The 56616-nt window shown below is 55.7% G+C and carries 55 protein-coding genes and 1 other RNA gene (2 of these 56 cut by a window edge); 27 read left to right on the forward strand and 29 right to left on the reverse strand.

The window, feature by feature from the left end; genetic code table 11:
• Positions 1-786, forward strand: the end of a protein-coding gene (locus EPE01S_RS12555; RefSeq protein WP_062745508.1) for an oxidoreductase. The gene continues 1212 nt to the left of window position 1, outside the view; only the last 786 of its 1998 coding nucleotides appear in the window; the start codon falls outside the window, past its left edge; the stop codon is at positions 784-786.
• A gap of 4 nt (positions 787-790) precedes the next feature.
• Here EPE01S_RS12555 and EPE01S_RS12560 read toward each other — a convergent pair whose 3' ends face one another.
• Complete coding sequence (locus EPE01S_RS12560; protein ID WP_062745511.1) at positions 791-1318, reverse strand: YagU family protein; 528 nt, start codon at positions 1316-1318, stop codon at positions 791-793.
• A gap of 174 nt (positions 1319-1492) precedes the next feature.
• Between EPE01S_RS12560 and EPE01S_RS12565 the strand changes: the two genes are divergently transcribed.
• A complete protein-coding gene (locus tag EPE01S_RS12565) occupies positions 1493-2206 on the forward strand; it encodes a purine nucleoside phosphorylase YfiH/LACC1 family protein (RefSeq protein ID WP_062745514.1) in 714 nt (237 codons plus the stop codon).
• A gap of 75 nt (positions 2207-2281) precedes the next feature.
• On the opposite strand, the gene rlmG is transcribed toward EPE01S_RS12565, so the two are convergent.
• The gene (gene rlmG, locus EPE01S_RS12570) at positions 2282-3409 is read right to left on the reverse strand and encodes a 23S rRNA (guanine(1835)-N(2))-methyltransferase RlmG (protein WP_062745516.1); all 1128 of its coding nucleotides are present in this window, start codon (positions 3407-3409) and stop codon (positions 2282-2284) included.
• An 82-nt stretch (positions 3410-3491) separates the two neighbouring features.
• Between rlmG and EPE01S_RS12575 the strand changes: the two genes are divergently transcribed.
• Positions 3492-3995: a M48 metallopeptidase family protein gene (locus tag EPE01S_RS12575; RefSeq protein ID WP_062745518.1), complete on the forward strand. Its 504-nt coding sequence runs from the start codon at positions 3492-3494 to the stop codon at positions 3993-3995.
• A 21-nt stretch (positions 3996-4016) separates the two neighbouring features.
• Here EPE01S_RS12575 and EPE01S_RS12580 read toward each other — a convergent pair whose 3' ends face one another.
• From EPE01S_RS12580 to EPE01S_RS12595, 4 genes are all read right to left on the reverse strand, one after another.
• Entirely contained in the window at positions 4017-5261 is a 1245-nt protein-coding gene (locus tag EPE01S_RS12580; RefSeq protein WP_157076015.1) for a hypothetical protein, read from the reverse strand.
• The gene (locus EPE01S_RS12585; protein WP_062745522.1) at positions 5176-6111 is read right to left on the reverse strand and encodes a TPM domain-containing protein; all 936 of its coding nucleotides are present in this window, start codon (positions 6109-6111) and stop codon (positions 5176-5178) included. The genes EPE01S_RS12580 and EPE01S_RS12585 overlap by 86 nt, the downstream gene beginning before the upstream one ends.
• Positions 6112-6120: 9 nt before the next feature.
• The gene (locus tag EPE01S_RS12590; protein ID WP_062745780.1) at positions 6121-6735 is read right to left on the reverse strand and encodes a LemA family protein; all 615 of its coding nucleotides are present in this window, start codon (positions 6733-6735) and stop codon (positions 6121-6123) included.
• Between the two features lie 71 nt (positions 6736-6806).
• Positions 6807-8507: a chloride channel protein gene (locus tag EPE01S_RS12595; RefSeq protein WP_062745525.1), complete on the reverse strand. Its 1701-nt coding sequence runs from the start codon at positions 8505-8507 to the stop codon at positions 6807-6809.
• A 133-nt stretch (positions 8508-8640) separates the two neighbouring features.
• On the opposite strand from EPE01S_RS12595, the gene EPE01S_RS12600 reads away from it, so the two are divergent.
• The 3 genes from EPE01S_RS12600 to sstT all read left to right on the forward strand — a co-directional run bounded on the left by EPE01S_RS12600 (position 8641) and on the right by sstT (position 12437).
• Positions 8641-9627, forward strand: coding sequence for a Gfo/Idh/MocA family protein (locus EPE01S_RS12600; protein WP_062745527.1), 987 nt, complete (start codon positions 8641-8643; stop codon positions 9625-9627).
• Positions 9628-10002: 375 nt separating this feature from the next.
• Positions 10003-10965, forward strand: a complete 963-nt coding sequence (locus tag EPE01S_RS12605) for a TerC family protein (RefSeq protein WP_062745529.1) — start codon at positions 10003-10005, stop codon at positions 10963-10965.
• A 233-nt stretch (positions 10966-11198) separates the two neighbouring features.
• Positions 11199-12437, forward strand: coding sequence for a serine/threonine transporter SstT (sstT, locus tag EPE01S_RS12610; RefSeq protein ID WP_062745531.1), 1239 nt, complete (start codon positions 11199-11201; stop codon positions 12435-12437).
• A gap of 72 nt (positions 12438-12509) precedes the next feature.
• Here sstT and EPE01S_RS12615 read toward each other — a convergent pair whose 3' ends face one another.
• The 3 genes from EPE01S_RS12615 to uxaC are packed head-to-tail and all read right to left on the reverse strand — an operon-like array spanning position 12510 to position 16891.
• A complete protein-coding gene (locus tag EPE01S_RS12615) occupies positions 12510-14000 on the reverse strand; it encodes a UxaA family hydrolase (RefSeq protein ID WP_062745535.1) in 1491 nt (496 codons plus the stop codon).
• Entirely contained in the window at positions 13984-15459 is a 1476-nt protein-coding gene (locus tag EPE01S_RS12620) for a tagaturonate reductase (protein WP_062745537.1), read from the reverse strand. The genes EPE01S_RS12615 and EPE01S_RS12620 overlap by 17 nt, the downstream gene beginning before the upstream one ends.
• A gap of 22 nt (positions 15460-15481) precedes the next feature.
• The gene (uxaC, locus tag EPE01S_RS12625) at positions 15482-16891 is read right to left on the reverse strand and encodes a glucuronate isomerase (RefSeq protein ID WP_062745539.1); all 1410 of its coding nucleotides are present in this window, start codon (positions 16889-16891) and stop codon (positions 15482-15484) included.
• A gap of 371 nt (positions 16892-17262) precedes the next feature.
• Between uxaC and EPE01S_RS12630 the strand changes: the two genes are divergently transcribed.
• The 11 genes from EPE01S_RS12630 (at position 17263) to EPE01S_RS23940 (ending at position 24486) form a co-directional block, all read left to right on the forward strand.
• Positions 17263-18576, forward strand: a complete 1314-nt coding sequence (locus EPE01S_RS12630) for an MFS transporter (RefSeq protein ID WP_062745541.1) — start codon at positions 17263-17265, stop codon at positions 18574-18576.
• A gap of 259 nt (positions 18577-18835) precedes the next feature.
• Positions 18836-19612, forward strand: coding sequence for a transcriptional regulator ExuR (gene exuR, locus EPE01S_RS12635; protein WP_062745544.1), 777 nt, complete (start codon positions 18836-18838; stop codon positions 19610-19612).
• 315 nt (positions 19613-19927) lie between these two features.
• Positions 19928-20602: a DedA family protein gene (locus EPE01S_RS12640; RefSeq protein ID WP_062745547.1), complete on the forward strand. Its 675-nt coding sequence runs from the start codon at positions 19928-19930 to the stop codon at positions 20600-20602.
• The gene (gene mzrA, locus EPE01S_RS12645) at positions 20602-20982 is read left to right on the forward strand and encodes an EnvZ/OmpR regulon moderator MzrA (RefSeq protein WP_240043785.1); all 381 of its coding nucleotides are present in this window, start codon (positions 20602-20604) and stop codon (positions 20980-20982) included. Before EPE01S_RS12640 ends, mzrA begins: the two co-directional genes overlap by 1 nt.
• Before the next feature lie 159 nt (positions 20983-21141).
• The gene (locus EPE01S_RS12650; RefSeq protein WP_062745553.1) at positions 21142-21513 is read left to right on the forward strand and encodes a DUF1090 domain-containing protein; all 372 of its coding nucleotides are present in this window, start codon (positions 21142-21144) and stop codon (positions 21511-21513) included.
• Positions 21514-21561: 48 nt separating this feature from the next.
• Entirely contained in the window at positions 21562-21867 is a 306-nt protein-coding gene (locus EPE01S_RS12655) for an ElaB/YgaM/YqjD family protein (RefSeq protein ID WP_062745555.1), read from the forward strand.
• A 1-nt stretch (position 21868) separates the two neighbouring features.
• Entirely contained in the window at positions 21869-22261 is a 393-nt protein-coding gene (locus EPE01S_RS12660) for a phage holin family protein (protein ID WP_062745558.1), read from the forward strand.
• Positions 22261-22542, forward strand: coding sequence for a YqjK-like family protein (locus tag EPE01S_RS12665; RefSeq protein ID WP_062745560.1), 282 nt, complete (start codon positions 22261-22263; stop codon positions 22540-22542). The genes EPE01S_RS12660 and EPE01S_RS12665 overlap by 1 nt, the downstream gene beginning before the upstream one ends.
• Before the next feature lie 208 nt (positions 22543-22750).
• The gene (locus tag EPE01S_RS12670; RefSeq protein ID WP_062745562.1) at positions 22751-23140 is read left to right on the forward strand and encodes a DoxX family protein; all 390 of its coding nucleotides are present in this window, start codon (positions 22751-22753) and stop codon (positions 23138-23140) included.
• Between the two features lie 83 nt (positions 23141-23223).
• Entirely contained in the window at positions 23224-24210 is a 987-nt protein-coding gene (locus EPE01S_RS12675) for a glutathione S-transferase family protein (protein WP_062745564.1), read from the forward strand.
• Positions 24211-24351: 141 nt separating this feature from the next.
• Positions 24352-24486, forward strand: coding sequence for a hypothetical protein (locus tag EPE01S_RS23940; protein WP_255210146.1), 135 nt, complete (start codon positions 24352-24354; stop codon positions 24484-24486).
• 23 nt (positions 24487-24509) lie between these two features.
• On the opposite strand, the gene EPE01S_RS12680 is transcribed toward EPE01S_RS23940, so the two are convergent.
• The gene (locus tag EPE01S_RS12680) at positions 24510-25412 is read right to left on the reverse strand and encodes a LysR family transcriptional regulator (protein WP_167550584.1); all 903 of its coding nucleotides are present in this window, start codon (positions 25410-25412) and stop codon (positions 24510-24512) included.
• A gap of 125 nt (positions 25413-25537) precedes the next feature.
• Here EPE01S_RS12680 and EPE01S_RS12685 point away from each other — a divergent pair, with 125 nt between their 5' ends.
• On the forward strand, positions 25538-26239 hold the full coding sequence (locus tag EPE01S_RS12685) for a pirin family protein (protein ID WP_062745783.1): 702 nt from the start codon (positions 25538-25540) through the stop codon (positions 26237-26239).
• A 253-nt stretch (positions 26240-26492) separates the two neighbouring features.
• Here the strand turns inward: EPE01S_RS12685 and rnpB are convergent.
• Together rnpB and rsmI are read right to left on the reverse strand one after the other, a co-directional pair.
• Positions 26493-26872, reverse strand: an RNA gene (gene rnpB, locus EPE01S_RS12690) — RNase P RNA component class A.
• 32 nt (positions 26873-26904) lie between these two features.
• Entirely contained in the window at positions 26905-27768 is an 864-nt protein-coding gene (gene rsmI / locus EPE01S_RS12695; RefSeq protein WP_062745568.1) for a 16S rRNA (cytidine(1402)-2'-O)-methyltransferase, read from the reverse strand.
• Between the two features lie 62 nt (positions 27769-27830).
• Between rsmI and EPE01S_RS12700 the strand changes: the two genes are divergently transcribed.
• From EPE01S_RS12700 to dolP, 4 genes are read left to right on the forward strand one after another with little or no spacing between them, the layout of a single operon-like run.
• Positions 27831-29852, forward strand: coding sequence for a penicillin-binding protein activator (locus tag EPE01S_RS12700; protein WP_062745570.1), 2022 nt, complete (start codon positions 27831-27833; stop codon positions 29850-29852).
• Positions 29810-30202, forward strand: a complete 393-nt coding sequence (locus EPE01S_RS12705) for a YraN family protein (protein WP_062745572.1) — start codon at positions 29810-29812, stop codon at positions 30200-30202. The genes EPE01S_RS12700 and EPE01S_RS12705 overlap by 43 nt, the downstream gene beginning before the upstream one ends.
• Positions 30203-30241: 39 nt before the next feature.
• Positions 30242-30832: a DnaA initiator-associating protein DiaA gene (gene diaA, locus EPE01S_RS12710; protein ID WP_062745574.1), complete on the forward strand. Its 591-nt coding sequence runs from the start codon at positions 30242-30244 to the stop codon at positions 30830-30832.
• 10 nt (positions 30833-30842) lie between these two features.
• On the forward strand, positions 30843-31415 hold the full coding sequence (gene dolP / locus EPE01S_RS12715) for a division/outer membrane stress-associated lipid-binding lipoprotein (protein WP_062745576.1): 573 nt from the start codon (positions 30843-30845) through the stop codon (positions 31413-31415).
• A gap of 102 nt (positions 31416-31517) precedes the next feature.
• Here the strand turns inward: dolP and EPE01S_RS12720 are convergent, their stop codons facing one another.
• From EPE01S_RS12720 to pmbA, 11 genes are all read right to left on the reverse strand, one after another.
• Positions 31518-33428: a BglG family transcription antiterminator gene (locus tag EPE01S_RS12720; RefSeq protein ID WP_062745579.1), complete on the reverse strand. Its 1911-nt coding sequence runs from the start codon at positions 33426-33428 to the stop codon at positions 31518-31520.
• Positions 33429-33525: 97 nt separating this feature from the next.
• Entirely contained in the window at positions 33526-34266 is a 741-nt protein-coding gene (dagF, locus tag EPE01S_RS12725; protein ID WP_062745581.1) for a 2-dehydro-3-deoxy-phosphogluconate aldolase, read from the reverse strand.
• 2 nt (positions 34267-34268) lie between these two features.
• A complete protein-coding gene (locus EPE01S_RS12730) occupies positions 34269-35384 on the reverse strand; it encodes a DgaE family pyridoxal phosphate-dependent ammonia lyase (protein WP_062745583.1) in 1116 nt (371 codons plus the stop codon).
• Positions 35368-36501, reverse strand: a complete 1134-nt coding sequence (locus EPE01S_RS12735; RefSeq protein WP_062745585.1) for an amidohydrolase/deacetylase family metallohydrolase — start codon at positions 36499-36501, stop codon at positions 35368-35370. The genes EPE01S_RS12730 and EPE01S_RS12735 overlap by 17 nt, the downstream gene beginning before the upstream one ends.
• Before the next feature lie 45 nt (positions 36502-36546).
• A complete protein-coding gene (locus EPE01S_RS12740) occupies positions 36547-37191 on the reverse strand; it encodes a DUF4310 family protein (RefSeq protein ID WP_062745587.1) in 645 nt (214 codons plus the stop codon).
• A 13-nt stretch (positions 37192-37204) separates the two neighbouring features.
• Entirely contained in the window at positions 37205-37981 is a 777-nt protein-coding gene (locus EPE01S_RS12745; protein WP_062745589.1) for a DUF4311 domain-containing protein, read from the reverse strand.
• 91 nt (positions 37982-38072) lie between these two features.
• Positions 38073-38372 (reverse strand): DUF4312 family protein, encoded by a 300-nt coding sequence (locus EPE01S_RS12750; protein WP_062745591.1) that lies wholly within the window; start codon positions 38370-38372, stop codon positions 38073-38075.
• On the reverse strand, positions 38372-38731 hold the full coding sequence (locus tag EPE01S_RS12755; protein ID WP_062745593.1) for an SFCGS family glycine-rich protein: 360 nt from the start codon (positions 38729-38731) through the stop codon (positions 38372-38374). Before EPE01S_RS12755 ends, EPE01S_RS12750 begins: the two co-directional genes overlap by 1 nt.
• A 9-nt stretch (positions 38732-38740) precedes the next feature.
• Positions 38741-39088 carry a glycine dehydrogenase gene (locus EPE01S_RS12760; protein WP_062745595.1) on the reverse strand — a complete coding sequence of 116 codons (348 nt, stop codon included), beginning with the start codon at positions 39086-39088 and terminating at the stop codon, positions 38741-38743.
• 676 nt (positions 39089-39764) lie between these two features.
• Positions 39765-40148, reverse strand: coding sequence for a cytochrome b562 (gene cybC / locus EPE01S_RS12765; protein WP_062745598.1), 384 nt, complete (start codon positions 40146-40148; stop codon positions 39765-39767).
• A 94-nt stretch (positions 40149-40242) separates the two neighbouring features.
• Positions 40243-41583, reverse strand: a complete 1341-nt coding sequence (pmbA, locus tag EPE01S_RS12770) for a metalloprotease PmbA (RefSeq protein WP_062745600.1) — start codon at positions 41581-41583, stop codon at positions 40243-40245.
• Positions 41584-41733: 150 nt separating this feature from the next.
• Between pmbA and yjgA the strand changes: the two genes are divergently transcribed.
• On the forward strand, positions 41734-42279 hold the full coding sequence (gene yjgA / locus EPE01S_RS12775) for a ribosome biogenesis factor YjgA (protein ID WP_062745602.1): 546 nt from the start codon (positions 41734-41736) through the stop codon (positions 42277-42279).
• Positions 42280-42380: 101 nt separating this feature from the next.
• Here yjgA and mpl read toward each other — a convergent pair whose 3' ends face one another.
• A complete protein-coding gene (gene mpl / locus EPE01S_RS12780) occupies positions 42381-43733 on the reverse strand; it encodes a UDP-N-acetylmuramate:L-alanyl-gamma-D-glutamyl-meso-diaminopimelate ligase (protein WP_062745604.1) in 1353 nt (450 codons plus the stop codon).
• Positions 43734-43899: 166 nt separating this feature from the next.
• On the opposite strand from mpl, the gene fbp reads away from it, so the two are divergent.
• Positions 43900-44898, forward strand: coding sequence for a class 1 fructose-bisphosphatase (gene fbp / locus EPE01S_RS12785; protein ID WP_062745606.1), 999 nt, complete (start codon positions 43900-43902; stop codon positions 44896-44898).
• A gap of 69 nt (positions 44899-44967) precedes the next feature.
• Here fbp and EPE01S_RS12790 read toward each other — a convergent pair whose 3' ends face one another.
• On the reverse strand, positions 44968-45768 hold the full coding sequence (locus EPE01S_RS12790) for a MoaF C-terminal domain-containing protein (protein WP_062745609.1): 801 nt from the start codon (positions 45766-45768) through the stop codon (positions 44968-44970).
• 148 nt (positions 45769-45916) lie between these two features.
• Here EPE01S_RS12790 and EPE01S_RS12795 point away from each other — a divergent pair, with 148 nt between their 5' ends.
• Positions 45917-47014 (forward strand): histone deacetylase-like amidohydrolase, encoded by a 1098-nt coding sequence (locus EPE01S_RS12795; protein ID WP_062745612.1) that lies wholly within the window; start codon positions 45917-45919, stop codon positions 47012-47014.
• A 66-nt stretch (positions 47015-47080) separates the two neighbouring features.
• On the opposite strand, the gene EPE01S_RS12800 is transcribed toward EPE01S_RS12795, so the two are convergent.
• The gene (locus EPE01S_RS12800) at positions 47081-48646 is read right to left on the reverse strand and encodes a methyl-accepting chemotaxis protein (RefSeq protein WP_062745615.1); all 1566 of its coding nucleotides are present in this window, start codon (positions 48644-48646) and stop codon (positions 47081-47083) included.
• Between the two features lie 457 nt (positions 48647-49103).
• Between EPE01S_RS12800 and ppa the strand changes: the two genes are divergently transcribed.
• Positions 49104-49634 (forward strand): inorganic diphosphatase, encoded by a 531-nt coding sequence (gene ppa, locus EPE01S_RS12810; RefSeq protein WP_062745619.1) that lies wholly within the window; start codon positions 49104-49106, stop codon positions 49632-49634.
• Between the two features lie 107 nt (positions 49635-49741).
• Here ppa and EPE01S_RS12815 read toward each other — a convergent pair whose 3' ends face one another.
• From EPE01S_RS12815 to tamA, 3 genes are read right to left on the reverse strand one after another with little or no spacing between them, the layout of a single operon-like run.
• A complete protein-coding gene (locus EPE01S_RS12815) occupies positions 49742-50089 on the reverse strand; it encodes a gamma-glutamylcyclotransferase family protein (RefSeq protein WP_062745622.1) in 348 nt (115 codons plus the stop codon).
• A 2-nt stretch (positions 50090-50091) separates the two neighbouring features.
• On the reverse strand, positions 50092-53865 hold the full coding sequence (gene tamB, locus EPE01S_RS12820; RefSeq protein WP_062745624.1) for an autotransporter assembly complex protein TamB: 3774 nt from the start codon (positions 53863-53865) through the stop codon (positions 50092-50094).
• Positions 53862-55577: an autotransporter assembly complex protein TamA gene (gene tamA / locus EPE01S_RS12825; RefSeq protein ID WP_118664806.1), complete on the reverse strand. Its 1716-nt coding sequence runs from the start codon at positions 55575-55577 to the stop codon at positions 53862-53864. The genes tamB and tamA overlap by 4 nt, the downstream gene beginning before the upstream one ends.
• A 676-nt stretch (positions 55578-56253) precedes the next feature.
• Here tamA and paeA point away from each other — a divergent pair.
• Positions 56254-56616 carry the beginning of a polyamine export protein PaeA gene (gene paeA / locus EPE01S_RS12830; RefSeq protein ID WP_062745630.1) on the forward strand. The gene runs 966 nt beyond the window's last position, so only the first 363 of its 1329 coding nucleotides appear in the window; its start codon is at positions 56254-56256; the stop codon falls past the right edge of the window.

Here is a 56616-nt window from a genome sequence, read left to right on the forward strand (position 1 = left end):
CTGCCGGAAACCGGCGGCCAGTTCAATATCGCCCGGCAGATCCCCGGTAAAGAAGAGTTCAGTGAAACGCTGCGCTACTTCCGCCGTCAGCTTGCGCTGCACCGGGTGACGCTGCGGCTGAATCATCGCGCAACACCGGATGATGTCGCCGCATTTGATGAGGTGATACTGGCTACCGGCATCGTGCCGCGTGTGCCGCCCATACCGGGTATCGACCACCCTTCCGTGCTGAGTTATCTCGATGTCATTCGCGACCGGAAACCCGTCGGGCAGCGTGTGGCGATTATTGGCGCGGGCGGCATCGGTTTTGATACGGCTGAATATCTGGTGGCGGGCGGGCAGGATATCAGTGCATTCTGCCGGGAATGGGGCATTGACCGCACGCTCTCCCAGCCTGGCGGGCTGTTACCGCCGGAAAGACCGCATGCCGCACGGCAGGTGTGGTTGCTCCAGCGCAAGCCGGGTAAACCCGGTGCCGGGCTGGCGAAAACCACCGGATGGATCCACCGCGCCAGCCTGCAGATGCACGGCGTGCAGATGTGGGGCAGCGTAGAATATCTGCGGATTGACGATGAGGGGCTGCATATCCTGCGCGACGGCGAACCGCAGACACTGCGCGTGGATAACGTGGTGATCTGCGCCGGTCAGGAGCCGGAGCGATCCCTGGCCGACGCGCTGGCCGCCCGGGGGATCGTGGCCCACATTATCGGCGGTGCCGACGTGGCGAAAGAGCTGGATGCCCGTCGCGCCATTAAACAGGGGACGCTGCTGGCGCTGGCGATTTAAGGCATTATCCTGTGACTGCCCCGCTGGTTTGCACGCAGCGGCGGCGCAGTTCACGACGGAAAATCTCTATCGTCCACATCCACAGGATATGCCCGAAGGTTTCGGAAAAAATCTCTTCCACCGGCAAGTGCCAGATCGGGGGCGCCCATCCCCCCACGGGCAGCACCACACCGTGGAAAACGACGGTGATAGCCAGCGCAAAGCCCACGCCCTGCCACAGCGTTATTTTTGGGAAAATCTCTGCCAGCCAGCAGTAGATCATGGCAAAAAAGAGGGAAAACAGGTGATGCACACCCGCCACACCCCAGTTTACGAGGTGGCCGGAATAGTGATAAACCATATTATTCACAGTAAAGCCAAAGTCACTGAGCATCTCAGCCGGAGGAATGGCCCGGTCAGGGGTTCGCGGCGGGAAGGGATTTTCGGTTCCCCATTTTACAAAGCTGGCGACATTCCCCCCCATAAAACCGGCGAAAAGTGCTGCAGCAACGTGACGTGGTGGTGCAGGATGGCTAACGGCCAGGGTGTTCATAGGATGTCCTTCCATTGACAGTGATTTAATCCAATCGTCCCCAAAGGATACCCTGTTTCCCGTCCCCGGTTCACAGCAGGAATGGCGAAAAATGCGCACTGAATAAAACATTAAAAATGTCGCATCGCACCTGTAGTATCACTGCAACGCCTCCGAGATAAAAAGGAACCTACGATGCCGCACTCCTGTCATTCTGCCCTGCTCTCCAGCCTGAGCTGGCTTGACCACGCGTTTATGTCCGCAGGCGAACGCCCCCCTGAAGCAACGCTGTATAACCAGCAGCGCCACAGTGCCCGCGTCATTTCCGATGTGGAGGCCCGGCCGGTGAAGAGTCAGGAAGCCGACGGTTTGATAGGTACCGGCAGCACGCCCGTGGCGATCTACACCGCTGACTGCCTGCCGGTGCTGATTGCCGATACGCGTCAGCGACAGGTGGCAGCGGTACATGGGGGATTAAAAGGCATACTGAGCGGGGTGATGGGTAACGCCATCACGCAGCTGTGTGAACGCGGAGCCACGCCGGACAGCCTGTTTATTGCCATCGGCCCGGCTATCGGCCCCTGCTGCTATGAGCTCGGTCAGGATGTGATTGCCCGGGCGCAGCAGGATGACCCGCATCACCTGGCAGAGCTGATGTCATGGTCTGCCACTCCCTTCCCTAACCCGGCGGCCGTGCGCCCACAGGCGCGGGGAACCACCGATGGCGTCTGGTTTGACCTGCCACTGCTGGCAAAACGTATTGCGCTACGCGCCGGGGTGCCGGAAAACCAGATTGAGCTGTCGCAGGTGTGTACCTACTGTATGGCTGAGGATCAGGCGAGTTACCGCCGTAACAGCCACGTCCAGCAGGGCTATCAGCAGCGCTTTTCGTGGATTGCGAAGCGATAACGCCAGGAACGAGGCGTGTCTTGCCCCCGGGAATCGTACCCGGGCCGATCGCTGCGCCGACCGGCCCGGCGCGGGTTACGGCATTTTTACCGAACGTAACACCACAAACTTCTGATTGCTCGCCACGGTGGTGCAGTTGCCAAACAGCTTCTTCATCTTGTGGTAGTTGTCGAGGTGACGGTTACCGACAATACGCAGTTCGCCGCCATCCTGCAGGCAGCGGCGCGCATCGCGCAGCATCTGCCAGGCAATATGGTCGGTCACCGCGCTCTGCTGGTGGAAGGGCGGATTGCACAGCACTGCGTGCAGACGGTCTGACGGGTAACCTGCCAGCGAATTATTGACGTGGAACGTACTGCGTTCCCTGTCCTGTGGGCAGTTCACTTCTATATTCATCCGGCTGGATGCCACTGCCATATATGACTCATCGACAAAATGGACCTGCGACAGCGGGTTCTGCTGCAGCGCCATCAGGCCAATCACGCCATTGCCACAGCCCAGGTCGACAATCTCACCTTCCAGATCGGAGGGCAGATGCTGTAAGAAGAAGCGTGCCCCCACATCCAGCCCGCCACGTGAAAAGACGTTAGCATGGTTGTGGATCTGGTACGGGGTGCCGTCCAGCTGCCAGCGGGCAATCACGTCGTCCGCTTTCAGCTCGGGCGCGCTGAAGGTGCAGTAAATCAGGCGGGCTTTTTTACGCGCCAGCGAGGTGGTGGTGGCCCCCAGAATTTTTTCAAACAGCTGCAGCGTGGAGGTATGGATATCTTTCGCTTTTCCGGCGGCCACAATCTGGGTGGCCGGGGTCACGACGTCGCGCAGTGCCCGCAGCTGATATTCCAGCAGCGCGAGGGTTTTTGGCACCTTAATCAGAACGCGGGCCGGGGCGGCGGGTAACGGGCTCAGGCTGTCGAGTAGCTGCACGTCCCCTTCATCCAGATGGTTCAGCGCCAGGTTCTGGCGCGTCGCCTGCTGGTTCAGCCAGGAGTCACTGATGCTGTATACGCCCTCACCGGCCAGCGCACAGGCCAGCGCACCGAAGGTGTCGTTAAAGATCAGCGTCGCGCCGCTGACCGGGGCATCGCCCAGATGCTGCAACAGATATTCGTCGGCCGCATCCCAGGCCTGCAACGGGCTTTCTTCGCGCATTTGGGGAAAACGATGCAGCGTCAGCATGCGGTTGCTTAGTTCGAGTTGGCTCATGGGATCACCTTAGTGGTAAAATTCCCGCGTTTTATCCCCTAAAACGGGCGCACAGTAAACGTTTTTCTTCACCGGAGTCAGTATGTCGTCGCTTATTTATCTGCAAGGTTACCCCGAATCGCTGCTGTCACAGGTGCGCACGCTGATTGAACAGCAGCGTCTGACGGAGGTGATCAATAAGCGTTATCCGTCCTCCCACAGCATTACCAGCGACAAAGCGCTGTATGACTACGCGCTGGATTTAAAAAATCAGTCGCTGCGCAACGCACCGCCGCTGAACAAAGTTCTCTACGATAGCAAGATTAAGGTGATGAAGCATGCGCTGGGATTACATACGGCCATTTCACGCGTGCAGGGCGGCAAGCTGAAGGCAAAAGCGGAGATCCGCGTGGCGACCATTTTTAAAAATGCCCCGGAAGCCTTTCTGCGGATGATCGTGGTACATGAGCTGGCGCATATTAAAGAAAAAGATCACAACAAGGCCTTTTATCAGCTCTGCTGCCATATGGAACCGCAGTACCACCAGCTGGAGTTTGATACGCGCCTGTGGCTGACGGCACAGGCGCTGGAAGGACGTGAGGGATAATCGGCTGTACCGGCTGTCGCGTTAGCGGCTTTGCAGCGCTTTCACTTCGTTTTTGCTGAAAGGGATACAGTCCTGCGCCGCCGCAGCCAGCGCCTTGTTCAGTTGCTGATCGTACGCTCTGTCACCCGGCCTGAATGTCATACTGTTCACGTAAGCGTTAAGCACCTTAACCGGGCATATCAACCTGATATCACCAAACGAATACATCGTTACCCCATGAATAACATATCGCTCCTGGTTCTGTAGCGGGGTCAGCTTCCAGAGCACCTTATCAAGCAGTTCTGCAGGGTAGTCCTTATCCTGCACCAGATAAACATGGGGATGAAAGTCCGCTATGCCTGACAGTTTCATGGTGCCATTAATAATCAGTACCGGTATTGAGGTAATGATCCATGACATAAAAAACAGCCCTGCCAGCGCAGCGGAAATCACCTTCACTATTCTGACAGATAAACCTTCTGTTGATTTCCCTCTGAGATAAACCGTCACCGGAAGAAGAGAAAAGAGAATGACGACAAGGGAGGTCAGCGTGGCATACATCATCACTTTGAGGTCGTCCGCATGTTCAGGAGGGTGCAATTTCCCGAAAATCAGGCTTAAAGGATATGCATACATAAATGAAATTAAAAACAAGGAAACGGGAATAAAAAAGTAGAACTTCCTGTAATACTCTTTTTTGATCCTTTTATTTTTGAACTGCAATACCTCAGAAACGGCTTTGCGGTTAAAGAAATAGGCAATAATAAGTGTTATTAGCAACGCGCCACTGCCAGCCATCGTAAAGACCAGCCAGCCAGGGTATTTTTTAGCGTCAACAAACCATACCGCAACGAAAAAAACCGTTATCGCCAGCAGGTAAATTATCAGTGACAGCCTGATTAAGTTATCTTTAATTGTCTGGTAATTATAAAAAATTGTATTCTCTTTTTTTATAATAAGCGAAACCAACAATGAAGGAATATAAAAAACCAGACAGATCATCGCGACACTGCCGGCCAGGAACAGGGCGACAACAATAAATAAATCCTTGAAGCTGATGGACTCGAGAAACACATCAAGCCGCCCCATACGGCCCAGATAAAACCACAGCGTCCCCAGAGCCATAAACGCGCTGATAAAAGTGGGTGTCAGCACAGACATCAAAGACCGTTTTATCATTGTCAGGCTCCCTGTCCCGTCTTTACCATTTGCCCGATGCGCCACCGCCACCGCTGCGGCCGCCGCCGCCGCTAAATCCGCCGCTGCTGCTGTCTGAATCATCGTCACGCGAAGGACCATCGTCGTCGCGGTCGTCAAAACGATCGCGACTCCAACCGCCCCCCCCGGTTAGCGTCCCGATCAGCGAGGAAATCAGCATCTGCATCATCAGGCTACCGCCAAACAGCAGGCCGACATTATCACCGCTGACGCCCGCGATGCCGTCGTTTAGCAGCGTATTGACCAGGGAAACGCCGGTGACTATGGCGCTGACCAGCAGCCCCCTGAGCAGGGAATTACGACGCAGGAAGAAGAAAGGCAGAACAATCATGCCCAGCAGCCAGAGGCCAATGCTGCCCGCAGAGAGCGAAATGGCGTCACCGGATGATGACGGCAGCGGCGCAGCGACCGGGCGCGGCGCGACGGCCGGCGCATCCCCCTCTACCGGCACGCCAAGCTGGCGGGAGATAGCCTGAACGCCGGCCAACAGCCCCTGACCATAGTCCCCCTCCCTGAAGCGCGGAATAATGCTGCCATTAATCACCTGGCTGGCCTGCACGTCGGTAAAATCACCCTCCAGCCCGTAACCGACCTCAATTCGCACGGTGCGATCGGTCTTTGCCATGACCAGCAGCAGGCCGTCATCGCGGGCCTTATCACCCAGTTTCCAGGCGTCAAACACCCGGGTAGCGTACTGCTCAATGCTGTCATCCCCGGTGGTATCCACCGCCAGTACCGCCAGCTGATGGCCGGTTTTTTTTTCCAGGGTGACAATCTGGCGATTTATCTGCTCCACCTCTCGGGGACTCAGTACCCGCGCATCATCCGTCACGCGCTGCTGTAACGTCGGTACAGCGACCGTTGCGGCCATACTGGTGAAGGGCAGACAGAACAGCAGGATCAGGGTGAGATATCGCATGGCTGTCCCTTAATTTGCGCTGGCAGGCTTTGAGAAATCGACCTGAGGTGCCGTTGAGATCTGCTTTACATTCTCCGGCTGGAAGTTCTCTTTACGCTGATAGCCCATCACTCTGGCGGTCAGCGAACCGGGAAACTGGCGGATCAGCAGGTTGTAGTCCTGTACCGCGCGCACATAGCGCTGACGCGCCACGGTAATCCGGTTTTCCGTACCTTCCAGCTGCACCATCAGCGTGCTGAACATTTTGTCGGCTTTCAAATCAGGGTAGCGTTCACTGATCACCAGCAGGCGGGACATGGCACTGCTCAGTTCCGACTGTGACTGCTGGAACGCCTGCATCGCCTGCGCATTGTCAGGGGCATTCTGCACCTGCGTCAGGCTGCCGATTTTAGCGCGGGCATCCGCAATGCTTTTAAAAACTTCGGCTTCATGGCTGGCGCTCGCCTTTGCGGTCGAGACCAGGTTGGGGATCAGATCGGCCCGGCGCTGGTACTGGTTCAGCACCTCGGACCATTCAGCAGAGACGGCTTCGTCGCGCTGTTGGATCTGGTTATAGTCGCAGCCGGAAAGCCAGAACATTACCGGCAGCAGCAGCAGCCAGCGAAAACGCGCAGAGAATGACATTATTTCGTCCTTAAAATGAAAATAGTGGCAGGAGGGCATCATACACATCTCTCCTGATATCGCTGTTTCGTTTATATAAAATCTTTTGCCTGCTGAATCAAACTGGTTTTTGTCAGCGCCCCGAGATATTTCCGCTCCAGCGGATTATTCAGCACCGGCAGACGTTCCAGCGTGACCCGGGCAAAGGCGTCCCAGCCCTCTTTTATTGTCTGATTTTCATAGATGGTCGGGAAGTTTGCATCCATGACACAGCTGACGGGCGAGGTCAGCGTGATCTCTTTATCCAGCACCTTGTGCGAGATATCGTGGATTGACACCGCGCCAAGAAATTCGCCCTGCTCACCAATGACATAAACAAAACGTTCGCGTTTCAGCGTGCTGACCGCCAGCGCTTTGCCGACGGAGTCCTGCGGGGTGAGTGCAGCCCCGGAGACAATAAACTGGGAGATGATGCCGTTATCAAAATCAAATTTGGCATCAGAGCGGCTGAAATGGCTGCTCATCATGGAATAGGCGCTGCGGACATGCAGACGATACACGGTCATTGAGGCCAGCACGCTGGCGATCATCGCCGGAAACAGCAGGCTGCTGTTGAGCGTCATCTCCAGCACCATCAGCATCGCCATTAAGGGAGCCTGGCTGACCGAGGCGAGGACCGCGCCCATGCCGACGGCAGCAAACACTTCGGCATTTCCCACCGGCATTCCGGCGGCTGCGGCCAGCAGGGCCACCATTTCTCCCATCAGCGCGCCTATCAGCAACGCCGGGGTAAACAGCCCCCCCACCGCGCTGGAGCCCACGGAAATGGCCGTTGCCAGCATTTTCAGCAGCAGCAGCGCCAGCAGCACGGGCAGAAGAAAATCGCCCGCCATAATGCGCACAATCACTTCGTAGCCGTTACCCAAGATCTGGGTACTGCCAATGGCCAGCGTGCCCACCAGCAGCCCCCCCAGCCCGAGGCGTAACGGCAGGTTGTTGATGCGGGTAAAGCAGCGCTTACTCTGCCCGATCAGCCAGAGCATTGCCCAGCCCAGCAGCCCTGCCAGCAGGCCGATGCCGACGGTCAGCGCAATGCTGCCGGGCGTCAGGTCAAACTGGCTGTGGGAAAAGGGGTACATGGCGGAGCGGTGGCCGAGCGACCACATGGTCAGCACCGCCACCCCGGAGGAGATGATCAGCGGGATCAGCCGCTGCATCGCTGAGATGCCAAAGGCAATTTCCGCAACAAAAATCGCGGAGGCCAGCGGCGCATGATACACCGACGAGAGCCCCGCCGCCGCCGCCATGGCCACCACGTCGCTGTTTTTCAGCGGTAGCGACCGGAACCACCAGCGCCCCATCAGGCTGCCGGCCAGCGCCGACAGTTGCACCATCGGCCCCTCACGGCCGATAGACGCCCCGCTGCTGATACTCGCCAGCGATGACAGGCTGCGGAACAGCGAGGTACGGGCAGGCACCGCGTCCAGCTGTGCGTTGATCACCTCCAGATAGTCGGTACGCACCGTCTGTTTTTGTTCAATGGCCGTGGCATAGCGCAGCAGAAAACCCGCTATCAACCCGCCGCCGCCGACAATCAGCGGCCAGATATACCAGGGGTAAACCTGCATTGCCCGGGTAATATCGGTCTGGCCACGAAACAGCAGGCTATCGATCAGGTTAATCGCTTCACGAAAGCCCAGCGTCACCAGGGAAGCCACCAGCCCGACCGGGATCGCCACCAGAATACTGGTCCAGTTAAGTGCATGTTTACTCTGCGGGCTGCGAACGCTCATCGGGTTCCCTCGGGATGATTTTCTGTATGGTGCGAGAGGTGAGCTGAAAAATCAAATCACGCCTTTTAGTCATTGCCTGGCTGCACACAGATGGTAATCTGCTTTTTCGTTCACTCAGCCGCACAGGAACACTATGATTCGCTTTGCCGTCGTTGGAACCAACTGGATCACTCGTCAGTTTATCGATGCTGCCCATGAAACCGGAAAAATGAAGCTGACCGCCGTTTATTCACGCTCACTGGCGCAGGCAGAGACCTTCGCCAGCGACTATCCGGTCGAGCGGCTGTTTGACTCGCTGGAGGAGATGGCGGCATCGGATGCCCTCGATGCGGTGTATATCGCCAGCCCCAACGCGCTGCACTGCCCGCAGGCCCTGCTGTTCCTGCGCCACCGTAAACATGTAATCTGTGAGAAGCCGCTGGCCTCCAATCTGCGTGAAGTCGATGCGATGATCGCCTGTGCCGCCGAACATCAGGTGGTGCTGTTTGAAGCGTTTAAAACCGCCAGCCTGCCCAATTTCCTCGCACTGCAACAGGCGCTGCCGAAAGTGGGCCGGCTGCGTAAAGCCTTTATTAACTACTGCCAGTACTCTTCCCGCTATCAGCGTTACCTTGACGGGGAAAACCCCAACACGTTCAATCCCGCCTGGTCCAACGGCTCCATTATGGATATTGGCTACTACTGCCTGGGGACAGCGGTGAGCCTGTGGGGTGAACCGCACAGCATCGTCGCCAGCGCCAGCCTGCTGGACAGCGGCGTTGATGGCCATGGTACGGCAATCCTTAACTATGGCGATTTTGATGTCACGCTGCAGCACTCCAAAATCAGCCAGTCGACCCTGCCGAGTGAAATCCAGGGTGAAGACGGCTCGCTGGTGGTGGAGCAGGTTTCCGAATGTCAGCGTCTCAGCTTTGTCCCGCGCGGTGCTAAGGCGCAGGATCTGACGCAGCCGCAGCATATCAACACCATGCTGTACGAGGCAGAGGTGTTCGCCCGGTTGGTGGAAAATAATCAGGTCGATCACCCCGGGCTGTCGACCTCACGGATCACCGCAAAAGTGCTGACCGAAATCCGCCGTCAGACCGGCGTGGTGTTCCCGGCTGACGCAGCTGCTGTGTAAATATTTCTAAATATTACTGAAGAAGATTGACCTGCCGCAGCGGGCCGCCTATCTTTTGCCTCAGCAAAGGGGAGTAACTTCTTCGTCAGTTAATCGTCAATACGACATCCACATGATGTCCGGTTACTGAGCAACCTTATCCTGGTTGTAAGTGAGACCTTGCCGGGAGGCGAGGTTTGCTTACAGCATCAATAATATTGTGGCTGATGCCTTCCGATATACCCTACAGACGTCAGGTCGCAGACAGGCGGCAACTTAACGGTTCTCCACCCGCTTACATCAGTAAGTGACCGGGGTTCGTGAAGTCAGCCAACGTATCTGCAGCATGAAAGATGACGGGTAATTGGCCATTTTTTATTTTGCACGGGATGATATATGAACACTGTCGGCACACCGTTACTCTGGGGCAGCTTCGCTGTCGTCGTCGTGATAATGCTGGCGATTGACCTGCTGTTGCAGGGCCGTCGCGGCTCGCACACCATGACCATGAAACAGGCCGCTGCCTGGTCGCTGGTCTGGGTGACGCTCTCTCTGTTATTTAATGCTGCCTTCTGGTGGTACCTCAACGACACCGTCGGGCGCGAAGTGGCGGACACTCAGGCGCTGGCGTTCCTCACCGGTTATCTGATTGAAAAAGCGCTGGCCGTCGACAACGTGTTTGTCTGGCTGATGCTGTTCAGCTATTTTGCCGTACCGGCCGCGCTGCAGCGCCGGGTGCTGATTTACGGCGTGCTGGGTGCGATCGTCCTGCGTACCATCATGATCTTTGCCGGAAGCTGGCTGGTGACTCAGTTTAGCTGGCTGCTGTACATCTTCGGCGCCTTCCTGCTGTTCACCGGGATTAAAATGGCCCTGGCGAAGGAAGATGACAGCGCTATTGGCGACAAGCCGCTGGTACGCTGGCTGCGCAGCCGTATGCGTATGACCGACAAAATCGAAGGCGAGAAGTTCTTTGTGCGTAAAAACGGCGTGCTGTTTGCGACGCCGCTGCTGCTGGTGCTGATTATGGTGGAACTGAGCGACGTGATTTTCGCCGTTGACAGTATTCCGGCCATCTTTGCCGTGACCACCGATCCGTTTATCGTGCTGACCTCCAATCTGTTCGCCATCCTCGGCCTGCGTGCGATGTACTTCCTGCTGGCGAACGTGGCGGAGCGCTTCTCGATGCTGAAGTATGGCCTGTCGGTGATCCTGGTGTTTATCGGCGTGAAGATGTTAATCGTCGACTTCTTCCATATTCCGATTGCCATCTCGCTGGGCGTGGTGGGCGGTATTCTGGCCCTGACACTGATTATCAACGCGGTGGTCAATTACCGTAACGACCGTAAGGTATCCTGACGAGACGGGGGCGACTGGAAAAAGGTCGCCCCCACCGGGTAGGATCGCCAGGGGGCGATCATTTTTTCGATTGCCCCTGGCACATGACGACCACAATAACGGGTCTTCCCCTACAGATAACCCTGATATCCCTGTGCGGCCCCTCATTTTTCCCTTTCCCTGCCAGATGATTTCCTTATACTGCCCCACGCAAACACACTCCAATACATCGATAACGATAGCGATTTTAAACTATGCGTACTGAAAAAAGTGGCCACGGGCTGATTCGTCGCCTGATGCAGGGTAGCCTGGTAACACAAATCATGATCGGTCTGGTGGCAGGTATTGCCCTGGCCTGGTTTTCGAAAAGTAATGCGCTGGCGGTGGGCCTGCTCGGTGAGCTGTTTGTCAGCGCGCTGAAAGCGGTAGCGCCGCTGCTGGTGCTGGTGCTGGTGATCGCCTCGATTGCTAACCATCAGCAGGGACAGAAAACCAATATTCGCCCCATTATTATGCTTTATCTGCTCAGTACCTTCTGCGCGGCGATTGTCGCCGTGGTGGGCAGCCATCTGCTGCCGCAGAATCTGACATTAAAGGCGGCCAGCACTGAGATTGTGCCGCCGTCGGGGATCCTGGAGGTGCTGCGTGGCCTGCTGATGAGCATGGTGACCAACCCGGTTGAAGCCGTGATGAAAGCCAACTACATCGGTATTCTGGTCTGGGCGATTGGCCTGGGCTTTGCCTTCCGCCACAGCAGCGACAGCACCCGTACCTTCCTGAATGATGCCTCCGATGCCGTCACCAGCCTGGTGCGGATTGTGATCCGCTTCGCGCCGATCGGGATTTTTGGCCTGGTCGGGTCGATTCTGGCTTCTACCGGCTTTGATGCGCTGTGGGACTATGCCAGCCTGCTGGTGCTGCTGATTGGCTGTATGCTGCTGATGGCGCTGGTGTTTAACCCGCTGCTGGTGTGGTGGCAGATCCGCCGTAACCCGTATCCGCTGGTCTTTACCTGCCTGCGCGAAAGTGGCGTGACCGCCTTCTTTACCCGTAGCTCTGCCGCCAATATTCCGGTCAATATGGCACTGGCGAAAAAACTCGGTCTGAATGAGGATACTTATTCGGTCTCGATCCCGATTGGTGCCAATATCAGCATGGCGGGAGCGTCGATTACCATCACCGTGCTGACGCTGGCGGCCGTTAATACGCTGGGCATCCACGTTGACGTGCCGACCGCCATTCTGCTGAGTCTGGTCGCCTCGATTTGTGCCTGCGGGGCCTCGGGTGTGGCTGGCGGTTCCCTGCTGCTGATTCCGGTAGCCTGCAACATGTTCGGTATTCCGAATGAGGTCGCGATGCAGGTGGTGGCCGTGGGCTTTATCATCGGCGTATTACAGGATTCAGCGGAAACCGCACTGAACTCGTCGGCGGACATCCTGTTTACCGCTGCGGCCTGCATGGCCGACGATCGCCGCGCCGCAAAGAACGCGTAAATCGCAGCGGGCTGACCAAATGACCTGGTCAGCCCCTGCCCCCCGCTCACCCGCTGCCGGTGACAGGCGGCATTACAGCGTGACCCCGCTTTTAAATATCGCCAGCTCGCGAAAATCATTCTCTTCGTTACGTGTCTGCCGCCCGTTAGCAATGGCCACGATGCTATCGACAAACTGCGCCAGCAGCGCAGGCATCTCCACGCCGTGGATCAGCTGTCCGGCATCGAAATCAATCCAGTGGGGCTTTTTCGCTGCCAGCTCGCTGTTGGTAGCGAGTTTCACCGTTGGCACAAAGCCCCCGTAAGGCGTACCGCGTCCGGTACTGAACAGCACCATATGGCAGCCTGCCCCGGCCAGGGCGCTGGTGGCAACGGCATCGTTACCCGGTGCGCTGAGTAAATTCAGCCCCGGCTGCGTCAGGCGCTGCCCGTACTTCAGCACGTCCACCACCTGGCTCTGTCCGGCTTTCTGGGTGCAGCCCAGCGACTTCTCTTCCAGCGTAGTGATGCCTCCGGCTTTATTGCCCGGGGACGGATTTTCATAAATCGGCTGGTTGTGGGCGATAAAATACTGCTTGAAGTCGTTGATCAGGGTAACGGTTTTTTCAAAGGTCGCCGCATCGCGACAGCGGCTCATCAGAATACGTTCCGCGCCGAACATCTCCGGCACCTCGGTCAGCACCGTGGTGCCGCCGTTAGCAATCATCTGGTCAGAGAAACGTCCGAGCAGCGGATTGGCGGTGATCCCCGACAGGCCGTCCGATCCTCCGCACTCCAGACCGAACTTCAGTTCGCTGAGTCGGCCCGGCTGGCGGCGATCGTGGCGCATCGCCTCATACAGCGGGTGCAGTAACGCCAGGCCGGCTTCCACTTCATCGTCCTGCTGCTGGCAGACCATAAACTTCACCCGCTGAGGGTCAACGTGACCCAGCGTCTCGCGGAACACGTCCACCTGATTGTTTTCGCAGCCGAGGCCTATCACCAGCACGGCACCGGCGTTAGGGTGTCGCACCATATTTTGCAACATGGTGCGGGTATTCTCATGATCCTGGCCGAGCTGCGAACAGCCGAAAGGATGGCTGAACAGATGGACGCCATCAATACCGGGCGCCCCGGCGGTCTCTTTCAGGAAACGCTGCAGGATCTGGCGGGCAATACCGTTGACACAGCCCACGGTGGGCAGGATCCACAGCTCATTGCGAATGCCCACTTCACCGCTGCTGCGACGATAGATCTGTATCTCACGGTCGGCGGCCTGTTCAGGCAGCGTAACGTAATCGGGCTGATACTGGTATTCATTCAGGTCGCTGAGGTTGGTACGCGCGTTGTTCGAGTGGATCATCTCCCCTGCAGCGATCGCCTGGGTTGCATGGCCAATGGGCAGGCCATACTTCACGACCTGCGCGCCTTCTGACAGAGGCTGCAGGGCAAATTTGTGTCCACGGCCGACAGGCTGTTTCAGCACCAGCGACAGCCCGCCCTCGTGGATGTGCTCGCCTTCTTCCAGGTCACGCAGCGCGACGGCGACATTATCCAGACTGTGTATTTTAATGATGCTTTGCATGTTTCCCGCCTTGTGTGATCTGTGCCAGTGCGGCGCGCATCCCGCTTGAGGTGATCTGCTGCAGTTGCGCCGTCACGCACTCAGCCAGGCCGGACAACCCGGTGAGATCCTGCCCCCAGTGCCCGGTGTCACTCAGCACCTCGTCCACCAGCTGCCGCAGGGTGATCACGCGGTCATCCACCTGTGGCCACAGCACGGCAAAGCGTGCCAGCCAGTGAGCGTCATCCTGCAACGGGTAGCACTCACCGTCACGTTCGCCCCGGTAGTACGCCAGCAGCGCGGCCAGCGCAAAGCTCAGATAAGGTGGCGGCGTGCCGTGCTGCGCCTGCTGCCACAGCAGAGCCGGCAGTAGCCGGGTACGGAATTTCGTCATGCCGTTCAGGGCGATGCTACTGAGCTGATGGCGGATAAACGGATTACGAAAACGGGTCAACACCGCATCCGCAAAAGCGTTCAGCTCCGCCACCGGCTGTGCCAGTGTCGGAATGATTTCGTGACGCAGCATCTCATCGACAAAGCCGGCGACCGCCGGATCGTCCATCGCGTCGCCCACGGCGTTCAGACCGGCGAGAAAAGCCACCGGTACCATCGCTGTATGTGCCCCATTGAGGATGGCCACTTTGCGCGCTTTATAGGGTTTGATGTCGTCCACCAGACGGATATTCAGATCCAGCTTGTTCAGCCGCAGCGCCTCCGCGACAGAAGAGGGTCCCTGGATCACCAACTGGTAATACACTTCGCCTGCCACCAGATAGTCATCCTGATAGCCCAGCCCGGCTGCCAGTTCGCGGGCATCCTGCGGATAGCCGGTGACAATGCGATCCACCAGCGTTGAACAGAACGTGTTGTGCTGGCTGACCCACTGCATAAAGTCTGCCGGCAGCTGCCAGCGCTGCGCCGTCTGTAACACGCACGACCGCAACGCCTCTCCGTTATCGTCAATCAGCTCGCACGGCAGCATAATCCAGCCTTTGTCTGCCGCGCCGTTAAAGTGCTGCCAGCGCGCCAGCAGCAGGCGCGTTAACTTAGCCGGGAAGCTGACAGGCGGCGCAGACGCCAGCGTATCTGCCGGGTCAACGTAGATCCCTGCCTCGGTGGTATTGGACACCACAATGCGCAGCCGGGGATCGTGTGCCAGCGCCATAAAAGCGGCAAAATCCTCTGTGGGCTGGATTTCGCGGTTCACCGAGCGGATCAGGCGTGCCTCACTGATCACCTCGCCCCCCGCAGTGAGCCCCCGGATCAGGGTGGTGTAAAGCCCGTCCTGACTGTTCAGACTGCGGGGACTGCTGCCGCCGCGCGGCCTGACCACCACCACACCGGCCGCCAGGTCGGTATGCTCATTGAGCTGGTCGACCTGCCAGTCGATGAAGGCACGCAGGAAGTTGCCCTCTCCGAACTGGATAATGCGCTCAGGATAGCGCGGCCCCGGAAAATCGTGTCGGTTCAGCTTACGCATTTTCTCTTCCTTCATTACCCGGCTACAGCTCAATGGCGAAGTAATCGCGGGCGTTGTTAAAGCAGATGTTCTGTACCATTTCGCCCAGCAGCGCGATATCCCCCGGTGCTTCGCCTTTCTCTACCCAGCGGCCAATCATCTGGCACAGCAGGCGGCGGAAATATTCGTGGCGGGTGTAAGAGAGGAAGCTGCGGCTGTCGGTCAGCATACCGACGAAGCGGCTTAACAGACCCATCTGCGCCAGTTGGGTCATCTGCCGTTCCATGCCATCTTTCTGATCGTTAAACCACCAGGCTGAACCAAACTGCATTTTGCCCGGCTGCCCTTCCCCCTGGAAATTCCCGACCATTGTCGCCAGCACTTCGTTATCGCGCGGGTTCAGGCAGTAGAGAATGGTTTTGGGCAGCGCATTATCGCGGTTCTGCGCATCCAGCAGTTTCGACAGCGGTTCCGCCAGCGGGCGATCGTTAATCGAGTCAAAGCCGACATCCGGCCCCAGAAGCTGTAGCTGGCGGCGATTGTTATTGCGCAGTGCGCCAATGTGGTACTGCTGCACCCAACCCCGGCGGGCATATTCGGCCCCCAGCCACACCAGCACGGCGGTCTTGAACTGGGCGACCTCACTTTCCGGCGGGATCTGCCCACCAAGGCGGCGCGCCAGGATGGCATCCAGCGTCGCGTCATCCGCCTCGCCATACAGCACCACATCCAGCGCATGGTCAGACACCTTACAGCCGTGGGCGGCAAAGTGGTCAAGCCGCACGCTCAGTGCGCGCCGCAGGTCATCAAAGCGGGTGATGGCGACATCGGCTACCGCAGACAGGGTGTGCAGATAGTCGGTGAAACCTTCCGCCTCGATATTGAACGCCTTATCCGGACGCCAGCTCGGCAGCACTTTTGTGGCAAAGCTGCTGTCTTCGGCCAGTGCACGGTGATGGCGCAGGTCATCCACCGGGTCATCAGTGGTGCCGACCATTTTCACCTTCATCTGCTGCATGATGCCACGCGCGCTGAACGCCTCCTGCGCCAGCATTTCATTGCACTGGTGCCAGATGGCATCAGCCGTCGCGGGCGACAACAGCGTATTGGTGATACCAAACGGCCGACGCAGCTCCAGATGTGTCCAGTGGTACAGGGGATTCCCAATGGTGTCCGGCACCGTGCGCGCCCAGGCATCAAACTTCGCCCGGTCGCTGGCCTCTCCGGTACACAGGGCTTCTGGGACGCCGTTAGCACGCATCGCCCGCCATTTGTAGTGGTCGCCCTTCAGCCAGATGTCGTAGAGATTGTTAAAACGGTAGTTTTCAGCAATTTGCTGAGGCGGCAGGTGGCAGTGATAGTCAAAGATCGGCTGATCAGCGGCGTAATCATGGTAAAGCCGGCGGGCAAATTCACTGTCGAGTAGAAAGTCTTCAATCATAAAGCGTGACATGGGGTCTCTCCTGCTGGGTCTGATGCCAGTAAAGTTATCATACCAATTATGATTGCCGCTGAAATAATAGTGCGAATGCGATCACAAAAACACCACTATTTATCCGTGAATCAGACTGCCTTTCACGCCTTCAGAAGCTATCCTCCTGTGTTTTCAGTGGTTTTATTATCCCTCATTGCAAAAATGGTTTTTGTGATGGCTCTCAACTTTTAAATCTGTATGACAAGTTATCGTGTCGGCGTTTCATATTGAGCAGGCAAGGTTGTCGTGAAATTACCGTGCGGGTGCTGTACGCAGCAGGCCGTCCCGCCCCTTACAGGTGCACGTCCCCCTGACGTGACATCAACAATAATTACGGGAAGAGGTTTTAAATGCGTAAAATTAAAGGGTTACGCTGGTACATGATCGGTCTGGTGACCATCGGTACCATCCTGGGTTACCTGACGCGTAACGCCATCGCCGTGGCGGCCCCCACGCTGGAGACAGAGCTGCATATCACCACACAACAATATTCCTATATTGTTGCCGCCTATTCAGCCTGTTACACCATCATGCAGCCTGTGGCTGGCTATATCCTCGATGTGCTGGGTACCAAAATCGGCTATGCCCTGTTCGCCATTCTCTGGGCGGTGTTCTGCGCCGCCACCGCGCTGGCAGGCAGCTGGGGCGGGCTGGCGATAGCCAGGGGGGCAGTGGGGGCCGCTGAGGCAGCCATGATCCCCGCCGGGCTAAAGGCCAGCAGCGAATGGTTCCCCGCTAAGGAGCGTTCAATTGCCGTCGGCTATTTCAATGTCGGGTCGTCCATTGGTGCCATGCTGGCGCCCCCGCTGGTCGTGTGGGCTATCGTGGCACACAGCTGGCAGATGGCGTTTATCATTACCGGCGTGTTGAGCATGATCTGGGCACTGTGCTGGCTGGTGTTCTATAAGCATCCGAAAGATCAGAAGAAACTGGATCCCGAAGAGCGCGAATACATCCTTTCCGGCCAGGAAGCCCAGCATCAGACCCATAACGGCAAAAAAATGTCCGCCTGGCAGATTGTACGTAACCGTCAGTTCTGGGGCATTGCCCTGCCGCGCTTTCTGGCGGAGCCCGCCTGGGGCACATTCAACGCCTGGATCCCGCTGTTTATGTTTAAGGCGTACGGTTTCAATCTTAAAGAAATTGCCATGTTCGCCTGGATGCCGATGCTGTTTGCTGACCTCGGCTGTATTGTCGGAGGCTATCTGCCGCCGTTCTTCCAGCGCGTGTTTGGCGTTAACCTGATCGTCTCGCGCAAGCTGGTGGTCACCATGGGAGCAGTCCTGATGATTGGCCCGGGCACCATCGGGCTGTTTACCAGTCCTTATGCCGCTATTGCTCTGCTGTGCGTCGGCGGTTTTGCCCATCAGGCGCTTTCCGGTTCGCTGATCACGCTCTCTTCTGACGTTTTCGGCCGCAATGAAGTGGCCACCGCAAACGGGCTGACCGGCATGGCAGCCTGGACCGCCAGTACCATGTTCGCCCTCGTTGTCGGCGCGCTGGCCGATACCATGGGGTTCAGCCCGCTGTTTGCCGCGCTGGCGGTGTTTGACCTGTTAGGGGCGGTCGCCATCTGGACGCTGCTGAAAAATAAACCCATTTCAGAGCTGGAGCAGGAGAAAAAAGAGAAAATGGCCGGGGTGGTGACCCAGCATTCCGCATAATACTGCGGGCGCCCCCTGCAGTATTCTCACTGAGATGGCCGACCTTCTGTTTTGGTCGGCCAGTCGCGCAGAGCGGCCCCGTGGAGCAAAGCATGAGCGAGGGTGACCGCAATAACAGGTCAGCCCTGCAGGACACCGCGATGTCGCGTCGGATTTGATCTCACAACGAGTACCGTTTTTGCAGGAGGGTCGACCCGTCACCGTGAAAAGTGGTATAACAAATTCCATTATCAGTGTGACCTGAAGGGGAACGTGGAGCATGGAATTAACTGAGTCGCGCCGTCTCTATCAACAGCTGGCCGCCGAACTGAAAAGACGCCTGGAGCAGGGCCTGTATCAGGTTGGCGAAAAATTACCTGCGGAGCGTTTTATCGCAGAAGAGATGGGCGTCAGCCGAACCGTGGTACGGGAAGCGATCATCATGCTGGAAGTGGAAGGCTACGTCGAAGTGCGGAAAGGTTCCGGCATCCATGTCGTTTCCCTGAGCCAGCAAAATCGCATCGCCACCAGCAGTCAGCTGGAGTTTGCCAACTTCGGACCTTTTGAGCTACTGCAGGCCCGTCAGTTGATTGAAAGCAACGTCGCCGAGTTTGCCGCCACCCAGGTGACACGCCAGGATATCCTGCAGTTAATGGCGATCCAGACTCAGGCGCGAAAAGAAGATCGTTTCCGCGATTCCGAGTGGGATATGAAATTCCACGTACAGATTGCGCTGGCGACGCAAAACAGTGCGCTGGCGGCTATTGTAGAAAAAATGTGGCTACATCGTCTGCATAACCCGTACTGGCTGAAATTGCATGAACATATTGATGAAAAGTCGATTGAGAGCTGGTGCGAGGATCACGATAATATCCTGAAAGCCCTGATGCGCAAGGACCCGGCGGCCAGTAAGCTGGCCATGTGGCAGCACCTTGAGAACACCAAACAGATGTTGTTTCATGCCACCACAGATGACTTCGAATTTAACGTCGACCGTTACATGTTTGCCGAAAACCCGGTCGTCATACCGGAATCAGTGGCAAACAGCGAAAAATAGCACTCTTCCTCCAGGCTGAGCTGACTCTTTGAGTCAAAAAACCTTCAATAGTGTCAGCCTGTGTAAAACTCCTTCCAGACAACGCAGTACAACGGTAAAACATCGTTAGGCCTGTGTTTCTTCCTGTCCAGGCTTGCGTAATTTTGTTACAGTTATCCGTCTTTTTTACCCGTTCCTGCACGGGATAAAAGGCGAGGTCATATTCACCAGCCATGCTGTTCCGCCGCCCGTTTTATGCTAATCAGCACCGATATAACGATGAATTAAGTGTGCAAAAAAGATGAAACAGGCCAACTATGACGTTCAGGACTATTAATGGATATTTTCAAATCTCTGGTGCACGCTCTCTGGCAACAGGATTATGCCACCCTGGCTGACCCGACGCTGGTATGGGCGATTTACTTTGTTCTGTTTATGATTTTGTTCCTCGAAAATGGATTGCTGCCCGCCGCCTTTCTTCCGGGTGACAGCCTGCTGATTCTGGTCGGCGTACTGATAGCTAAAGGAACCATGAATTTTGCCCTGACAGTGTGTGTCCTGACCACGGCGGCCAGTCTCGGCTGCTGGGTAAGTTATATACAGGGCCGGTGGCTGGGAAATACGGTTACGGTGCAAAAATGGCTGTCCCATCTGCCTGCGCAATATCATCAGCGTGCCCATCAGATGTTCCACCGCCACGGTCTCTCTGCGCTGCTGGTCGGCCGCTTTATCGCCTTTGTCCGCACGCTGCTGCCCACCATTGCCGGCCTTTCTGGTCTGAGCAATGCCCGTTTTCAGTTTTTCAACTGGATGAGCGCCCTGCTGTGGGTGCTGATTTTGACCGTGATGGGATACGCGCTGGGTAAAACACCGATTTTCCTGAAATATGAAGATCAGCTGATGTTCTGCCTGATGTTACTGCCCCTGTTTTTACTGGTGTTTGGCCTGTGCGGCTCACTGTATGTCCTGTGGCGTAAGAAGCAATCCACAAATGAGAAAGGAAACTCATGATGTCCGGTTTGATGAAATTACCGACGCGTCTCCTGCGGCTGTTGCCGCTGATGGCCATCGCCCTGTTAGCACTGGTGCTAATGCCCAGCCTGTTTCGCAGTGAAAATGCCCTGCAAATCCGGGCTTCCCGTCAGGGAATCAGCCTGCCGGATGGCTTTTATGTCTATCAGACGCTCAATGCCCAGGGTATTCAGATCAAAAGTATTACGCCGGAACAGAACGCGCTGATTATCAAATTTGACTCCATGGAGCAGAGCGCAGCGGCTGAGAAAGTGCTGCGTAAACTGTTGCCCTACGGGTTCGATATTGCACGGCATGATAACAATGATGCGGCTAACTGGATAAACCGCATCAGCCTGCGGCCGCAATCTGTCGGCTGATCCCCTCCCTTTTCATCGGGTTTATCCTTAAGAATGCTCTCTGTTTTTGAGATTTTGCTATTTTCTGTCTATGCTTCATAAGCAGTAAAATGCGATACACCTGTTTCAGGACAACGATATCTGTCACTTGATATCTCGCAAAGGAAGGTCACAATCACGATGAAAAACCATTTTATTCTTGGCGCGATCCTGCTTATGTTTGCCACTTTCTCGCAGGCAGATACGCTCTGTCAGCAGAAAGAGCAGTCTATCCAGCATGAAATCGACATGGCGAAAAAACACGACAATCAGCGTCGGGTTAACGGTCTTGAACGTGCGTTAACGGAGACCCACGCGAACTGTAGTGATGCCAGTCTGAAAGCAGCCCATCAGGATAAGATCAGGCAGCACGAGAAAAAAGTGGCCGAGCGGGAACAGGAACTGAAGCAGGAAAAAGCGGAAGGAAACGACCGCGATAAGATTGCCAAACGCGAACAGAAACTGGCTGATGCCCGACATGAGCTGAAGGAAGTGCAGGCTGCGCCCTGGTAACGGGCACACTCTGCCAACGTCATTAAAACTAAGGTAAAGGAGTTTTCAATGTCTAAAGATACTACATCAGAACATCTGCGCGCCGAGCTGAAAAACCTGGCTGATACGCTGGAAGAAGTGTTAACGACCTCCGGTGAGAAGTCTAAAACTGAACTGGACAAGCTGCGCAGCAAAGCGCAGAGCGCGCTGAAAGATACCCGCGCCCGCCTGGGTGATTCCGGTGATCGCATTGCGCAGACCACCCGCGAAGCCGCAGAGCGTACCGATGTTTATGTGCGTGATAACCCGTGGACCAGCGTAGGTATTGGCGCCGCAGTTGGCGTTGTACTGGGCGTGCTGCTGACCCGTCGTTAATATGGCAGAACATCAGCCAAGCCACGGCCCCGGCAAAGGGGTCTTAAACATCGGTCAGCGAATTGTTACTACTCTGGTAGGGATGGTGGAAACACGCATCCGTCTGGCGGTAGTGGAGCTGGAAGCTGAAAAAGCGAACCTGATACAGATGCTGTTGATGGTTGGCCTGACGATGCTGTTTACTGCCTTTGGTCTGATGAGCCTGATGGTGTTGGTAATCTGGGCAGTCGATGCACAGTATCGTCTGATGGCCATTGCCATTACGACCGGCGTGCTGTTCGCCCTGGCGCTGATCTTTGGTCTGTGGACGCTGGCAAAATCACGCCGCTCAACGCTGCTTAGCGCCACCCGCAAGGAGCTGTCGGAAGACCGCAAGCTGCTGGAGGATGACTGATGAGCCGCGAACGCGATGCACGTAAAGCTGAACTGCTCCGGCAAATTCAGCAACAGCGACTGGACCTGAGCGCCGGACGTAAAGCCTGGCTCGACAAGACTGCACGTTACGATCACGGCTTTTTGACGCTGCTCAGTGCCAAACGCTGGCTGACCATTGGCAGCGGTGTGATGGCAATCTGGTCCGTGCGTAATCCGCGTTTCATGGGCCGCTGGGCCAGACGCGGCCTGGGTGCCTGGAGCACCTGGCGGATGGTTCGTAACTATCTGCCGCGCCGATAATCCTCTGCATTAGCGGCCGCAGCTACGCGGCGGCCGCCTCTTCTCCAGTTTTCTTGAATAACTTCGACAGATTATCTCGCTTACAATGGTTTGCTTCCCCGACTATTATCTCCAGCAACGAAAGGTAGTGAGCGGTTAACACGCATCAGACCTGAGCCAATCCGGTCGGGCCGCTTGCACGACCAACTAATCTTGTTTGGGGATAATCATGAAAAAATTCGAAGATACCGGTATTGTTCTGGCGCGCATCCTGATGGCCATTCTGTTTGTGGTTGCCGGCTGGGGCAAGCTGACCGATTATGCAGGCACCCAGCAGTTTATGGCCTCAATGGGCATCCCTGCTCTCTTCGTCCCCCTGACCGTGCTGCTGGAGTTTGGTGGTGGTCTGGCGATTATGTTCGGCTTCCTGACCCGTACCACCGCGCTGATTACCGCTATCTTTACCGTGCTGACCGCTATCCTGGCGCACAGTAACTTTGCGGTCGATGGTCCGACCATGTTCCTGAAAAACATCAGCATTGCGGGCGGTTTCCTGCTGCTGGCGATTAACGGCCCGGGCGCACTGAGTATTGACCGTCTGCTGGGTAAGAAGTGGTAAATCCACAGTACCCGTTATACTAAGATTATCGGGGGTGAGGATCATATCCTCACCCCTTTTATGTTACGGAAAGGAGCAACACTATGGGACAACTGATTGAAGGCGTCTGGCAAGACCAGTGGTATGACACCAAAGCCACAGGCGGCCGTTTTAAACGTTCTGAATCTGCCTTTCGCAACTGGGTTACCGCCGATGGTGAAGCCGGCCCAACCGGCAAAGCGGGTTTTCGCGCTGAAGCCGATCGCTACCATCTGTATGTGTCTCTCGCCTGCCCGTGGGCACACCGCACGCTGATTATGCGCGAATTAAAAGGGCTGTCCGATCTGATTTCAGTCTCGGTGGTGCATCCACTGATGCTGGAAAACGGCTGGACCTTTGATGAAGATTTCCCTGCTGCTACCGGCGATAGCCTGTATCAGAACGAATATCTTTACCAGCTCTACCTCCACGCCGACCCGCAGTATACCGGCCGCGTGACGGTCCCGGTGCTGTGGGACAAACAGCAGCACACTATCGTCAGCAATGAATCAGCCGATATTATCCGCATGTTTAACAGCGCCTTTGACGGTGTTGGTGCGCGCGCCGGAGACTATTATCCGCAGGATCTGCATGCTGAAATTGATGAACTGAATGGCTGGATCTACGATACGGTCAACAACGGCGTGTATAAGTCGGGGTTTGCCACCAGCCAGCCAGCCTATGATGAGGCGGTAACCGCGCTATTCGCATCGCTGGACCGGCTGGAAACCCTGCTGGGTCAACACCGCTATCTTGCCGGGGAACACCTGACGGAGGCCGATATCCGCCTGTGGACCACGCTGGTGCGTTTCGACCCGGTGTACGTCACTCACTTCAAATGCGACCGTCACCGGGTGAGTGATTACCTGAACCTGAACGGTTTTCTGCGTGACCTGTGGCAGACGCCCGGCCTGGCGGAGACCGTTAATCTTGATCATATCCGTCATCATTACTACTGCAGCCATAAGACCATTAACCCAAGCGGCGTGATCTCACTGGGCCCGGCGTACGACTGGGATGTTCCTCACGGCCGTGACCGGCATTTCGGTTAACCCTTAGCAACCAGGGCGATTTTCCTCCCCGCCCTGGATGTTCCGCACCCTTTATTGATCTGGCACAAATTCCCCTCTTTCGCGCTTACGTATCTTTACTGACGTGAACACCTAAAACGAAATCACTACGGGGATGGAGCCATGATCAAATCTGTCGCAATCTGCCTTGCCGTTGTTATGCTCTGCTATGTGGCTTTTGTCGGCCACTATTACTATCAGACTTTTTCAACCTTCAGCAGCATTGAGCATTCTCAGGAAAACAACGCTGTTCAGTAGTCTGACGCGGCGACTGCGGGCTGTTATCCCTGGCGTTTCGCCAGCAGTTTCGGGATCTCCCGCAGGCACCAGGACTTTGCTTCCCCCATACTGTCACGCCGCCATGCCATAATAATGTCCACTTCCCGGGTGTACTCCGGGCTGACCACGCGCAGACGACCTTCCGCAATATCCTTCTCCACCATGGTGTAGGGCATGGTGCCCACACCCAGACCGGCCAGCAGTGCACGGTGTTTATCTTCGATGGTGCTGACCGTCAGTCGCTGCTGCTTGTCGAGCAGCGTCACGGTCAGAACCGGACGTTCGCGGGCGGTATCAGCGACGGCAATCCCGCGATACTTCACACGCGTGGTTTCCGACAGGGGTTCCGGCTCCAGATGAATAGGATGCTCCGGGCTGGCCACATAGACACTCATCAGCGTGTAAAGCTTGCGGGTATTAATTTCTGATGACGCGCGAAAATGCATATCCGGCGCAATCACGATATCAGCCCGCCCCTGCTCCAGGCGCTCCCAGGCCCCCGCCAGCACTTCGGTCATCAGGGAGACCTGAGTATTGGCTTTATCGGCCAGCTTCCCGACCAGGGGAAACAGCAGCTCAGTGGACACCAGCGCTTCGGTAGCGATGGTCAGATGGGTTTCCCAGCCGCGCGCCAGCGCTTCAGCATCGGTGGTCAGTTTATCCGCCGCTTCCAGCAGAACGCGTCCCCGTTCCAACAGCATGCGTCCGACATTGGTGAATTTTGTACGGTGACCTGAACGGTCAAACAGCACCACATCTAACTCTTCCTCCAGCTTCTGCATTGTATAACTCAGGGCGGAGGGGACGCGACCCAGCTCATCCGCGGCGGCGGCAAAGCTTCCGCGACGGTCGATAGCGTCCATCACCCGCAGCGCTTCCAGCGTCAGAGCACGATCTTTGGCCATAGTAATTCTCTGTCAGGAAATTTGAATATTGCCAGCAGATTAACTGGCTAACAATCCGGCGTCCAGAAACTTACCATAACAGGATAATAAACGGCGGGATGTTTCCGGCCGATAAGGAGAAAAGTATGATAACCAGTCGAACCGCAGAGCAGTGTGGCAAAGCCGATTATGGCTGGCTGCAGGCACGCTATACCTTCTCCTTTGGTCACTATTTTGATCCTCAACTGCTTGGCTACGCGTCATTGCGCGTGCTGAATCAGGAAGTGCTGGCACCAGGGGCTTCCTTCCAACCCAGAACCTATCCTAAGGTCGATGTACTGAACCTGATATTACAGGGCGTGGCAGAATACCGTGACAGTGAAGGCAATCATGTGCGAGCACAGGCTGGCGAGGCACTGCTGCTGGCGACGCAGCCCGGCGTCAGCTACTCCGAGCACAATATCAGTAAAGAGGTCCCTCTGACGCGTATGCAGCTGTGGCTGGATGCCTGTCCTGAACGTGAAAATAACGCGGTGCAGCAGATGCCCGTTTCTGAACATCTGCGCTATACCCTAATCGCTTCGCCAGATGGCAGTGCGGGCAGCCTGCAGTTACGTCAGCAGGTGTGGATCCATCAGGTGGTGCTGGCACCGGGCGAAAGTTACGTCCTGCCTCTGCATGGCACGCGAGCCTATCTGCAATCGATTCATGGCTCCCTGAAAGCGACCACAGATTCTCAACAGGAAGATCTGGCCTGCGGTGATGGTGCCTTTCTGCGTGAGGAGCAGAGCCTGACCCTTACGGCGGAAAACCCCTTGCGGGCGCTGGTTATCGATCTCCCGGTATAACGGCATCAGGATCATAACCTTCTGACGATTCAGCGATGTCCTGACCGGTAAACGGCTATACAGAGCAGCAAAACTGTACGCTGTTAACGCAAAAACCCCGCCGAAGCGGGGTTTTTACTGAATGGTTCGACGCTGACCGGTAAGCCGCTTTCCTGTCACAGAGAGTGTCGTGGACAGGCAGAGGCCATACAGAGCGGCAAAACTGTACGCTGTTAACGCAAAAACCCCGCCGAAGCGGGGTTTTTACTGAATGGTTCGAAGCTGACCGGTAAGCCGGGTTCTGTCGTGGACAGTCATTCATCTAGGCCAGCAATCGCTCACTGGCTCAAGCAGCCTACCCGGGTTCAGTACGGGCCGTACCTGGTGAACCCCTATTTGGCCTTGCTCCGGGTGGAGTTTACCGTGCCACGAACTGTTGCCAGCCGCGCGGTGCGCTCTTACCGCACCCTTTCACCCTTACCTGATCCCACTTGCGTGGGCCATCGGCGGTTTGCTCTCTGTTGCACTTGTCGTGGGCTTGCGCCCCCCAGGCGTTACCTGGCACCCTGCCCTATGGAGCCCGGACTTTCCTCCCCTCTGTCTGTCTCCCCCGAAGGAGGACGGCAACAAAGCGGCGACTGTCTGGTCAGCTTCGGCGCGCAGTGTATAGGGTTTTCACCTGGATGTCACTCACCCTGCTGTTCGAGCGCGTACTTATAGAGCGCATTTTTTTTCACGCTGTGGATCTCAGCGGTCAGCGCAGCGGCTTTCTTCAGCGGCAGCTCGGCCTGGAGCAGCGCCAGCGTACGCAGCGCTTCCGGTGGCAGTGCCTCTTCCTCAGCGTGATACCCTTCCACAATCAGCACCATCTCGCCCTTACGGCGATTGTCTTCTTCCTGTACCCAGGCCAGCAGTTCCCCTACCGGTGCACCGTGAATCGACTCCCAGGTTTTGGTGATTTCCCGTGCCAGCACCACATAGCGCGCGGGGCCAAGTACTGCCACCATATCCTGTAAGCTGTCCAGCAGGCGGTGTGTCGATTCGTAAAAAATCAGGGTGCGCGGCTCCTTCTCCAGCTCGCGCAGGGTATCGCAACGTCCTTTGCTTTTGGCTGGCAGGAAACCTTCGTAACAGAAACGGTCAGACGGTAGTCCGGCGGCACTCAGGGCCGCAATCGCGGCGCAGGCACCCGGTAACGGTACCACCCGGATCCCCGCTTCACGGCACAGACGCACCAGGTGATAACCCGGATCATTGATTAATGGCGTGCCCGCATCGGAAACTAAAGCTATGCTTTGACCTTCGCGCAGCTTCGCCAGCAAGACTTCCGCTTTCTGCTGTTCATTATGATCGTGCAATGCGAAGAGGCGCGCATTGATGGCGAAATGTTGTAGCAACAGCCCGGTATGACGTGTATCTTCCGCAGCGATCAGATCGACGCTCGCAAGCACCTTTAGTGCCCGCTGGGTGATATCGCCCAGGTTACCTATCGGTGTTGGAACGATATAGAGCGTGCTGGCAGAAATATCTGCCCGATCGTGTTGTTTCATTGTTTGATCCGAATTGCCGATTTAATATTGAGCATCTTGAAAAAAACATCACTGGATACAGTATGCTTCCTTCGAAAGTAGTTCACTGCAAAGCAGTACGCACTATGCCGCTGCTGCTGGCAGCCCTGATTTTTGCCGGTTGTACCGGTCAGGCTCCGCAAACGCCTCAGGCGAATGTACAGGGGGCTGCCACTGGCACCTCTGACTATTATCTTCAGCAAATGCAGCAAAGCGCAGATGATAACAAGGTTGACTGGCAATTACTCGCAATCAGAGCGTTGTTGAACGAAGGGAAGGTTCCTCAGGCCAACGATCAGCTGACGCAGGTGCCACAGGATCTCAATGCCACTCAACGTCAGGAGCTGTTACTGCTCCAGGCACAGCTCAGTATCGCGCAGAAAAATCTGCCGGATGCCGCGGCAAAGCTGAAACAGCTTGATACCAGCGCCCTGTCCCAGGAGCAGCAGGTCCGTTACTACCAGTTGCTGATTGCCACCAGCGAGGGTCGCCCTTCGCTCGATGTGCTGCGCGCCTGGATTGCCCAGGAGCCGCTGCTGACCAACCCGGCGGATAAACAAAAGAATATCGATGCGACCTGGCAAACGCTGACGCAGATGACACCTGACCAGATGAACAGTCTGGCCATTAACGCCAGTGAAAACGTCCTGCAGGGCTGGCTCGATCTGCTGGGCGTCTACCGCGCTAACGTCAGTGACCCGGATATGCTAAAAGCGGGTATCAGCGACTGGCAGACACGCTACCCTAATAATCCGGCGGCTAAAATGCTGCCTACCGCGTTGACGCAGGTGCAGAACTTCCAGCCCGCTTCTACGGGGAAAATCGCCCTTCTGCTGCCGTTAAGCGGTCAGGCGCAGGTGTTTGCAAATGCCATCCAGAAGGGGTTTAACGACGCGAAGAATGGTGTGCTGGCTCAGGGCAGCGAGCCGGCTGCTGCGGCACCGGTACAGGCTCCTGCGGCAGTCCAGGCAGCCCCGGATGCTGTTGTCAGCCCATCGGCTGCCCCACAAGCCACCGACGCAGCAGCAGCCACCGACGTTCAGCCTCAGTCCGCCCCGGCCAACAGCGTAGAAACGGCAGCGCCGTCTGCCACTACCCAGGTTCAGGTTTACGATACCAGTACTCAGCCTATCGAACAGGTTCTGGCCCAGGCGAAGAGTGATGGTGCCACGCTGGTGGTCGGCCCCCTGCTGAAAAATCACGTGGAAGCGCTCGCAAACAGCCAGACGCCGCTGAACGTTCTGGCCCTCAATGAACCGGAAACTGTCCAGAACCGTCCGAATCTTTGCTATTTTGCGCTTTCTCCTGAAGACGAAGCGCGTGATGCCGCTCATCATATGTGGGATCAGGGCAAACGTACTCCGCTGCTGCTGGTACCCCGTACTTCGCTGGGCGACCGCGTGAGCAAAGCGTTTACGGCTGAATGGCAGAAGCTGGGCGGCAGCCAGGTGTTGCAGCAGCAGTTTGGTTCGAAAGCCGAGCTGAAACAGGGCATCAATAGCGGCGCGGGCATCCGCCTGAGCGGCACGCCGGTGAATACCCAGCCTGCGGCGGCGGCGGGTGTGACCATTGGCGGCCTGACGATTCCGGCCCCGGTGAGCGATGCGCAGATCAGCAGCAGCAACGGCAGCGTTGATTCCGTGTATATTGTCGCGACTCAGGACGAGATGGCGCTAATTAAACCGATGATCTCCATGCGCGTCAGCAGCCGTGATAATGTGGGTCTGTATGCCAGCTCACGCAGCTATCAGGCAGGAGCCGGCCCGGACTATCGTCTGGAACTGGACGGCTTACAGTTCAGTGATATTCCACTGCTGTCCGGCGCCAACCCGGCACTGATGCAGCAGGCAGCAAAGTCGTTTAACAACGATTATTCACTGGTTCGTCTCTATGCTATGGGCATTGATGCCTGGACGCTGGCAAACCATTTTAACGAGATGCGCTCGCTACCCGGTTTCCAGATTAAAGGGGATACGGGCAATCTGAGCGCAACTCAGGACTGCGTCATTAACAGGAAGTTAGTGTGGAGCCAGTATCGCCAGGGCCAGATCGTGCCGGCCAACTAAGCCGCCAGCAGCAGGGGGCGGCCCGCGAGCGTCAGGCTCGTCACCTGCTGCAAACGTCGGGTTTGCGTTTTATCGCCGCCAATGTGCGTTACCGTACCGGCGAGATTGACCTGATTATGCGTGAGGGGCAGGTGTGGGTATTTGTTGAAGTGCGCTACCGACGCGATGGCCGTTTTGGCGGCGCCGCAGCCAGCATTACCCGCAGTAAACAGCAAAAACTGTTACGTGCCGCAGCACTGTGGCTTAACGGCCGGGGACTGAGTTTTGACACGGCCGACTGTCGATTTGATGTGGTAGCGATCACCGGCGAACAGGTGGAATGGTTACCCAATGCATTTACAGCAGAATAAGCGCCTGTTTTTGAAGGCTAAACTAACCAGGTGAATGACGTGCTGGAAAGAATTAAAGTCTGTTTTACTGAAAGTATTCAAACACAGATCGCGGCAGCAGAAGCGCTGCCAGATGCGATATCACGCGCGGCGATGACCATGGTGCAGTCGCTGCTGAATGGCAACAAAATCCTGAGCTGTGGTAACGGAACCTCCAGTGCCAATGCCCAGCATTTTGCTGCCAGCATGATCAACCGCTTTGAAACCGAGCGTCCGAGCCTCCCCGCTATCGCCCTTAGCGCAGATAACGTCCTGCTGACGGCCATTGGTAACGATCGACTGCATGAAGAGATTTATGCCAAACAGGTGCGTGCGCTGGGCCACGCCGGTGATATTTTACTCGCCATATCAACCCGGGGTAACAGCCGTGATATTGTCAAAGCCGTAGAAGCGGCGGTAACGCGTGATATGACCATTGTCGCGCTGACCGGCTACGACGGCGGTGAACTTGCCGGTCTGCTGGGCCCCCAGGATGTGGAGATCCGTATTCCCTCGCATCGCAGCGCGAGAATTCAGGAAATGCATATGTTAACCGTGAATTGTCTGTGCGATTTAATAGATAACACTTTGTTTCCCCACCAGGATGTTTAAAGGAGCTTAAATGAAGGCATTATCTGCATGTGCAGTTATCCTCACCGCGTTACTGTTACAGGGCTGTGTGGCTGCCGTTGTCGGCAGTGCAGCCGTTGCCACGAAAAGCGCGACTGACCCCCGCTCCGTAGGCACTCAGGTTGATGACGGGACATTAGAACTGCGGGTAACCAACGCGTTGTCCAAAGACGAACAGATCAAACAGAATACCCATATTGTGGCCACAGCCTATCAGGGCAAAGTGCTGCTGACCGGACAGGTACCGAGCAACGACCTCGCTTTACGGGCAAAACAGATTGCTGTCGGCGTTGACGGGGCGACCGAGGTGTATAACGAAATCCGTACTGGCAGCCGGGTCAGCTTTGGTACAGCCTCCTCGGATACCTGGATCACCACGAAAGTACGTTCACAGCTGCTGAGTAGCGATCAGGTGAAATCCTCGAATGTTAAAGTGACCACTGAAAACGGCGAAGTGTTCCTGCTGGGCCTGGTGACCGATGCGGAAGCGAAGGCCGCAGCCGATATCGCCAGCCGGGTAAGCGGCGTCACGCACGTCACCACGGCGTTTACGATTCTGAAATAACCCTGTGCGGGGCGACCGAAAACGGTCGCCCCAACGGAATTCGCGCTTATCCTGCCGAAGCCGATCTTCTTTTCCTGTCCATCCGAGCAATGCCAGTCTGGCTTACAACCGGCTTAAACAATCCATCGCTACCGCTTTAAAACTGGCAAAATCTTTGCTGTCTCGCAGTCGGGTCATTGCCCTTTCCCGCATAAACGTAACAAACAGATCGTAAATCGCCATCGCTTCTTCATATTCCGTTTTACTGATTGCCAGCAGAAAAATGACGTAGGCTGTCTCGTCTCCCCAGGCCACCCCTTTCGGGGCCAGCACCGTGTAAACACAGGTTTTTTTCGCCAGCAAGCCCAGCGAGTGCGGCAGAGCGATCCCTTCACCCAGCATGGTACTGACAATGGCTTCACGCTCCTCCACAGAGGGGTAAAACGTCTTATCGACCATCCCCTCCACCTCCAGTTCAGCGCAGAGCTGACGGAACAGATCGCTGCGATCCATCGGCTGGTCAAGGATCAGGAAGTGACTGGCATCGAAAAATTTCTCCAGCATATAGGGCCGCGTACGATCCAGCAGCACCAGCTTACCGATCTGCTCCAGCTGGTACTCGGTGGGAAATGGCGACATCACGACCACCGGTTTATCTTTGTCGCTGAGGCGAACAGTCGAGATGACAAAATCCTCTTCCACGCTCTCCTTCAGCTCGTATTCACGCAGTGACAGGGTGTTACTGACGACAATCTGCGGGTATTTCCGCAATAGCATAGCCTCGATCATCCGCACGGTGGAGTTGCCGGTGTCGCACACCAGCAGGATCTGCGGATGACGCTGGTAGCCGACATTGTAATGACGCTCCAGCCCCACCCCAATATGCAGCACCAGGAAACCGATTTCATTTTCACTGATGGTATAAGGCGTGTATTTACCCCAGCTGGAAACGGCAGCCAGCGTCACATCCCAGGCCATGGGATAGTGCTGTTTGATATTGGACAGCAGCGGATTCGGGATCTGGATCTGATATCGCACGCGGGTGATCATCGTTTTAATGTGCGTCAGCAGATCGGCATGGAGCTGAGGATCGTCCTGCAGGTTGAAATTATAGTGGGTATTAATGTAGCTGAGGATGTAGTTCACCAGCGAGTCACCGTCATCAGGGCTGATCACGCTGGCCGCGCTATCCTCTACCCGGCGTGCGGCAATATTCACACGCAGGTAAGCCTCTTCCGCCGGAGAGATCGCCTTCCCGGTGATCGGTCTCATCAGATTAACAATATGACGCGCGGCGCTTCGCACCTCATCCGCCACATCTTCTGCGGTAAAATCCGTCAGTGGGTAACCTTCCCCGATGCGGCGTACCGCCACGGCACAATACAGACGCAGATAGAATTCGCCCTCATCGGTCAGGCGAATATTGAAACGCGAAAGACACTGTTGCAGCAGCGGTTGCAGCGTTTCAAGCATTCCGCTGTTTAGCGCTTCCAGCCGCAACAGGGGGCTGTCGCCGTTCTCCTGAGCAATCTGATACAACAGATCGGTCAGGCAGGTACGCATCGCGACCTCCGTGCCAAACAGCTTCATGCCATAGCGAGGCTTGGTTTCAATCGCCAGCTGGTAACGCGCCAGCCACTCTCTGACCTCGGCCATATCGCTTTGCAACGTGGTGCGACTGACAAACCACTCATCTGCCAAATCTTCCAGTTTCAGGGAAAAAGCCGAGGTAAGAAAACGAGTCAGCAGATGGTACACACGCTCAGGCGACGTGCGCGGCACACGTAAATGGGAAGGTGACTGCTGCAACAGCAGGGTATAGCGCAGGCTGTCGCTAATTTTTAACTGATAGCCCGCCCCACGGTTAAGCACCAGGCTGGCGCCGTGATCGGCCAGTAACTCGTTGAGCACGCTGATATCAGTACGTACCGTGCGCGTGGAGACGTCAAAACGGCGTGCCAGTTCATCCTGCGGCACGGTTTCGTTTTGCAATAAATCAAATAACTGTGCCAGACGTTGGTTCGGGAATCTCACGAAGCACCACTTTTATGCAATCAACCAGGAGAAAACGTAACTTATTTTTCGATGGAAAAATAGTACACCCCGGCATCACCAGGGTGCAGGAACAAGATTAACCCACTAACTTTTTCGTCATGGCCAGCAGCGTTGCCACATCCTCTGGCCGGGTCAGACCGGAAGGCGCATCGATAATCGAACTGTAAATATGCGGGATAATTTTGCTGACGCCCGCATCCAGTGCGATCTGCAGGATCGTTTCAAAGTTGTCCAGATCGATACCGCCCGTTGGCTCCAGCCAGAAGTCGTGTTGTGCACAAGCCTCCGCCACCGCCTTGAATTCATCAATACAGGTCAAACCGTTCATCGGGAAATACTTAATTGAACTGCCGCCCATATCTTTCAACATGGCAATAGCGGTAGCCACCGGCACAATACCGTCTTCGACGCGGGAGCTCTGTGGCCCGGTAGAAATTTTCACCTTACCGCACTGGCCAGTAGGCGACACCAGCGCATTGACCACTGTCATCGACTGTCCCAGTCGTGCCCGGCTGGTGCCGACGCCGGTAAAGACCTGGTTGACATGCTGCGGCTGAACCTGGCCGGCAATTGCACTGACCATGGCAGACTGGTTGGGATCGCCTGCTCCCAAGCCGACGGACAGCGCATTATCAATCAGGGACGCGTATTCACGCATATCCGTGACGGCGCTGGCGACATCGGGATAGTTTTTTGACAATACGCCGACCAGGACGTAGCCCTCGGCTGCTTCCCAGATATCGCGGGCGTTCTGTTTTGAGCCGGCAAGCACGTTGAGGCATACCCGGTCACGGTAAAATTTTGGTGTCAGCGTCATGCTTATTTCTCCTTGTTTAACAGTGTCTGAATGCAGACAAAAATAGTGTGCAGCTGATCGGCTGACACGCTACGCACGTCCACTTCGACAATGCCTTCATTCGCTTTGTAACCGCGGAAATAAATCGCTATCTCACCGGTTTTCAGCGCCTGAACAATGTCGCTGGTGGTATGCCCGATGACGGCTTCATCAAAGTGGATTTCCGCCCGGGCAATATCACGTCCGGCGGCATCCCACACCGTGCGCGCCTGGATACCCGGCAGCTGGTTTAAGCTATCAATAAACGGCGTCATTTTTTCGACCATCTGCGCGCCGGTGACCTTCTCCACACGCAGATAGTTTTCAATCGCATGAGTCAGACCGAGGATCCCCTCTTTACCGACTTTCATCGCCCGGCCAATCCCGTTCGACTGGCGTTTCACCCACTCAACATACTGCGTTTTTCCCATCACCAGTCCGCTGGTCGGGCCTTCAATGGCTTTCGCACCGCTGTAAATGACCAGGTCAGCACCGTAGCCGTAATACACCTGCAAATCTTCCTCAGCGGCGGCATCCACAATCAGCGGCACGCCGTGTTTACGCGCCACCAGGGCAGCCTGCTCGACGCTGAGATGGCTCTTCTGTACGCTATGGTGCGATTTGATATACATAATCGCCGCCGTTTGCGGTGTGATCGCCGCAGCAAGCTGGTCCGGCGAACACTCGTTGGCGTAGCCCGCTTCCACCAGCCTGCCGCCCCCCATCGCCACCATCGTCCCCACGGGTGCCCCGTAATTGACGTTGTGCCCCTTCGGCAGGACGATATCATGAGGAACCGTCAGCGGGGCCACGTGCAGATTTTCCAGCAGCCAGTCGTTATCTTTCACAATCACTGCTGCCACCGACTGTGCGATACCGGCAGAGGCGCACGAAACCACCACTGCCGCTTCACAGCCCAGCAGCCCGGCGATATAGGCACCGGTCTTGTTAACCAGGTCTTTCATCTCAAAGTAATGATTCAGACCATAGCTGACCGTCTCAACCACATCCGCGCCCGGGGTGGACACACCGAGAATGGTCATGCGGCCGGAGGCATTAATCACCTGTTTTAAATCATATTTTTCATACACTGAAGTCATCACGTTTTTTCCCTTCGTTAGTCACGAATATGCGGCCATGCACCACGGCGGCCAGCGGTATCAACTGTTTTTCTCCGGACAGTGTCTGACCGTCCGAATCACTGAACAGACAAGCGTCCTGCTTCACCTCAAACAGGGTGAGATCGGCATCCTGCCCCGGAACGAGCCGCCCTTTGTCTTTCAGCCGCAGCCCCTCAGCAGCATGGCGGGTCACGCAGTCAATCACCTGTGGCAGCGTCATACCGATATTTAAAAATTTGGACATGACATGCGCCAGGGAATACACCGGGCCATTGAGCCGGTTACGGCAGTAGATGTCTGAACTGATGGTGTGAGGCAGAATGCCCCGGGCAATGGCCGCCCGGGCCACCTCAAAGCTGAAGCTCGCCGAACCATGTCCGACATCCAGGCGAACCCCACGCTGAAGCGCACGGGTCACAGAGGCTCTGAGCTGCCCCTGTGGCGTAAGAATACGGTTAGGTTTGCCGTTAAAGCAGTGGGTAATGATGTCGCCAGAGGTCAGTAAATCGGCGATCTCATCCAGATTCGGCGGATTATTACCGATATGCACCATCAGTGGCAGCCCACCATTTTCCCGTTGTATCGCCTTAGCCCGCACCAGCGGTTTAATGCCGTTTTGTTCCACAACGCTGCTGCTGATACGCGCTTTCAGGCCCAGGATAAAATCCGGCAGACGCTGCACCGACGCGCTCACCGCCGCGGCATCAATGCGCGCCATATCCGCCAGCTCGTTCTGCGTCAGAATGCCGCTGCGGGCGATATTGAGCAGAGCGTAAACCCGGGTGCTGGCGCTGCGGGTCAGCTGGTAAAAATCATCAATATCATCAGCCCCGGTGCTGCCGGCATCCACGACCGTGGTGACACCTGTCTCGACCCCTATGCGGTCGGCTTCATCATGGTAAATGGGCGATTTCGGGTAGCAGTGGACGTGTGAGTCAATCCAGCCTGCACTGAGCCAGTAACGCCCTGCCAGATCCCATTCATGCTTTGCCGGGCCTGTTACCTGGCCTGTCGCCGCAATTTTGCCATCGCTGATGGCGATATCGTTAAGCGTGCCGTCGCTAAGACGGGCCTGGCGGATAATCAAATCAAACATTGCAGACTCCTTTGCGTGGCGACGTCCTGCCGCCACGAAGGTCAGTTACAGCGCGACGGGGAACATCGCCCCCAGCGCCATCGCACCCAGAATGGCCCCACCGGTAATCGGCTTGTTCCACAGGTAAAACAGCAGGGAACCGACCAGCGACCCCAGGCCAATCGGAATGGAGGCCGCCATGGCAGACAGAATGATCAACGGGCCAAGGAAACGGCCGGAAGTGTTACCCGCCCCCATCATCACGTCGGCACCGTAGGTGGAGTCACTGTTGCTGATGGTGAATTTGCGCGCGAGGATAATCAGGTATCCGACGGCCAGACCCAGCACCAGTCCGGTGACCAGTGAGGCCGCGAAATTCGCTACCGGGAAGATAAACCCCGCCCCCAGCAGCAGCGCGGGCACGCCCAGGCCAATCCCGGTCTGGATCGCCCCGCCAATATCAAGGATCCCGACCAGCGAGCCTTCAATAATGCGTGCGAACAGAAAGCTGGCACCAAAGGCCGCCACCGCGCCGTACACGCCGGTTTCCATCCCCGCACGCAGCATAGAGACGAAAGCCACTTCGTTGAATGCCCCCAGGCCATAGACGTAATACATATGTGTCCCGGCGAAAACACCGGAAGAGAGCAGTCCCACAAAAATCGGGAATGACCAGTCGTCATACCAGAAACCACGTTGTGTATTTTCCATTACCATCGTCCTCTTATTTGCCGCTCAGGGAGTTATGGATCATCTCCAGCCAGCCGGGCACACCCAGTTGGAAGGATTGCAACAGCTTCATATCAAAGCCACGGAAGAAGCCGCTGAGAACGAACAGCAGGACAATGGCCACCATCATCACTTTCGTCACCCGATTCCAGCCGGCTTCCTCGACGCCTTTACCAATCAGGATGCCCAGCACCAGCCCGGGTACCGCATTTCCCATGATCAGCTGTGCCAGCCCACCAAAAATGGTCGCCCAGAAACCCGATTTTTTACCCGCGTCGATCGCCGCCAGCCAGAAAATCACCGGCATTACGGTGTTCACTAACAGGTTTGCCGCCGGAACCAGCACTTTGACCGCCGTCACCTGCAGGGCCGCCGGTACGGCCGATGCCGTTGAGTTGAGGAATGCCACCACGATCATGCCGATGATGCCGCAGGCAATCGCCATCTTCTTAGGGTTATGCAGGGTATCTGCCACGTTACGGTTTTTGACCATCAACGCCGCTGCACCCCAGTTAGGAATAATGCGGTGGTCAACGTCCTGGGTGAAAGATCCTGCTGCGACTGAGGAGGCCCAGGCGTTGAAGAAGAAGCCCAGACCGAAGGAGAAGTGAGAAGCCGGATCGCCCTCACAGGAATTCAGTTCACCCAGCGTACGAAATGCGCCCATGCCCTGTGTGGTGGGAGCATGGAACATACGAGCCGCGCCGGCACCCACGCCCACGCCCACGAGACCGCCAATAATCAACGATTTAAATAATATGATTAGGAACATCAGTCTTTCCTTTTGTTATCACCCCGGAGTCTGTCAGGCGGCAGAAACATCGCCGCAGCCCGATCGCACGGAGGTATCCGCCCTAATGTTTTTATCTGGAAACAGTGAAATCTACGTTATCTGTATCCACCACCACGACGTTGACAGTGATCTCCAGGTCGACGCTGTAGAGATGCTTCTCTCGTGCCAGAAAGAAGAACAGAAACTTTTCTGTTTTGATCTGCACTTCTGCCCGCCGCACCTTGACGTCTACCGGCTCAATACGCAGCAGGATTTTGCTGGTAGATTTCAGTACGGTGTTCTGTACCCGGCTAAGCGCATCGGCAAAGGCTTTGCCTTTGCTGTCACCTTTTCCGCTGACGCTCACCGTGGTGGTGAATTGTTCTTTCATCAGCCGTGCTTCTTCTGCCACGCCTGCACCAGACGCTCACCCAGTTCTTCTTTATCCATAAAGCCGAAACCGAGCACATTAGCCCCTTCATTGATGGCAGTAACCCCCTCATCAATGGAGCGCATACCGTGTTTGGCTTTATAACCGTATTTATTCTGCGCAGTAATGGCACCGGCACCGCCGCTACCGCAGAAAGAGATGCCAAAACTGGCATTTTCCGCTTTCATCACATCACCCAGTTTCATATCTGCTGCCACACCCGGCACGACAATGGCTTTACCACCGGCTTTCTCAATACCTGCTGCGACTTTCTGGCCTTTACCTAAACGGTCACCAATAACGACGATGATTTGAGACATATATTTTCCTTAATTGAGTTCGTTTTCTTTTGCGACTTCGAAATGAACGGAGAGCAGCCAGGCCTCTTCTTCTGGCAGATTAGCGAACAGATCAACGACCTGTTGCGCCAGCGCCATTGACTGCGGCGAAATATCTTCAAACAGTTCAGCTTCAACGTCTGGTAAAGCTTCACCGGTTAAAGAACGACGCGCCATCGCCCGTACATGTGATGCCAGCATCTGCTGCTGCACTGGGTTAGGATGAATATCTCTGACGGCAAAAAGATCGGCGATTTTCTCCATGACCTGCGTAGCCAGCGCCTCGATTTCATTATCCTGTTGTAATTTCGCGCCCACAGGCACTGTCCCGTTACTCACATTCGTCCCCTTTTAATTAGCATGGGATTAACCTACCCCTCCGGGCCATTTCTGTGTAGAACGACTTTTTCCACCTCAAAGTGGAAATAAACGAACAGCACTGGTTTGATGTCGCAAAAACGTCGAAACATGCATGACGGGCTTTAAAACGAGAGGTAAATCACATATGAGAGGGGTTATTTACACGATTATTGCAGCAGAAAAGAATATGCATTCTGTCATCTCATCATTGACAACGGAAATAGAAGTAAATCTTATAACAGAAAAATCCTTGCACACCCGGGTACTGAAAACAGCGCCGCCCGTGAATGACGACAGGCGACGCGATCACCATACGATCGTTTTTTAATAACTAAAAAATAGAAGGTCTGAATAAGTATTATTAATATACGAAAAACAGCTGCTACACGGGATTTCGTCAGAGTATATTTAAAAGCGTTTCAAGGGAATTATCACAACCAATAATTGAAAATATTATAGTTGACCTTTTATGGTGAAATCTCTCGCTTTTAGTCGTCTTTCCCAACCAGTCAGAAAAAAATGTCACAGAATGAAAAGTGGCGATACATAATAATTTTTCGATCCCCCGGTCCTCAGCAGACAGCATAAAAAAAGAGGTGATAGCCACAGCCATCACCTCTCAGATTGACACTAACATTGGGTCATTCAGCGCCGATCAGCGAAACTTCTTATGGCCTTCGTCTCGCGTAGCGGCAAATTTTTTCGCTTCTTCTTTCGCCCCTGAAAGATCCCCGCTGTTTGCCAGCTTCAGGCTGGTATCAATCTGGCCGATAAGCTTATCCAGCTGTGCGCGGTAATCCTTCATTTCCGCACTCCCTGCGGCCTGACCCTCCAGCTTATCCGGGGTCTGGGTTTTTGCATTTTCAGCTGCCGAGCGCATATCGGTTAAGGCTTTAACCATTTCGGCTTTATCGTCGGTTTTCTGTACCGTACGGTATGCGCCTTTCAGAATATCCATATCCCCTTCCAGGCCCTGTGCCAGCAGCGTGGAACTGAACAGTAGGGTAGAGCTCAACATTGCAATCCATAATTTACGCATCTCAGATCCTATTTTTATAAATGGGTATCGTTCGGGCATGAAAAAGGCGGCAGTTTTCACCGCCGCCTGTTCAGCATACGCGTAAATCCGGAAATTACTGCCCGGCGATCTTCATTTCTGGTAACAAAACGGATCCACACTGGATATTGCTGCGCGTTTCAATATCGCTACCGATGCTGACCATATTGCGCCACATGTCTTTCAGGTTGCCGGCAATGGTGATCTCACTGACCGGATACTGGATCACGCCATTTTCTACCCAGAAACCGGACGCGCCACGGGAATAATCACCGGTGATCCCGCTCACGCCCTGCCCCATCAGCTCCGTGACCAGTAGCCCGGTTCCCAGCTGCTTCAGCATCTCTTCAAAGCTGTGGCCCTGACCGGCGATGCGCCAGTTATGGATACCGCCCGCATGGCCGGTACTCTGCAGGCCCAGCTTGCGTGCGGAGTAGCTGGTCAGCAGCCAGGTCTGCAACACGCCATCTTTAATGATGTCGCGACGCTGGGTGCGGATGCCTTCGCTGTCGAACGGCGTGGAAGCCAGTCCTTTCAGCAGATGCGGGTGCTCTTCAATGGTCAGCCACTCCGGCAGGATCTGCTGTCCAAGCGAGTCGAGCAGGAACGTGGATTTACGGTATACGCTGCCGCCGCTTATCGCACCGACTAAGTGGCCAAACAGGCCGGTCGCCACTTCCGCGGCAAACATTACCGGTGCTTTCATTGTTGACAGCTTACGCGGAGAGAGGCGCGATAATGTCCGGCGCGCACACTCTTCACCGACGTATTCCGGTGACTGAAGGTCATCAATCGCCCGGCCAATGGTATAGGCGTAATCGCGTTCCATATCGCCATTCTCTTCCGCGATCACGCAGCTGGAGAGAGAGTGCCGGCTGGAACAGTAGCCCTGGAGCATACCGTGGCTGTTACCGAACACCTTAATCCCTACGTGGCTGTTAAAGCTGCCGCCTTCGGTATTGGTAATGCGCTTATCAGCCTTCAGTGAGGCCTGTTCGGCGCGCGCGGCCAGCTCAATCGCACGATCGGCGTCGATCTCAGCCGGATGAAACAGATCGAGATCTGGCGCATCAAAGGCCAGCAGTTCACGATCCGCCACCCCCGCATAAGGGTCCGGTGAGGTATAGCGGGCAATGTCTACCGCCGCCTGCACGGTACGCTTAATCGCATCCGGGCTGAGGTCCGTTGAGGAGGCGCTGCCTTTACGGTTCTGGTAGTAAACAGTGATGCCCAGCGCACCATCGCTGTTGAATTCGACATTTTCAACTTCACCGTAGCGCGTGCTGACGCTGATGCCGGTAGTTTTGCTTACCGCGACTTCTGCCCCGTCGCTGCTGGCTTTTGCCAGTTCGAGTGCCGTCGCTATCGCCTGTTCCAGGGTTTTACGCTGTTCTGCAACTTGGGAGAGTAATTTCATCGACCTGCCGTATAATGAGTTGAGAAATACCTGCTGAGAAAACCGTTCTCAAGGTGGTAAAGATTATTTTGAGTCTAACAGACTCAGAGAACAATTTCGCAGTAGCCTCGTAACCTGATAGCATTAGCCTCTTTTTCAGGAGCCGTACCAATGACCAAGCAGCCCGACGACTGGCTCGATGATGTACCCGATAACGAAGAAGAAGAAGATGATGAGATTATCTGGGTCAGTAAAAGTGAAATAAAACGTGATGCCGAGGAGCTGAAGCGCCTGGGTGGTGAACTGGTGGAGCTGGGGAAAAATTCTCTGGATAAGATCCCACTGGATGAAGATCTGCGTGCCGCGATTGAGCTGGCACAGAAGATTAAGAAAGAAGGCCGCCGTCGCCAGATGCAGCTGATTGGTAAAATGCTGCGTTCGCGTGATGAAGAGCCGATCCGTACGGCACTGGATAAGCTGAAGAACCGTCACAACCAGCAGGTTGCGCTGTTCCATAAGCTGGAAGTGCTGCGTGACCGCCTGGTGGAACAGGGCGATGACGCAATCCCTGAGGTGCTGAACCTCTACCCGGATGCCGATCGTCAGCAGTTGCGCGCCATGATCCGTAACGCGCAGAAAGAGAAAGCGGCCAACAAGCCACCGAAGGCTTACCGTCAGATTTTCCAGTATCTGCGTGAGCTGGCTACCGCTTTGTAACTGCCCAGAATTGCGGGCGGGCCGACAAAGCGTGTCCGCCCCGATGTCCAGGGGCCGGTTCGTTTTACCGGCCGGCCCGTTGGATCCTCCCGCTACATCTGTTACGCCAGGCGATCTAACAACTTCTGATGTATCCCGCCAAAACCGCCGTTGCTCATCACCAGGATAGAATCTCCCGGCTGGGCTTTTTTGGCGATCATTTCAACCAGCGTATCAATATCCGCACTCCACTGTGCTGGCTGGATACAGGCATCAGCCACTTCGGCAACCTGCCAGGGAATATGATGCGGCTGATAGAGGAACACTTCATCAGCACGTCCCAGGGCCGGTGCCAGATCGTCCTTACTGACCCCCATCTTCATGGTATTCGAGCGAGGCTCCAGCACCGCAAGGATACGTGCCGTACCGCCGACTTTGCCGCGAAGCGCCGCCAGCGTGGCAAGAATAGCCGTCGGGTGATGGGCAAAGTCATCGTAAACCTTGATGCCGTTGCTCTCCCCACGCAGCTCAAGCCGCCGCCGGGCATTAATAAAGTCGTTCAGCGCACGGCCTGCATCCTCAGGCTTGACGCCCAGGTGACGTGCCGCTGCAATCGCCATCATGCCGTTATGCATGTTGTGCTCGCCGACCAGCGACCAGTTCACTTCCGCTACACGTTCACCGTCCAGTAAAACTTCCCAGTGGGACGCATCCGGTGACAGCTTCTTCGCCAGCCAGTGGCCGTTTTCGCCGACGGTTTCCTGCTCGCTCCAGCAGCCCATCGCCATCACCTGTTTAATATTCGCGTCGTGCTCGGGCAGGATAATTTTTCCCTGTCCCGGTACGATACGCACCAGATGATGGAACTGCTTCTGCACTGCACGCAGATCGTCAAAGATATCCGCGTGGTCAAATTCGAGATTGTTGAGGATCAGCGTGCGCGGGCAGTAATGTACAAACTTGGAACGCTTGTCAAAGAACGCGCAGTCATACTCATCGGCCTCAATCACAAAGAATGGGCTTTTTCCTAAAGTTGCCGATACCTCGAAATTTCCTGGTACGCCACCGATCACATAGCCCGGCTCATAGCCGCAGGCCTGTAAAATCCACGCTGCCATGCCCGCCGTCGTGGTTTTCCCGTGGGTTCCTGCCACCGCCAGCACCCAGCGGTCGCGCAGCACAAAATCGTGCAGCCACTGTGGGCCAGACAGGTAAGGAATATTGCGCTCCAGCACCGCTTCCACGCACGGGTTACCCCGGGTCATCGCATTGCCAATGATCACCAGATCCGGGGCGGGGTCGAGCTGTGAAGCGTCATAACCCTGAATTAAATCAATACCCTGCTTTTCCAGCAGCGTACTCATTGGCGGATAAACATTAGCATCTGAGCCGGTCACTTCATGGCCGAGCTCACGGGCCAGCATCGCCAGTCCACCCATAAAGGTGCCGCAGATACCGAGGATATGAATACGCATAAAAGGTCCGTTTCGTAAAAGTTCCGTCATAGTGTACCGTCCCCAACGTGCGGAAGAAACGGATTTGCCCTATGTTCTTTCGCGTTCAATCGGCTAAACTGCGTACGCATACGTTGGCAGTTTGTGAATCAAGCTGCTGCTCAACCGCAGATTCAGGGATTGTGTTATGAAAACGTTAGGCGAATTTATCGTCGAGAAACAGCACGACTTTCCGCACGCCACGGGTGAACTGACCGCATTGATCTCCGCGATCAAGCTGGGTGCCAAGATCATCCACCGCGATATCAATAAGGCTGGCCTGGTCGATATTCTGGGTGCCAGCGGCGCTGAGAACATTCAGGGCGAAGAGCAGATGAAGCTCGATCTCTTCGCCAATGAAAAGCTGAAAGCCGCACTGAAGGCACGTGGCATTGTCGCGGGTATCGCGTCTGAAGAAGAAGATGAAATCGTCATCTTCGAAGGCGTGGAAAACGGCAAGTACGTGGTGCTGATGGATCCTCTCGACGGCTCCTCAAACATTGATGTAAACGTTTCTGTCGGAACTATTTTCTCTATCTACCGCCGTATTACCCCACCGGGTACGCCGGTCACCGAAGAAGACTTCCTGCAGCCAGGCAGCCAGCAGGTTGCTGCGGGTTATGTGGTGTATGGTTCATCGACCATGCTGGTTTATACCACCGGCTGTGGCGTACATGCCTTCACCTATGATCCGTCGCTGGGTGTTTTCTGCCTGAGTGCGGAACGTATGACCTTCCCGGAAAAGGGTTACACCTACTCCATCAACGAAGGTAACTACATTCGCTTCCCGCAGGGGGTGAAAAAGTACCTGAAGTTCTGTCAGGAAGAGGATGCCGCTACGCGCCGTCCTTATACTTCACGCTATATCGGATCGCTGGTGGCAGACTTCCACCGCAACCTGCTGAAAGGCGGGATCTACCTCTATCCAAGCACGGCCAGTCACCCTAAGGGTAAGCTGCGCCTGCTGTATGAGTGCAACCCGATGGCGTTCCTGGCGGAGCAGGCAGGCGGTAAAGCCTCTGACGGTAAAAACCGTATTCTGGATCTGGTGCCGCAAAGCCTGCATGAGCGCTCGCCGTTCTTTGTTGGTAACGACCACATGGTGGAAGATACCGAACGCTTCCTGCGTGAGTTCCCGGATAACTGATACTCACGTCGCCTGAGGCCCATCTGCATTTCAGATGGGCCTTTGAGCAGAACGCGCTGAAACAGGACGTCATTGCGCAGCATGGGGAGTGATATTTATCACCTTCAGTGCAGCACCCATGGCGAAATTGCTCAGCCGCTTAAAATCGTCCTGCTGGTAGCCGAAGATCTTGCCGTCAGTCCGTGCGGCTTGCAGATCAATCAGCACCACGCCCAGCGTAGGTACCACTTTTTCCTGCCAGATCAACAGATACAGACGATCGTCTATTTTGACGGTCTGACAGCGATCGACATCAGCCAGTCCTTGTTCGCCCCCCTGCAGACAGTGCCATGCGTAACAGTCAGCGTTCAGATAGATATGTTCATAGCATTCGGTTGGGCTGTAGCGGTACTGGTTGCGCATCCCGGTCAGTTCATCACTAAAGATATGACCCGCGTGTGTACTACTGCCCCCGTTGAACCAGCCAAACCGCACTGCGGCCTGTACGCCCGTCAACGGCAATCCCAGTTTGATGCGGTGAAGGGCTGAGAGGTGTGCCTGCTGTGGCGTGGGTAACTGACCGCAAACCAGGGTAAACCTGCCGCAGTGATGATCGCAGACCAATGTCAGCGTGGCTGCCGAACGGCTGTTGTCGATAAAGTCGATAAACTCAATCCCCTCGCGAAGTGACGTCAGCCGGTAAGCGACCGCGCTCTGGTTACCCCATCTCAGTGTGCCATCCGGATTAAACTGACAAATGATCGCTTCATCCGAAGAAAAGTACAGTGTCAGCACGGTCTGTAAGGGGGGGCGCATAGGCAAAATGTTGCCTTGAGGGGCGAAGCATTCGGCCAGTGCGCCGACCGGAATATATGTCACGTCATGGCTCATGGTGAGGTTCCTGTGCGTTATCAGATTGACTGAGTGTTAACCGCTACCCGTGTCGCTGACCATCGTTCTTCCGGACGAGGTGATCGTCGCTGCAGAGTGGGTAGAGTAGGCTGGCTATCCGCACAGTGACCACCAGGGAGAACTGACGATGAACAACACCGGCTTTTTTTATGACGAACGTTGCTTCTGGCACAGCACCGGGCTCCATGCCACCACCTTGCCGGTGGGGGGATGGGTTCAACCCCCCTCAGGCAGTGGCCATGCTGAATCGCCGGAAAGTAAACGTCGATTTAAAAACCTGCTGGACGTTTCGGGTCTGTCGGCTCAGTTGCAGTTACGATCTGCGCCTGCAGCCAGTGAGCAGGACTTATTGCGCATTCATCCTGCCCCCTATCTGCAGCGTTTTAAGCAGATCAGCGACAGCGGCGGTGGCCTGTTAGGCGATAATGCCCCATTGGGGCCGGGCAGCTACGACTATGCCGCCCTCTCTGCAGGCCTGGTCTGTGCCGCAGTAGATGCCGTACTGACAGGCGAAATGCAGAATGCCTATGCTCTTTCACGACCGCCGGGACATCACTGCCTGCCGGATCAGTCGATGGGCTTCTGCTTTCTGGCCAATATCCCGATTGCGATTGAACACGCGAGAGCGCGCTTCAACTTACAGCGTGTGGCGGTGGTTGACTGGGATGTGCACCATGGTAATGGTACCCAGCATATTTACTGGCAGCGTGACGATGTTCTGACCCTGTCACTGCATCAGGATCGTTGTTTTCCGCCGGGGTATTCCGGTGAGAGCGATCGCGGCGCAGGGGCGGGTCTGGGTTACAACATCAATATTCCGCTGCTGGCGGGCAGTGGTCATGATGCTTATCTCTATGCCCTGGATCGGATTGTTATCCCCCAGCTTATGCGGTTCCAGCCTGAGCTGATCATTATCGCCTGTGGATATGATGCTAATGCGCTGGATCCGCTGGCGCGCATGCAACTTCACAGCGACAGTTTCCGCGCCATGACGGAGCGCATGATGGCTGCCGCCGCGCAGCTGTGCAACGGCAGGCTGGTGATGGTACATGAAGGGGGCTATGCGGAAGCTTATGTGCCCTTCTGCGGACTGGCCGTGATGGAAACATTAAGCGATATCCGCACTGGCGTAAAAGACCCGCTGCTGTCGTTTATTCGACAGCAGCAGCCAGGGGAGGATTTTTTGCAGTTTCAGCGCAAGGCGCTCGACCGCCTGATCGCCTAGAGACGCGATTGTCTCCATCTCATTGGCCTGCCCGCGACGGGCAGAAAAAGCGTCAGCCTTTGGGATTTATGTGGCAGGCGCCACCTTAAACACCGCCATGGTGTGAACCAGCTGCTGAGACTGCTCTTCCAGCGACTGAGTCGCGGCAGCAGCCTCTTCCACCAGCGCCGCATTCTGCTGGGCGACTTCGTCCATCTGTGTCACCGCCAGATTCACCTGCTCAATACCGTGACTCTGTTCCTGCGAAGCGCTGGAAATTTCCTTCATCAGCGTGGTCACCCGCATCACTTCCGTGGAGATTTCGTCCATGGTTTCACCGGCTTTGGTGGCCATATCAGAACCTTCACTCACCCGGATTTGTGATTCGCTGATCAGGGCACGGATTTCTTTCGCCGCCGTTGCGCTTCGCTGGGCAAGGTTACGGACTTCGGTCGCGACGACGGCGAAGCCTCGTCCCTGCTCTCCGGCACGCGCCGCTTCAACGGAGGCATTCAGCGCCAGGATGTTGGTCTGGAAGGCGATACCATCAATGACGCCGAGGATGTCACCAATACGCTGCGAACTGTTGGAAATCTCTGTCATCTTCTCCATGACATAGCAGACCACCTCCGCACCGCGATCGGCCGTATCGGATACGGCCCGGGCCAGCAAATGCGCCTGCTGGGCGTTATCGGCGTTCTGCTTAACCGTGGCGGTGAGCTGTTCCATGCTGGCCGCTGTCTGTTCAAGAGACGCGGCAGACTCTTCGGTACGCTGTGAGAGATTGAGATTGCCGGAGGCCAGTTCACGGCTGCCAATATCAATCTGCAGACTGGCATCGCGCACCAGACCAACGGAGTGCTGGAGTGACTGCTGCATAGCCTCTAATGCCGCATTCAGGCGGCCCAGCTCATTGTCACCGCTTTCCGGGACAGGCTGAGTCAGGTCACCGCCCGCCACGTATTCCAGATGTTTAATCGCACTATCAAGAGGCTTCAGCAGCATGACGCGCAGGATCATCCAGGCCAGCGCCACCAGCAGCAGCGTCAGTGCCCCGCTCACAAGAATGAGCACCGTCATCAGCAGTTGATTATGGGCTGCCTGAGCCATCTGCTGCTCACTGACCTCATCAGCATACTGACCAAACGCATCGACTGCTGAGGAGAATTTCCCCGCGAGATGAGAAAGATCCCCTTCCAGCACAGTGTAATAGTCGTCAACATTTTCTCTTTTGAGGGCGTCCATCAGGGGGCTAATCCCCTTTGCAACGTAGTCCCGGTGAGTCGTTACCACCGCTTCGGCCAGCACCCTGCCGTGCTCTGTCACCGTCCCGGCATCGACGAATCGTTTCAGCTCGCTTTCGGACAATGCCACATAGCTGGCAGAGCGTGTGGCAATGCTACCGGCTTCATCGGGCAGACCCACTTCGAGTTTACGTATCGCCAGCGCCGCAGTGGCTCGGGCGCGCAGCAGATTGCCGTTACTCATATATAACGCATTTAATTCAATGCCCTGAATGCGATTGATAACATCCAGTGAGCGATTTCCTTTCTGAATGGCGATAATCCCCATCACGCTGACAACCAACAGCAGCATGGTCATCAGGGCGAGTAACGCCAGCAAACCCGTACGTATTGAGATTCTTTTCAACATGATTATTTCCCGATAATGTGAAGTCCGGTCATTCCTGTGCCTGAAACGACAAGGTTATCGGCAATAACTTTACGTAACTTTAACCTTAACGGCGGGTAAATTGATCCCGCACAGTCATTCGATAAGTTCTTATTAAGTGATTACACCGCAAACTGTGGGGATATAAAGCAAAAGGAAAATTTCCCGCCAGGGAATAACCAGAAAGAACACCGGACACAGAGATAAAAGCAGTCTGTTTTTTGATAATTAACCTTAAATCAAATAAAACAGCGGCGGGTATTTCTCATCGTTCTTGCTGCGCACCCGCAGGCCGTAAGAGCGATCATTGCAGCACTGATGATCCCGCAGAGCGCCTTGCAGCACGGAGCAATCTGAAAGGCGGAAAAAGGAAGGTACTTTGAAGATGACCTGGCTATAATAGCCGGTACTCAACCTAAGATGATTGAAGGAATTTATAATGAGCTTGAACCTGGTACCAGCGGGTAAAGACCTGCCAGACGATATCTATGTCGTTATCGAGATCCCGGCAAATGCCTCTCCGATCAAATACGAAGTGGATAAAGACACTGGCGCACTGTTCGTTGACCGTTTTATGGCGACAGCGATGTTCTATCCGTGCAACTACGGCTACATCAACCACACCCTTTCTCTGGATGGTGACCCGGTTGACGTACTGGTGCCAACCCCGTACCCATTACAGCCGGGTTCAGTGATCCGCTGCCGTCCGGTTGGCGTGCTGAAAATGACCGACGAATCTGGCGAAGATGCCAAAGTTGTTGCGGTTCCGCACAGCAAACTGAGCAAAGAGTACGAGCACATTCAGGATGTGAACGACCTGCCTGAACTGCTGCGTGGCCAGATCACCCACTTCTTCGAGCAGTATAAAGCGCTGGAAAAAGGCAAATGGGTTAAGGTTGACGGCTGGGAAGGCGTAGAAGCCGCTAAGGCTGAGATCGTTTCTTCTTTCGAGCGCGCAGCGAAGAAGTAAGCCGTCTGAACAGACGGATGCCGTTGCGGGTCGACCGACTACGGCATCCGGCCGGCAATGCAAGTTCGAAAAAAAACACCGCTCTATGAGCGGTGTTTTTTTACAGGTTACTGGTTGCCATCTCGCTGCAACCAGTCGCCACTTTCAATACGTTCTTTACCCTTGACTGAGCGCTGATAGACGTACAGCCAGGCACTTCCGTAAGGGGTGGATAACAGCTCACGCTTGTACTCACCACCTTTGGTTCTGAGCGCATCTAACTCACCCAGCGTTGACGCATCAATCCGGTAAACTTCGCAATAGACCTGGCCCTCACCCGCCACGACGCCCGGGTAATGACCAAGATTGTAGAGCGCGTAGCCGGCGATCTGATGATCGCCCAGCCACTGCCCGTTCGTCATCCAGTGACTGTTACCTTGCTTTCGCCGCAGGCTACCATAGACAATTATTCGCATTGCTAAAACTCAAACTGATAGAGCACATCCAGTGCCTGATCAATACCAGACACGGCTTCCAAATAAAGTTTAGGCATCAGGCGGTAACGTAGCGTTAACGTCGCCAGTGAATCAAATATGCCAACACCGTATTTTACCTGTAGACCCGGCAGTACATAGCCACTGACCTGCACCTGCTGACTGTCGCCAACACCTGCAGTATCAAGCGCCAGGTTACTGACACCGAAAGTCTCTCCGATTTTACCCACAACCTGACCACTTTGTGCAACCCCCAATCCTACCAGAGCAGAAGTTAAAGCATCACTATCGCTACCGGAAGCCCCTAATCCCTGCCCACGAAGCAGATAGGACAGCGCTTCCTGCTGCGATTTGGCCGGGTCAGAGAAGATCTCCACCTTAGGTTCATCCGCCAGTCCGGTCACACGCACACCTGCGGTCACATCATCCTCGGTGGCTTCCGGGTTACGAATTGCTTCGATATTGACGTAGGGCTGATCCGGTGGACCTGAGAATTGCAGCTCGCCTTTACGCACGATCAAATCCTGACCATAGGCGTGGAAACGACCCGACGGGATGTTAATCTGACCATTCAGCCCCAGTCCCCGTTTATCCTGCGCCAGCTTCAGGTCGCCATTAAGCTTCGCTTTCAGACCGAATGCGCTCAGACGGACATCATTGCCGACGTGGATAATCAGGTTGCTGTTAATCGGAATGCCGCTGGTTTTTGGTGCCACCGGCTTCAGATCCTTATCAAGCATCACTTCATCTGAAGAGACACCCACCGCACTTTCCGGGACTTCCTGCACCGTGATGCGGGCCCAGGGAATATCCACGCGCCCGTCCAGATTAAACAGTTCAGGCGTCGCTTCAAACACCAGGTCCGGTGACACATCCATCCTCACCATCGGCGGCACGGTGACACGGACCCGGCTTCCTTTCGCCGCAATACGGGCGCGCCAGGCATCCAGCTGGTTCCAGTCTGCATCACCGTTTAAAGCAATCTGCCCCTGCGAGGTCTGGATCGCCCCCTCGAGGGTGGAGCTCATACCATTAAACACCATAGAGAGGTTAGCTGCCGTCAGATCCACCGGCATAAAGCTACCGTCTACATCAACGTTGCGTAGCCCAAGCTGCCCGTACACCTGCGGTCGCTGTAAATCTCCTCCCAGCCGCAGATTGCTGTTAAGCATCCCGGTGATTTTCTCTCCTTTCATCAGGGCAGGGTTTAGCATCGCCAGCGACAGGCTGGTGATGTTGACGTTACCAGACAATGTCCTTCGCCCTTCGGGATCGGCGATCTGCACGTTGCCATCAAGCTGACCGTTGTTAGCAATGCGAATCAGCCAGTCGAGCTGAGCCCGGCCATTTTTCAGCGCGGCATTCAGGTTAAGGGTGCTGAACGCGATCGGCAGCGTGTTACCCTGCACATCCTGCTCCACTTTTACGCCGTTACCTTTCAGGGAAATCCGTCCGGTGGGCAGCGCACCATCGGCAGTCCAGCTGACATCCGCATCGCCGCTGAACACGCCGGTAAGCTGGGTGGCTTCCGGCATAAACGGCTTGATCATCGCCAGATTGAAGCGGCTGAGGACGACGCGCGCCCGGCCCGATGGCCCGGCCTCAATGGTCTGCGGCACGCAAAGCTCCGCGTTAGGGTTCTGCCAGCAGTGAGGTCCAATGCTGACCGTCTGTTTTGCATTCAGATAGTCGAGCGCGATAGCGCGGGTTAAGCGCCACTCGCCCACCGGCGTATCAAAGCGGGTGTTATTCAGGTTGCCCTGCCAGCGCTGCGTCGCGCGGTCAAAGCTGCCGTTCAGCGCTAACTGGCCTGAGACCGGTTCGCCCTGGACGGCCAGTTTCAGTTGGTGCTGCTTCTCAGTGCCGCTGGCATCCAGCGTCAGCAGATTGACCGCCAGTGCATCCTGCTTCAGCTGTTCAACGCGCAGTTTAAGCTTGCCCTGGATCTGCTCGCCCGAACTGACGTCACCCTCGAGCTTAATACGTCCAATGCGCATCGCCTGCCAGCGCAGTCCGGTCGCCGTCAGATCGGCCAGCAACTGGGGGGTCGTCAGGTCGCCACGGGCGCGGAGGGTGCCTTTCGCAACGCCACCGAGACCCGGCAGAGCGTTATCCAGGTGTTGAGCATCAATATCCGCATCCAGATTCAGCTTATCGCCCAGCGATCCTTTCAGATTGACGTTGTTACGCCCCAGCACCAGTTTAATCCCGGGAATATCCCACTGGTTGTAGCTGTTGCCATAAAGTGTACCGTCAGCGCTGACCGCGTTATTACGGACGTTACCTTTGAGCTTCAGCTCCGGTACGCGCATCTGCCAGCTACCGCCGTACAGACTACCGCGCGTGGTGATTTTCCCGTCCAGTTTCGCTGGCCATTCAGGATACGCTTTTGCCGTGTTAATACCGGACAACGTCAGTTCGCTGCGCCAGCTGATCGCCTGGCTCCAGTCCACCAGCGCCGTCAGGTCGGTGTTGCCCTGCAGTGCTGCCAGACGCAGTTTATCCAGCGAGAACTGTTCGACATTGCCTTTGCCATCAAGCGTCAGCGTAGCCGGTGGGATATCTTGCCCCTTTAACGCGGCACGCAGGGACATGACATAGTCGGTAGCCTGCCCTTTGAAAGTGAAGTTAATGTTGTCGGCCTGATACTGCGCCTTCCCGTCCAGCGGCCAGCGCAGCTGCGGGCTCTGTAAGGTCATACTGAGCGGCAGGCCTGCTTCAGCCAGCTTCGTCTCCGCATCAAACTGTGCGCGCACCGGACCGGAGAGATTCAGACCCAGCGTCAACGTATCGCGCAGGCCACCGCCCAGCGTCATTTTGATCTTCTCACCTTTGATTGGATCGACATTGAGCTGACTGTAGAGCGTGAAATTCACCGGCCAGTCGCCGCTGAGTGTCGCCTGACCCTGAGCATTGACCTGCCCCTGCGGCGAGTCAACATCGAGCGTCTGCAGCAGCAGGTGGTTGTTCTCGGTTTTGGCTTTCACCAGCAGGCGCTGTACGGCGATATCGGTATCCCCGGTGATACGCAGTTGCTCGCCCAGGATCTCCTGCACATCGACATCCACCGGCAGAATAAACTCCGGCAGATCCGGCAGTAACGGTTTAGCAAACATCGCCTTCAGTGTTTCACCCAGCGACGGTTCACCGGCAGCTGGCCGCTGCACCTTCGGCTGAACAACCTGCTCGTCGGCAACTTTCGCCGCTTTCGGCAGTGCGATCAGTAAGCCCTGAATATGCGTCGGCATCAGCGTCATTGAACGCCCCTGCCAGTGCATTCCACTGGTGAAATCGGCCAGCGAAATGGCCGTATCATCAATTTTTATATTGATGTTATGCAGCGCCAGCCGGCTGAGGGTCAGCGGATAGGGCGTGCTGATATCACCGCCGCTGCTCTCTTCCTCTACAGGCGGATTGGCGGGGGGTGGCATCTTCTTGCTGTCTACGACCACATGGACGTCTTTCAGCGCGAGGTCATTGACGCAGAACGCGCTCTGCTTCAGGCAGCCGGGCTTAAGAGAAAGATGGAGCTCACCCGCATTGACGGTAACGCCCGGCATTTCATATTTAATGCCGGCAATCGTCAGATCACGCCAGCCGCCTTTGACCTGCTGGATATCCAGCCCCGGAACCCAGCGGGCCGCTCCGTTCAATACCATATGCAGGCCGCTGGTCGTGCCAATGAGAAATGCGATGCCGCCAAACAACAGCACGATAAAAATCAGAATGCCAATCAGGCCCTTTTTCCACCACTTCATAGTTCAGGCCCCAGTCCAATGTAAAACTGAATATCGCGATCGTCCTGATCGCCAATCGGCCGGGCAATATCCAGCTTGATCGGCCCGACGGGTGACTGCCAGCGCACGCCAAAACCGGCACCGGTTTTAAAATTACTCTGCTTGATGTCATTGACCGCCTCACCGGAGTCAACAAACACCGCCCCCCACCATTTTCCGCTGACGTTGTATTGATACTCCAGCGATCCGGTAGCCAGCTTGGAGGCACCGGTCAGCTTTCCTTCGTCATCCCGTGGGGAAATACCTTTGTACTTATAACCGCGTATGCTGCGGTCACCCCCGGCAAAGAAACGCAGATCGGGTGGCACTTTTTCAAAATTATTGGTTTCAATCCAGCCGAGGTTGCCCCGCACCACAAACCGGTGTTTGTCCTCCAGCGTGCGGATCCAGACGTTTTGTGCCTGCATCACCGCAAAGTCGATATCTGAGCCCCAGGTGGTGTCAGAAACATCGACTGAGTAGCGCTGCGAGTCGCCCCACGTCGGCATCAGACCGCCGCGCGAGCGCGTACGGTTCACGCTGACGCCCGGGTAGATCAGCATCGTGGTGTTAGTGACACTGCCCTGAGTAAAGTGGTCAAGGCTCCAGCGCAGATTGACGGCGCGCTGCCAGCCGCTGGAACTGTCCCAGTAGCGTGACGCGGCCAGCGTGGTGGAGTCGGCCTTGGTGTCGTTGAGATCGGTTCGTTTGAGTCCCCCCTGCAGCAGGTAGTACTGCTCCAGCGGGCTTTTGCGCAGCGGCATCTTATAGCTGAAATCTAACTGCTGTTCCGGTGCCGAAATATTGGCACTGGTGCTGAAGCTGTGCCCGCGGTCATTGACCCAGGGTTTCTTCCAGGTGGCCTTCACGCGCGGGCCGACGTCCGTCGAGTAACCGACGCCGGTTTCAATGGTGTTCTCGGTGCGTGGCGAAACGACGCCATGCAGCGGCAGCACCTTGCTGTCACGTCCTTTATCAAATTCGGGGGCTATCACCACCGAATTAAACCAGCCAGTCGCAGATAAACGGCGGTTTAGCTCGGCCAGGTCGCGGGATGTGTAGTAATCCCCTTTTTTAAAGGGCACCAGATTTTGCAGATAGTCATCACGGATCTGTGAGCCTTCGAAGCTGACATCGCCAAAGCGATAGCGCTGGCCGCTGTCATAATCAAGATCCCAGAACGCTTCACGGCGTTCCACCGACACACCCAGTTGGCTTTTGCGGTAGTCACCGTCAAAGTAGCCTTTACGCAGCGCCATATTGCTGAGGGAACTTTTAAACTTCTCGTAATCACCGTGGTTAAGTACCGTACCCAGTTTGGGTTTTCCGTTACGCACCAGCGCCTGGTAGTCTTCATCGGTACGTGCTCCGCCGCGCAGGATCACCGTTTCTCCGGCAATTTTCACGGGTTCACCTGGTGTGACCCGTGCCAGCAGCACCTGGCGTTTTCCGCCTTCGGGTGGCGGTAGCAGCTCGAAATCGATCTGGGGCTCATAGTAACCGAGCGCTTTAAGGCCTTCTTTTACGGCATCGCTGACGCGCGAACGAAAGCGTCCGTCGGAGGTAACTTCATCACTGGTGATGGTGGATAAACGTGCCCTGACGTTCTTCTGTAATTCCCCGGTTAACCCTGTTACCTGCAAACGAACATTCGCAGCCTGGGCGACAGGCGCGACGATCAGCAGGCAAGACATGCAGTACACATGAATTCGTGGCACGCTTACTCCCGTTTTATTGCCAGCCCGCAATCCACCGGGCTTAATCTGGTAAAAATAATTCGCTAAGTGTGTAAAACTCGTGCGGCAAGATGGTATTACCCACTCTTCAGCTTCGGCCAATCGGAGCCTAAGGCAAATTTTGTGCTTATTGTCTGCAAAGTCACGCTACGTTACAACCCGACATCGCAATTAGGATTAAATGGAGTGTAACGTGCTATCAGTATGAGACAAGTTTCAAACCCTCACACCGGTGTAAACGTCTGCTTTTCGTCAGACAGGCACGGCAGCGGGAGGGACGGCACGATAAAAGAGGCCGGCCAGGTACGACACGAAAAACCCGACATTTTTTGTGCCTATACACGGAATCCGTGTCTGTTCACTGCCGCAATTGTAAGCGCCCGACACCACAGCTATAATCACTCCACAGGACGCACCGCGACCTGATTACCCTTCTGCTCCGGCACATGGCCGAACCGCAGACATTTTTGGCACGGATAGCCCTGAATCGCTGAACTTCCTGATGTGATGTACGCAGCATCAACACGCTGCGCGCTGCCCAGGCCAAAAATGACAAGTGATTAACCCGGCCCCCTCTTTTCGCGCGATTGCTTTGCTGATTGCCCGCTGAGCCGAGCCAAATAATGGATGTTTTATGTTAGACAGCTTCCTTGTCATCGTACTGCTGATTGCCATCAGCTCATTTTTTTCGCTTTCAGAAATCTCGCTGGCGGCCGCCCGCAAAATCAAACTTAAGCTTCTGGCCGACGAAGGCAACATTAACGCGCAGCACGTCATGAAGATGCAGGAAACGCCTGGCATGTTCTTTACCGTGGTACAGATCGGTCTTAACGCCGTGGCTATCCTCGGTGGCATCGTCGGTGATGCCGCATTCTCGCCGGCGTTCCGTTCGCTGTTTGAACGTGTGGTCGATGCAGAAATGGCCGAGCGGATCAGCTTTATCTGTTCCTTCACCGTCGTCACCAGCCTGTTTATCCTGTTCGCCGACCTGTTCCCT

The sequence above is a fragment of the Erwinia persicina NBRC 102418 genome, assembly GCF_001571305.1.
Lineage (GTDB): Bacteria > Pseudomonadota > Gammaproteobacteria > Enterobacterales > Enterobacteriaceae > Erwinia > Erwinia persicina.

Excerpts from the sequence above, each read along its gene's own strand:
- EPE01S_RS12560 (WP_062745511.1), bottom strand. The coding sequence starts at position 1,318 with ATGAACACCCTGGCCGTTAGCCATCCTGCACCACCACGTCACGTTGCT.
- EPE01S_RS12565 (WP_062745514.1), top strand. The coding sequence starts at position 1,493 with ATGCCGCACTCCTGTCATTCTGCCCTGCTCTCCAGCCTGAGCTGGCTT.
- rlmG (WP_062745516.1), bottom strand. The coding sequence starts at position 3,409 with ATGAGCCAACTCGAACTAAGCAACCGCATGCTGACGCTGCATCGTTTT.
- EPE01S_RS12575 (WP_062745518.1), top strand. The coding sequence starts at position 3,492 with ATGTCGTCGCTTATTTATCTGCAAGGTTACCCCGAATCGCTGCTGTCA.
- EPE01S_RS12585 (WP_062745522.1), bottom strand. The coding sequence starts at position 6,111 with ATGCGATATCTCACCCTGATCCTGCTGTTCTGTCTGCCCTTCACCAGT.
- EPE01S_RS12590 (WP_062745780.1), bottom strand. The coding sequence starts at position 6,735 with ATGTCATTCTCTGCGCGTTTTCGCTGGCTGCTGCTGCTGCCGGTAATG.
- EPE01S_RS12595 (WP_062745525.1), bottom strand. The coding sequence starts at position 8,507 with ATGAGCGTTCGCAGCCCGCAGAGTAAACATGCACTTAACTGGACCAGT.
- EPE01S_RS12600 (WP_062745527.1), top strand. The coding sequence starts at position 8,641 with ATGATTCGCTTTGCCGTCGTTGGAACCAACTGGATCACTCGTCAGTTT.
- EPE01S_RS12605 (WP_062745529.1), top strand. The coding sequence starts at position 10,003 with ATGAACACTGTCGGCACACCGTTACTCTGGGGCAGCTTCGCTGTCGTC.
- sstT (WP_062745531.1), top strand. The coding sequence starts at position 11,199 with ATGCGTACTGAAAAAAGTGGCCACGGGCTGATTCGTCGCCTGATGCAG.
- EPE01S_RS12615 (WP_062745535.1), bottom strand. The coding sequence starts at position 14,000 with ATGCAAAGCATCATTAAAATACACAGTCTGGATAATGTCGCCGTCGCG.
- EPE01S_RS12620 (WP_062745537.1), bottom strand. The coding sequence starts at position 15,459 with ATGCGTAAGCTGAACCGACACGATTTTCCGGGGCCGCGCTATCCTGAG.
- uxaC (WP_062745539.1), bottom strand. The coding sequence starts at position 16,891 with ATGTCACGCTTTATGATTGAAGACTTTCTACTCGACAGTGAATTTGCC.
- EPE01S_RS12630 (WP_062745541.1), top strand. The coding sequence starts at position 17,263 with ATGCGTAAAATTAAAGGGTTACGCTGGTACATGATCGGTCTGGTGACC.
- exuR (WP_062745544.1), top strand. The coding sequence starts at position 18,836 with ATGGAATTAACTGAGTCGCGCCGTCTCTATCAACAGCTGGCCGCCGAA.
- EPE01S_RS12640 (WP_062745547.1), top strand. The coding sequence starts at position 19,928 with ATGGATATTTTCAAATCTCTGGTGCACGCTCTCTGGCAACAGGATTAT.
- mzrA (WP_240043785.1), top strand. The coding sequence starts at position 20,602 with ATGTCCGGTTTGATGAAATTACCGACGCGTCTCCTGCGGCTGTTGCCG.
- EPE01S_RS12650 (WP_062745553.1), top strand. The coding sequence starts at position 21,142 with ATGAAAAACCATTTTATTCTTGGCGCGATCCTGCTTATGTTTGCCACT.
- EPE01S_RS12655 (WP_062745555.1), top strand. The coding sequence starts at position 21,562 with ATGTCTAAAGATACTACATCAGAACATCTGCGCGCCGAGCTGAAAAAC.
- EPE01S_RS12660 (WP_062745558.1), top strand. The coding sequence starts at position 21,869 with ATGGCAGAACATCAGCCAAGCCACGGCCCCGGCAAAGGGGTCTTAAAC.
- EPE01S_RS12665 (WP_062745560.1), top strand. The coding sequence starts at position 22,261 with ATGAGCCGCGAACGCGATGCACGTAAAGCTGAACTGCTCCGGCAAATT.
- EPE01S_RS12670 (WP_062745562.1), top strand. The coding sequence starts at position 22,751 with ATGAAAAAATTCGAAGATACCGGTATTGTTCTGGCGCGCATCCTGATG.
- EPE01S_RS12675 (WP_062745564.1), top strand. The coding sequence starts at position 23,224 with ATGGGACAACTGATTGAAGGCGTCTGGCAAGACCAGTGGTATGACACC.
- EPE01S_RS23940 (WP_255210146.1), top strand. The coding sequence starts at position 24,352 with ATGATCAAATCTGTCGCAATCTGCCTTGCCGTTGTTATGCTCTGCTAT.
- EPE01S_RS12680 (WP_167550584.1), bottom strand. The coding sequence starts at position 25,412 with ATGGCCAAAGATCGTGCTCTGACGCTGGAAGCGCTGCGGGTGATGGAC.
- EPE01S_RS12685 (WP_062745783.1), top strand. The coding sequence starts at position 25,538 with ATGATAACCAGTCGAACCGCAGAGCAGTGTGGCAAAGCCGATTATGGC.
- rsmI (WP_062745568.1), bottom strand. The coding sequence starts at position 27,768 with ATGAAACAACACGATCGGGCAGATATTTCTGCCAGCACGCTCTATATC.
- EPE01S_RS12700 (WP_062745570.1), top strand. The coding sequence starts at position 27,831 with ATGCTTCCTTCGAAAGTAGTTCACTGCAAAGCAGTACGCACTATGCCG.
- dolP (WP_062745576.1), top strand. The coding sequence starts at position 30,843 with ATGAAGGCATTATCTGCATGTGCAGTTATCCTCACCGCGTTACTGTTA.
- dagF (WP_062745581.1), bottom strand. The coding sequence starts at position 34,266 with ATGACGCTGACACCAAAATTTTACCGTGACCGGGTATGCCTCAACGTG.
- EPE01S_RS12730 (WP_062745583.1), bottom strand. The coding sequence starts at position 35,384 with ATGACTTCAGTGTATGAAAAATATGATTTAAAACAGGTGATTAATGCC.
- EPE01S_RS12735 (WP_062745585.1), bottom strand. The coding sequence starts at position 36,501 with ATGTTTGATTTGATTATCCGCCAGGCCCGTCTTAGCGACGGCACGCTT.
- EPE01S_RS12740 (WP_062745587.1), bottom strand. The coding sequence starts at position 37,191 with ATGGAAAATACACAACGTGGTTTCTGGTATGACGACTGGTCATTCCCG.
- EPE01S_RS12745 (WP_062745589.1), bottom strand. The coding sequence starts at position 37,981 with ATGTTCCTAATCATATTATTTAAATCGTTGATTATTGGCGGTCTCGTG.
- EPE01S_RS12750 (WP_062745591.1), bottom strand. The coding sequence starts at position 38,372 with ATGAAAGAACAATTCACCACCACGGTGAGCGTCAGCGGAAAAGGTGAC.
- EPE01S_RS12755 (WP_062745593.1), bottom strand. The coding sequence starts at position 38,731 with ATGTCTCAAATCATCGTCGTTATTGGTGACCGTTTAGGTAAAGGCCAG.
- cybC (WP_062745598.1), bottom strand. The coding sequence starts at position 40,148 with ATGCGTAAATTATGGATTGCAATGTTGAGCTCTACCCTACTGTTCAGT.
- pmbA (WP_062745600.1), bottom strand. The coding sequence starts at position 41,583 with ATGAAATTACTCTCCCAAGTTGCAGAACAGCGTAAAACCCTGGAACAG.
- yjgA (WP_062745602.1), top strand. The coding sequence starts at position 41,734 with ATGACCAAGCAGCCCGACGACTGGCTCGATGATGTACCCGATAACGAA.
- mpl (WP_062745604.1), bottom strand. The coding sequence starts at position 43,733 with ATGCGTATTCATATCCTCGGTATCTGCGGCACCTTTATGGGTGGACTG.
- fbp (WP_062745606.1), top strand. The coding sequence starts at position 43,900 with ATGAAAACGTTAGGCGAATTTATCGTCGAGAAACAGCACGACTTTCCG.
- EPE01S_RS12790 (WP_062745609.1), bottom strand. The coding sequence starts at position 45,768 with ATGAGCCATGACGTGACATATATTCCGGTCGGCGCACTGGCCGAATGC.
- EPE01S_RS12795 (WP_062745612.1), top strand. The coding sequence starts at position 45,917 with ATGAACAACACCGGCTTTTTTTATGACGAACGTTGCTTCTGGCACAGC.
- EPE01S_RS12800 (WP_062745615.1), bottom strand. The coding sequence starts at position 48,646 with ATGTTGAAAAGAATCTCAATACGTACGGGTTTGCTGGCGTTACTCGCC.
- ppa (WP_062745619.1), top strand. The coding sequence starts at position 49,104 with ATGAGCTTGAACCTGGTACCAGCGGGTAAAGACCTGCCAGACGATATC.
- EPE01S_RS12815 (WP_062745622.1), bottom strand. The coding sequence starts at position 50,089 with ATGCGAATAATTGTCTATGGTAGCCTGCGGCGAAAGCAAGGTAACAGT.
- tamB (WP_062745624.1), bottom strand. The coding sequence starts at position 53,865 with ATGAAGTGGTGGAAAAAGGGCCTGATTGGCATTCTGATTTTTATCGTG.
- tamA (WP_118664806.1), bottom strand. The coding sequence starts at position 55,577 with ATGTCTTGCCTGCTGATCGTCGCGCCTGTCGCCCAGGCTGCGAATGTT.